Source organism: Nocardia alba NBRC 108234 (assembly GCF_001612665.1).
GTDB lineage: Bacteria > Actinomycetota > Actinomycetes > Mycobacteriales > Mycobacteriaceae > Nocardia > Nocardia alba.
This window is the reverse complement of record NZ_BDAX01000017.1, coordinates 57,031-98,285: the sequence shown is the minus strand read 5'-3', so window position 1 is coordinate 98,285 and position 41,255 is coordinate 57,031. Positions and strand designations below refer to the sequence as shown.

The following is a 41,255-nucleotide window of genomic DNA, read 5'->3' as shown; positions in this document are numbered from 1 at the left end:
GGCGCACGAGCCGCGCACCCGCGCCGGCGGACACGCCCGCACGGGCGACACGCCGACGAATTCTCGTCGTCGCGCCGCGCGTCCGGCCTCTCCGGCCGCGCACCGCAACCGCACGGCAAACTGAATTTCCGCGTGGCCGAACCGATTACGGTTCGGCCACGCGCCTGTTTCCAGCTCTCGCCAACCGGGCGACCTCCGCGCCGGGATCAGCGCGGACGAAAGCCGGATCCCGCACACTGAGCCCGTGACGAACCATGAGATCGCCACCGTCGTGTGCGCGCTGATCGCGGCCATGTTGATCGCACTGGGCGCCGTGGCCCAGCAGCGGGCGGCCGCGGCGGTTCCCGCGGGCACCTCGCTGCTCGGCGGCCTGCTGCGCAGCCCACGCTGGTGGTCCGGCATCGTCGGCGACGGCGGCGGTTACGCGATGCAGGTGCTCGCGCTGGCATTCGGCGCGGTGCTGGTTGTACAACCGATTCTGGTGACCGCCTTGGTCTTCGCGCTGCCGCTGTCGGCGCGGCTGAACGGGCAGCGGATCACCGCCCGCGCCGCCACGATCGCGCTGATCCTCGTCGCCGCGCTCGCGCTGTTCCTGATCGTGGGAAACCCGACGGCGGGCGAGGACACCGCGCCCTTCCGAGAGTGGTTGGCGCCCTTGGCGATTCTGCTCGGCGTCATCGTGGCCGCGACCGTCACCGGCCTGATCGTCAGCCATCGATCGGGGAAAGCGCTCGCGCTCGGTCTGGCCGGTGGCGCCCTGTTCGGTATCGCCGCCGCACTCACCGACCGCGTGGTCACCCTGTTCGGCGACGGAATCGGCGCGATTCTCGGCGGGTGGCAGACCTGGACGCTGGTGGCCGCGGGACTGCTCGGCGTGTACCTGCAACAGCGCGCGTTCCAGGCCGGACCGCTGTCGGCCTCACTGCCCGCCGCCACCATCGCCGAGCCGTTGGCCGCGGCGTTCCTCGGTCTCACCGCCCTCGATGAGCAGCTGCGCACCAGCGGTTTCGGGCTGGTCGTCGTCGGCGCCTGCGTCGCGGTGATGTGCGCGGCGACCGTGGCGCTGTGTCACACCCGAGCGGTCACCGCCGAGCCGACGCCCTGACGCGTCGCCGAGATTCGCCCGCCGCGGTACTCACAGGGCTACTATCGACCGAGTGCGATTTCTTCCGGGACCCCAGCCGCCGTACGACCTGACCTACGACGACCTCTTCCTGGTCCCGAACCGGACCGATGTCGCGTCCCGGTTCGATGTGGACCTGGCCACCGTCGACGGGACCGGAACCACCATCCCCCTCGTGGTCGCGAACATGACCGCGGTCGCGGGCAAGCGGATGGCCGAGACCGTCGCTCGCCGCGGCGGCCTCGTGGTGCTCCCCCAGGATCTGCCGATCCCGGCCGCCGCCGACACCATCGCGTTCGTCAAGAGCCGCTCGCTCACCGCCGACACCCCGGTCACCCTCGACCCCGATCGGTCGGTGTCGGACGCGGTCGCGCTGATGCACAAGCGCGCGCACGGCGCCGTCGTGGTCGTCGAGGGCGGTAAGCCGGTCGGGGTGGTCACCGAGGCCGCCTGCGCCGATGTCGACCGGTTCGCGCGGCTGCGTGAGGTCGCGTTCACCGATTTCGTCCAGGTGCCCGTCGAGGCGTCCCCGCGCGACATCTTCGACCGCCTCGCGCAAGCGCACGCCCAGCTCGCGGTTCTCACCCATTCCGACGGCACCCTCGCGGGCGTGATGACCCGCACCGGCACCGTCCGCGCCGGTATCTACACCCCCGCCGTCGACGCGAACGGCAAACTGCGCGTCGCCGCCGCCGTCGGTATCAACGGTGACGTGGCCGCCAAGGCGAAGGCACTGGCCGAGGCGGGCGCCGACGTGCTCGTCCTCGACACCGCGCACGGCCACCAGACCAAGATGCTCGAATCCCTGCGCACCGTGGCCGATCTCGGCCTCGGCCTGCCCCTGGTGGCGGGCAATGTGGTCTCCGCCGACGGCACCCGCGATCTGGCCGAGGCGGGCGCGACCATCATCAAGGTCGGCGTCGGCCCCGGCGCGATGTGCACCACCCGCATGATGACCGGCGTCGGTCGCCCGCAGTTCTCCGCGGTGGCCGAATGTGCCGCCGCGGCAAAGGAACTCGGGGTGCACGTCTGGGCCGACGGCGGCGTTCGGCACCCCCGCGACGTGGCGCTGGCGCTGGCCGCGGGCGCGTCGAACGTGATGATCGGCTCCTGGTTCGCCGGCACCTACGAGTCGCCCGGCGACCTGCGCGTCGACCGCGACGGCAACAAGTACAAGGAGAGCTTCGGCATGGCGTCCAAGCGTGCCGTCGCGGCCCGCACCGCCGCCGACAGCAGCTTCGACCGCGCCCGCAAAGCCCTGTTCGAGGAGGGCATCTCCAGCTCGCGGATGCGGTTGGACCCCGAGCGTCCCGGCGTCGAGGATCTCATCGACCACATCTGCTCGGGTGTGCGCAGCTCCTGCACCTACGCCGGGGCTCGCTCGCTGCCGGAATTCCACGACCGGGCCGTGCTCGGCGTGCAGTCCGCCGCGGGCTTCGCCGAAGGTCGGCCGCTACCCAGCGGCTGGTGAACCTCCACACGGCGGCCGATCGACACCCGTCGATCGGCCGCCGTCGCCGTACCGGGGCCGCGCCGCTGACACATCATGGGAGGGCACCGATTACTATGGGATTGCCGATCACGGCACCTGCTCGACTCCCATCTCGAAAGGATCCAGTTGTCACCCGCGTCCAAGGGCGCCACACAGGAGGGCTCCTCTACGGAGCCGGGTGACAAACCCGGCGTCCTCCTTTCCGCAGCGTCTGTTCGATCCCCTGGTTTCCCTGCGGCATCACCCGGGTGGTGCTGAGGATGTCCATCGTGCTGACCGTGCTCAGCCTGCTCGGCTTCGTCGCCCTCACCCTCGGAACGGCACTGTTCGTCGCCGCCGAGTTCTCCCTCACCGCACTCGAACGCAGCACCGTCGAATCGGCCGCGCGCGACGGCGACACGCAGGCACGGCTGGTGAAGCAGGCTCATCACACCCTGTCCTTCCAGCTGTCGGGCGCCCAGCTCGGCATCACCATCACGACGTTGATCACCGGCTTCATCGCCGAGCCCGTGCTGGCTCGACTGCTCGATCCCCTGCTCGACGGCATCGGGCTGAGCGAGCGCGCGGCGCACGGCGTCGCGTTGGCGCTGGCCTTGATCATCGCGACCTCGCTGTCGATGATCTACGGCGAACTGGTGCCGAAGAACATCGCGATCGCCGAGCCGATGCGCGTCGCCCGGATCACCGCGGGTCCCATGATCGGGTTCTCCGCCCTGTTCAAATGGCTCATCCGCTTCCTCAACAACGCCGCCAACTGGGTGGTTCGCCGGTTCGGCATCGAACCCGCCGAGGAGCTGCGCTCGGCCCGTTCCCCCCAGGAACTCGGTTCGCTGGTTCGCACCTCGGCCATGCGTGGCGCGATGGATCAGCGCACCGCGCAGGTGGTGGACCGCTCGCTGGAGTTCGGTGAGCGCAGCGCCGAGGAACTGATGACACCGCGCGTGAAGGTCGAATCGCTGGACCGCCACGACACCATCGCCGACCTCATCGCGGCCGCGGCGCGTACCGGCTACTCCCGGTTCCCGGTGGTCGACGGCGACCTCGACAACACCGTCGGCGTGGTGCACGTCAAGCAGGCGTTCACCCACCCGGGCGAGTTGCGCAAGCAGATCCCGCTCAGCGACCTGGCCGTGGCGGTGCCGATCGTGCCCGCCAGCCTGGACGGCGACGAAGTCCTCGAGCGCGTCCGCGCCGACGGCATGCAGGTGGCGCTGGTCGTCGACGAATACGGCGGCACCGCGGGCATGGTGACCATGGAGGACCTGATCGAGGAGATCCTCGGCGATGTGCGCGACGAGCACGACGAGGAGGAACGCGACGTGCGCCGGGTCTCCGACGGCTGGGACTGCTCCGGTCTGCTCCGCATCGACGAGGTGTCGCGCGCGACCGGCTACGACGCGCCCGAGGGCGAATACGAGACCCTCGGCGGGCTGGTGCTGGCTCAACTCGGCCGCATTCCGGTCACCGGAGACGAAGTGGTCCTGCCCGAATCCCGCGGCGCCGGGGGCGGCTGGATCGCCCGGGTGGAACGCATGGACGAACGGCGCATCGACCGGGTGCGGTTGATCCCCGTCGACGTGGCCAACCTCGCGGCACGGGAGAACGCGCATGGGTGACCTGTTCGGAATCGTGCTGACCGTCGTACTCCTGGCGAGCAACGCCTTCTTCGTCGCCGCCGAGTTCGCCCTCATCTCCGCTCGCCGCGATCGACTGGAAGCCCTTGTCGCCCAAGGCAAGAAGAAGGCCCAGACGGTGATCGAGGCGGGCGAGAATCTCTCGATCATGCTCGCCGCGGCCCAGCTCGGCATCACCATCTGCTCGATCCTGCTCGGCCGCGTCGGCGAGCCCGCGATCGCGCACCTGATCGAGCGCCCGTTCGAACTGCTCGGCCTGCCCGATCAGTTGCTGCACCCGGTGGGCTTCGCGCTCGCGCTCACCATCGTGGTGATCCTGCACATCCTGCTCGGCGAGATGGTGCCGAAGAACATCGCGCTCGCCGGTCCGGAACGCTCGGCGCTGCTGTTGGTGCCGATCCACCTGGTGTGGTTGCGGATCGCCCGGCCGTTGATCGCGCTGTACAACATGGCCGCGAACATGACGCTGCGGATGCTGCGGATCGAGCCGAAGGACGAACTCGACGCCACGGTCTCGACGGTGGAGCTGGCCGAGATGATCGGCGAATCCCGCTCCAAGGGACTGCTCGACGAGGAGGAACACCGCAGGCTCACCCAGGCTCTCGGCACATCCGACCAGATCGTCGGCGACGTGATGGTGCCGTTGGCTCGGGCCAGATCGGTGCCGCTGATCGGCAACGGCACCACGCTCGGCGAGGTCGAGGCTGCGGTCTCCGAAACCGGGTTCTCCCGGTATCCGGTCGCCGCCGCCGACGGCTCCCTGGTGGGCTATCTGCACATCAAGGACGTCCTCGACGAGGTCGCCAACGACAACGCGGGCCCCGACACCGTCATCCCCCGCACCGATATCCGTCCGCTGCCCACGGTGAGCACCGGGACTCCGCTGTACGAGGCGTTGGCCCGGCTGCGCCGCACCAGCAGCCACCTGGGACGGGTGGTCGACGGCCGCGGCAACACCGTCGGTGTGGTCGCCCTGGAGGACCTGATCGAGGAGTTCGTCGGCACCGTGCGCGACGGAACCCACCGCCTCGCCGAATAAGCCCGTGGCAACCCGTACTCGGTGCGGGCGCATCGCGAAACGGCCCGACCACCCGGTCGGGCCGTTTTCCGTGGACCGAGGTGCCCGGTCAACGCTCGACTATCGGTGACCGCTGTTCGTCAGGTCGTCGCGCGAGTGTCCCGAGGCCGTCGATCAGGATGCTGACGGCGACGTCGATCAGTTCGTCGAGCGGCAGTGGCGCCTGCGCCAGCGTCCAGTCCACCATCAGCTCGGTCATGCCACCGGCGAACAGCATCGCCGCGATCGACAGCCGCTCGGTGGCCGGAATTCGAAAATAGGATTCGGCGAAACCGACGATCAACTGGGCGAATTCGTGCATGACCGCGCGGCGGTGCACCTCGAGCGCCGAGCTGACTCCCACGACCTCGATGAAGATGACACGGGCGCGGCGAGGGTCCGCGGCCACCGTCCGGACGAAGGCGTCGACACCGGCGTGGGCCTGGGGCGCCAGCTCGGGTTCGGAAGCCGCGAGCGCGGCCAGCGTCGCGGTGCGAACCTGTTCGATCTGACTGTCGTAGACCGCGATCAACAGTGACTCACGATGGGTGAACGACTCGTAGAAATACCGTTCGGTCAGCCCGGCCTGATCACAGATCTTCTTCACCGAGGACGCGGGGTAACCGACGGTGCCGAAGAGTTCCAGGCCCGCGGCCAGCAGGGCGGCTCGGCGCTGAGCGCTTCGACTCGCCTTGTCCCGCCCGCCGTAGCGGCGCGACGGAGCTGGGTCCTCGGACGGAGCTGAGTCCTCGGACGGAGCTGAGTCCTCGGACGGAGCGTCGGTCTCGGTCACAATCCTCCCGCATCCGGCTACCCGTCCTGGAAAGGCTCCATCTTAGCCATGCGCTCGGGCGGGATCGTGATCGTCCCGTAGTCGAGTCCGCCGTGGGTGAAGGTCGGTACGACCGGCCACTGTCGTTTCCAGTTCGCGCATTCCGACGACGCGACGATCTGCAGCCAGCGCGGGTCGCGCGGTGACCGCGAAGCCATGGTCTTCTCCTTGACCATGGAATCGTACTGATCCAGTGAATCTTCGAGCGTGTTGGCGTTGAGGACGACTTCACGGCCGTAGAACCGCGCCTGCCGCCGAACCCCCGGAATCCTGGACAGTTCCGGCTGCCAGCTGTCGGCCGCCATGCCGTTCTCCGAGGACACCCACACACCGTCGGGGGTGTTCACGCACAGCGAGTGGTTACCGTCGGTATGTCCGGGTGTCCACAGCAGGCTGACGCCGACACCCAGCTCGACGTCGCCATCGAGGACTCGCAGCCGCTCGGCGGGCACGCCATCCATACCACCCTCGACGTACCAGGCCCACTGCATCGGATGCACGGATTCCAGTGTGCCGAGCTCCCTGCGCTGGACGAGCATCCGCGCGTTCGGGAACAGCGGCGCCCGCGCCTGCGACTCACCGTCGATCGGCCGGTCGCTGCCCATGATCATGCGAACGTCCTGCACGTGCAGATGGTCGAAACTGACGTAGTCGACGTCGTCGTTGCACAGCCCCAGCCGGGGCAGCACCGTTTCGGGATCGTTGTAGTACTCGACGAACAACGACTCCGCGCGCAGCGTGCGCGCGAGTCTCTGCAGTTTCGCGTAGAACGGGGCCTTGCCCGAACCTGCCGCGACAGTGGGCTCCCAGACCAGCGTTCGGAGCACGCCGTCGAACCCCTCGAATTGGACCACGAACATCCGGTTGACGATCGAGATCATCGGGTTGGGTCCGATCGAATAGCCCTGGAACGCGAATCGCTGCGGATACGGGGCGGCGGCGATGTCGAAGCTCTTGACCGCGCGCACCTGTCCCTGCCGCAGGAACCGCTCGCGGTAGCGGCGCGCGCCGTCGCGCACCGCCTCGAGCCGGTCGCCACGTGGCCACACGTCGTGGACACCGGCGAACTCCGGTATCGGCCGAATGCCGTCGACAGCGTCGAGTGTCGTCATGTCCGGGTTCCTTTCATCGGCGTGCGTGGAGGTTCGGTGGGCCACAGATCTGGTGTTCATAGTCGTCCCGGCTCGACGAATCATGTACGGCGGCAACCTGATCCGGCACCATGGCGAGCAGGACACGGTTGCGCAGGGTGGCCGGGAGCACGTTCACCGCGCGCAGCAGCGGTCCGACGTAGCCGGGCACTGTCACCTCGAATCGAGGACGCTCGATCGTCTCGACCACGGCGCGGGCGACGGCGGCGGGCTGCAGCAGCGCCACCGCTCCGGTGTCGGTGCCGGTCGCCAATTCGGTGTCGACGACGGTCGGCATGATCACCGAGAGTTCGACCCCGCTGCCGCGCAGTTCGGCACGCACCCCGCTCAGGTATCCGAGAACGGCGTGCTTGGTGGCGGCGTAGGACGACTCACCGGGCGGCGAGAGCTTCGACGCGGCCGAGGCCACGGTGACGATGTGCCCGGCGCCGCGGGCGCGCATGCCCGGCGCGGCGAGGGTTACCCCGTTGATGACGCCGTGGACGTTCACATCGAACTGCCGTCGTCGCGCCGCCTCGGGTTCCCGGTCGAACGGGCCGACCCACAGCACTCCGGCGTTGTTGACGAGCACATCGAGCGGACCCCACTCCCGCTCGACCGCCGCCAGGAACGTCGCGAACGACTCCCGTTCGGCGACATCGAGTCGCAGGCCCACCACGCGCGCGCCCAGTCGGGCGGCGGTGGCGCGGGCCGCCTCTCCGTCGATGTCGCCGATCGCGACCCGCGCACCGGCCTGTGCCAGCTGCGCGGCGATCTCCCCACCGATCCCCCGCGCGCCGCCGGTCACCGCGACGACCAGCCCTGTTATCGACCCTCGCATGTCCGCGATACCTCCGAATTCCCATTTTGACATGAAGTCATGTCAGCAATGTACCGGAGGGCGACAGTTTTTGACATGAACTCTTGTCAGTTGACCCCTTGTCGGCGCAGGATGTGCGGCATGGATCGAAATCTCGACGCGACGCCGTCCCGCGCCAGCCGGATCGTGGCCGCGGTCATGCTGGCGACAGTGCACCGGCTCGGATCGCTACTTCCCGCCACCCGAGCGGGCGCCCGCATCGGTCGCCTGGCCATGCACGGCTTGCGCCTGGCCATGCCGTCGTGGACGGTGGCGCGTTTTCCCGTCCACGACCGGACGGACCCCGACGCCCCCGTACGCGGCGAGTGGGTGAATGCAGTGCCCGAGCCGGGGGAGCCGATCGTCTACTACCTGCACGGGAGCGCGTACTTCTCCTGTTCGCCGGGCACCCACCGGGGTCTGGTCGGGCGGGTGGGTCGCGCGTGTGAGCGCCCCGCTTTCGCCCTGCGGTATCGGCTCGCCCCCGAACACCCGTTTCCCGCGGCTCACGAGGACGCGCTGCGCGGCTACCGCTGGCTCCTCGCCCGCGGACATCGACCCGAGGACATCGTCGTGGCGGGCGACTCGGCGGGCGGGCACCTGGCACTGGCACTGGCCGGCGAACTCACCCGGCGGGGACTACCGCAACCGGCGGGCCTGGTGCTGTTCTCCCCGCTCGCCGACCTGAGCATGCGGCTGGCCGCCACGATGGAACCGGCCCTGCGAGACCCCTACGCATCGGCCACCACGGCCCGCCGACTGATCGGGATGTACGTGGCCGGGGCCGACCTGACCGATCCCCGCCTGGATGTGGCGGCGGGAATCGTGCCCGACTTTCCGCCGATACTCATCCAGGTCGGCGGGCTCGAGGTCTTGCGCGCCGACGCCGACCATCTCGAAGCGGCCGCTCGCCGCGCCGGTGCGCACTGCGAACTGCAGGTCTGGCCCGGCCAGGTCCACGTCTTCCAGGCCGGCTACCTGGCCGTCCCGGAGGCAGCCGCCGCCCTGGCGCAGGTCGCCGCGTTCGTCGCCGCCCTCGATCGGACAGGCGGACCGCCGGATCGGATGCCCGCGTGATCCTCGCCGTCGAGCCCTGCGCGGATACCCAGCGCGCGGCGGATCCTCAGCCGCGTGGCAGCGGGCGGGCGCTGTGCGTGCCCGCCCGCCGTCCGGAGAAGATGCAGTCGGCCAGCGACAGTCCACTGATGTAGGAGTTCGAGCAGACGCCGACCGCCGCCCGGCCCGCCGCGAAGAGTCCCGGTAGCACTCCCCCGCTCTCGAGCCGCACAGCGCCGGTGTCCTCGTCCACCAGCAGACCACCGAGGGTGAGCATCGGCATCGGATAGGTGAGTCGCGCCTTGAACGAGATGTCCAGCAGGGCGAACGGTCCGCTCCGCAGCGGGCGACGGATGTCGTCGGGCTTACCCAGCGGGTCGGGGTCGCCGGTGTCGATGGCCCGGTTGTGCGCGTCGACGGTTTCCCGGAGCGCGGAACCGTCGATCCCCGCCCGGGCGGCCACGTCCTCGACGGTGTTACCGCGCACGCTCCCGAACCGCAGCAGACGTTCGGTCTGCATTCGCTGGAACCACACCGACTGCGCGCCGATCTGCCCTCGAGCTTCGGACGCCAGCTCGGAATCGACGAGCAGCCAGGCACGGTGTCCCGGACTCGCGGCGATGGCCGCACCGAGTGCCGCGCCGTAGCGGGACTCGTCGATCATGCGCTCGCCCAAGGCATTCACCGCGATCGCTCCGAAGAAGGCGCTGGGCGGCGCGATGAACCGCCAGGTCGACAGCGCGTCCATCTTGCCGCTCGCCGCCCCGACGTCGAGCGCCATCGTGATGCCGCTGCCGTCGTCACCGGCGCTACCCAGCGGCAGCCCCTGCGACCACGGGTACCCGGGCGCGTGCCGTGCGACCATCTCCCCGTTCGCGATGAACCCACCCGTGGTGAGCACCACGCCGGACCTCGCCCGGATCCGGACCGGGACGCCGTGCGTGCGCTCGATCCGGGCCAGCAGCTTCTCCACCGCCCGGCGCAGGCCCTGGTGGTACACACCGGGTTTCGCCGAGATACGAGCGAGCGCGGCGAATCGGCGCCGCACCATCGCGGGCGCGTGCGCGATGGTGATCGCCTCGATGCCGGTCACGCGGCCGTCCTCGACGACGAGCCGAGTCGACCTGGTGCCGGTCCGGACACGAACGCCGTGCCGGGCCGCCGACGCCGCCAGCGGTTCGAACAGCGCCTTGCCCGAGACACCGGGACCGTGGGTGCGGTGACCGCGCTGGCGTGGTTTCGCGAGATCCCGGTACCCGCCGGAGTTCTCGCTGCCCGAGTAGTACAGGTAGTAGTCATCGGTCGGGTAGGACGTCTTGTACGGGCACAGCGACGGCGCGAAGGGCACACCGTGCCCGGTCAGCCAGTCGATCATGGCCGGGGACTCTTCGCAGAAACGGCGCAGGGTCGCGGCGCTCACGGCGTCGCCGACCTCGGCCCGCAGATACGCGAGCATGGTGTCGACGTCGTCGTCGATGCCCGCGTCGCGTTGCACCCACGTGCCGCCACCCGCGTACACGATGCCGCCCGACAGGGTCGTGGCGCCGCCGCCCAGATACCGGTCGACGGCCAGCACATCGGCGCCCGATTCCCGCGCCGCCAGCGCGGCGGCCGCGCCCGCTCCGCCGTATCCGACGACCACGACATCGGCTGTGTCATCCCAGGCCCGCACTTTGTACACCCTTCCGAGCACCGGCCGACCGCATTGTCGACCGACCACACCGTTACCGGCAGAACTATAACGTGTTCTAGATTTTTGGCACGCTCCAGTCTCGGAAGGGCGACCCGTCAGGACACCAGTCCACGGCCCGTGGTGAGGGGCAGATCGGTCGCGGTCAGCAGACCCGGGCGGGCTTCGACCACGGCCGCGACGGCGCTGACCAGGCGGGCGGCGGTCCCGACCACGCCGGCGAGCGCGTGGTCGCCGTCGCTGGTGAGCTGGAGGTCGAGTCGGTAGTCGGGTTCGCCCTGGATTTCGACGCGGTAGCCGCCCTTTCCCGTCGGCTGCGGCCACTCGGGAGCCAGATCGGGATGCAGACGGGTGACATGCTCGAGCGTGAGCACCTCACGGTCGGCACGGATGCCGTTGACCTGGAAGCGCAGCGCCGCGGCGGTGCCCACGGCGATGGTACGGGTGCCGATGGTGAGGTCGTCGGTAGCCGGTAGCCGTTCGAAATGCTGTGTCACGGAGTCGAGTTCGATATCGAGTGCGGCGGCGAGCTGTCGGATGACGCTGCCCCAGGCGAGCGTGAGGATGCCGGGTTGCAGCAGCAACGGCAGGTCGTCGAGGTCGCTACCGAACCCCATGATGTCGAAGACGACCTTGGGGTTGTCGTAGGTGGAGTAGTCCATGATCTCCGAGCAGATGATGCGATCGATCCGTTCGGAGCCACTGGAGAGCAGCAGCGGCAGCCAGTCGTTGGCCCAGCCCGGGTCGATCCCGTTGACCCACAGGGACGCACCACCTTCTTCGGCGGCCGCGATGATCGGGGCGATCGCCTCGTCGGGCAGCGTGCCGTACGGGAACTGCAGGAAGACCGGACTGCTGGACACCACATTGATACCGGCGCGCAGAAAGCGTTTCAGGTCGTCGACCGCTTCCATCAACCGGTCGTCGGCCATGGCGGTGTGCACGATGCAGTCGGGCCGCAAAGCCAGCAGGGCATCGGCATCGGTGGTCGCGATGATGCCGGTGTCGACAGCGAGACCGGCGAGTTCGCCCGCGTCCTTCCCGGCCTTGGCGTCACTGGATACCCACACCCCGACGAGTTCGAGTTCGGGCCGGGCGATTATGGAACGCAGTGCTCGCGCACCGACGTTTCCGGTGCTCCATTGGATTACACGGTAGGTCATGTCAGATCCTTTGCGCGGGTGTGGATCACAGGTCGGGCAGGCCGAGTGCGAAGTTGGGGCTTTCGATACCACCGTCGACCTCGAGGATCTTGCCGGTGGTGTAGCCGCCCGCACGGGAGGCGAGGTAGACGATGGCCGCCGCGATCTCCCACGGCTCGCCGAGTCGACCCAGCGGAGTCGCGGCTTCCATCGCGGCCTTGATCTCCGGTTGTCCCGCAACGACATCCAGCGCGGAGGTGAGTACCGAACCGACGGCGATGGCATTGACGCGAATGCGCGGAGACAGGTCCGTGGCGGCCAGCCGGGTCCAGTGCGCGAGGGCGGCTTTGGCGGTGCCATAGGCGAGGAAACCACGGCCCGGGGCCCGGCCCATCATCGAGCAGATGCTGACCACCGACGCGTTGTCCGACTTCAGCAGATGGGGCACCGCAGCCTGCGTGAGCACGTGCGCGGTGGACACATTGAAGCGAAACGCCTCCTCCAGAAACTCCGGGGAGGTGGTCATGAAGGTATTGGGCATGGTGCCGCCGACATTGTTGACCACGATGTCGATGCGGCCGAGTTCGGCGGCGGCGGTGTCGGCGAAGGCCTTCACGGCGGCCAGGTCCGACAGATCCGCCGACACGGTGACGGCACGGCGACCGAGGGCGCGGATCTTCCCGGCGACCTCGTCGAGCTGTTCGGTGGTGCGGGCGGCGATGGCGACGTCGGCACCGGCTTCGGCGAGCGCGAGCGCGGTGGCCGCGCCGATGCCGCGGCCCGCGCCGGTGACGACGGCAACGCGACCGTCGAGCCGGAAGGTATCCAGGATCATGGGCAAGTTCCTCTCCGCTGCGTCCGCATGTGTCTGCGGTCACAGGCAGCTTTAAGAACTATTGCTTAATTGTCAAGGACAAGTACTCACTGTCGCTGGTGAACGACTACTGTCCGGGCTGTGGCAGGAACAGCGGCACGGGAACGCATCATCGTCGCGGCGGAGCGGCTGATCGCCGAGCACGGACGGTCGGTGCCACTGCGCGATATCGCGGCCGCCGCGGGTCAGCGCAATAATTCGGCGATCCAGTACCACTTCGGATCCCGCGACGGGCTCATCGAGGCGGTGGTCGAATTCCGGCTGGCGACGTTGGAGGTGCGGCGCCTGGAATTGCTCGCCGAACGAGCGGGATCGGGTCGGCCACCGGGCCTGCACGGACTTCTCGAGGCCCTGGTGGTGCCGATGTTCGAACTCGGCGAACGACACGGAATCCGGCACTACGCGCGATTTCTCGAACAGATACACCCGCATCCGGCGGTCTCGGACGCGGCCAACCTGGACAGCGCGGGCCGCACGTCGGTCCGCGTGATCATGCTGGGCCTCGACCGCGAGCTCACCACCTTGCCGCCCCGGCTGCGGGTGCGCCGGTTGCGAGCACTGACCACCATGATCTTCGCGCTCCTAGCCGACCATGAGCGCGCGGCGGAGGCGGGCGCGACGCGGGCCGCCGACGCGCACGCGTGGGCGGAGATCATCGACATGCTCGCGGGAGCACTGGCCGCCCCCGTCAGCGCACAGAGCACGGCGGCCCACCACGCGCGGGTGCCACAGTCCGAGGGCTGACCCCTTCGACCGGCTCAGCCGGTCCTGGTCGCCACCGCGAGCGCGAGTTCGGTACAGAGCGTGGCCAATTCGGCGCTCGACTGACGGGGATCGTGCAGCCAGGCCTCGACGAGCTGATTGATCCCGCCGACCACGAACAGCGCTTCCCGACGGCGATCCTCCGGAGCCGCCGGGGTGTCGAGGAACTCCGCGCTGTACTGCACCACGAGATCGGTGACGATGCCGACCGAGCGCGCGCGCAGTTCCTCGAGTCCGGCGGTGCCGTGGGCGTCACTGGTGAGGATGCGGTGGATGCGCGGGTCGTCGGCGATGGCGTCGAGGTAAGCCGTCAAGGCCCGCCGCAACTTGCGCTCGAGGCCACCCGATTCGGACCGGCTGGCCTCGACCAAGGTGGCGGCCAGTTCCTCGTGCACCTGCGCGGCAACGGCGAGCACCAGCGCGTCCCTGGTGGGGAACTGCTCGTAGAAATAGCGCGGAGTCAACCCGGACGCGGCACACACGCGCCGCACGGTGACTTCGGCCGGTCCGGCTTCGCCCCACACCTGCCGACCGGCGGCGAGGAGCTTGTCGCGGCGTTCGTCTCGCCGGTTCGCCGCGCTCATCCCCCGGTAGGGCCGGACCACCTCCGCACGCGCCATTGACAGGACTTTAGCAGGCGTCCTATTTTGGATATCAGTTGTTATCCATTTACCGTCGCTCAACGAGGAGTGCCGATGCGTACCGTTCCCACCCGCCACCCGGACCGACCCCACCGCACCCCCGCGATGGTCGCCGGCTTCGCGGCGACACTGGGTGTTCGCGGCCCCGATGCGGACCAGTGGCGCCGCCTCGGCGAGGGACTGCTCGTCGGCGACGACGCGATGGATCGACTGGTCGAGTGGATGCTCACCGCGGGCAGTAAGCAGATGCGCCCGCTGTTCGATCGCGCACTCACCCACGGCATCGCGGCCGTGCCGGACGCACCGGAGCCGCTGCGCGAGTTCTTCGAGCAGGTCGAGGCGGTACCGGCGTGGGTCGACCACGACAAGCTGGTTCGTGGGGCCAAGGTGCTGGTCAGCAGCGGGGCCGACGGCATGTACATCGCCCGCGACGTCGCCATGCTCGGCGGCTACCAGTTCTCCGGCTTCAACAAGACCCTGCTGCGGACAGGCGCCCTGGAGAAGGGCTCGAATCAACGCTGGGCCGAGACGATGCAGTGGGCGATGGATGTTCTCTCCGAGGACGGACTCGCGCCGCTGGGCCTGGGCTACCGGTCGACGATCCGGGTGCGGCTCATCCACGCGTTCGTGCGCCGCCACGTGGCCGCGATGCCGGACTGGCAGACCGAGGACTGGGGCCTGCCGATCAATCAGACCGATATGGCGGCCACGCTGGTCGGCGCCTTCATCGCACCGGCGGTGGGGGCGATGGGGATGGGCGTGATGCTCACGCCGTCCGAAGCCGATGCCGTCGCGCACGTCGTGCGCTACGTGGGCAGTCTGCTCGGCGTCGAGGAGCAGTGGCTGCCGCTGTCGTTCCGCGACGGCGTGCGGGTCCTGGTACACACGCTCTCGGCGCTGGCGGACCCGGACGAGTCGACGCGCCGGCTCGCGATCCCGATGTCGCGAGATCCGCTGTCGTGGAACTACGACCGGCTCCCCGGCGTGCGGCGCCGGCTCGCCTACGCCCAGCATCTGTCGGTGACCGGAACATTTCTCGGTCGCGCCACGATGCGCGCGCTCGGACTCCCGACCGTCGTGGTGCCCTGGTATCCCCTGCTGCGGATGCCGACGAACCTCGTTCGATCGGCGGCCCGCGTCGCACTGCCCGGCGGACTGGATCGCGCGGCGACGCGCGGTGCGCGCGAACAGGATCGTTTCATGCGCACCCTGGTCGGCGCCCGCCCGGCCATCGGCGCGTCCGCCGCACAACTGACCCGGGCCGCCTAGCCCCCGGTCGCGGCTTTCGCTCCGCCCGACAGGTCAGTGGGGTGAATCGACTCACGCGAGAGCGAGCGGCACGGTCATGAGCCGAGCAGTCGCGCGCCGACTTGTGAGCCTTTGCCCGGCGGCGCGTCGATGTACCGGCGCGCCGCGAATTCGGTGCGCCGCGACGAATGCAGCGTCGCCGAAACGTATCTTGTTGCGCGGAATCCGGTCCGGTAAACTCTGGGCAAACCACGAATACGGATGCTGGACCCCCACAGTCAATTTCACTGAGCACGCGGTTCTCGATGATGCACCACGAACACCGGGCGAACATTCGCGCACGATTCAGGGCGCATAACCCCACTTCACAACTACAACAACCACGGGTGAATCAACTCGAACAGGTAGAAGTTCCCGATAGGACCGGCGCCCTTTCGACAGCGGATTGCCTGGCGTCGAGTGGACCGGTCCTGCGCATCACCGAGGAGTCGACCATGACCAGCAACCCGTCCACCTCGCGCACTGTCACGCCCGAGGCAGAGCCCATCCAGAAACAAGCCATCGTCGAGGGAATATCCCTCTCGGCGGCGTTCATGCTCATCATTCTGGCGGCGGTCTCCATCCTGGAAGGCATCTCCGCGATCGCCGACGACCAGTTGTACGTCGCCGGAATCGAATACATCTACGAGTTCGACACCACGACGTGGGGCTGGATTCATGTCGTGCTCGGCGCCCTCGCGCTGATCTTCGGCGTCGGCCTCGCGATCGGGGCGACATGGGGTCGCTACGGCGCACTGGGAATCGCCGCGCTGGTGATCGTCGCGAACTTCATGTCCCTGCCGTACTACCCGGCGTGGTCGATCGTGATCATCGCGCTGAGTGTCGTGGTCATCTGGGCTGTCACCACCTGGCGGCCCGAACGCTGAGTCGCCGATAGCGGGGGGCGAAGCCGACAACTGGCCAGCGTACGACCCGGCGCGACCGGTCGGTCCCGAACGAACAGGCAGCAGATGATGCGCGACGACAACGAATCCGTGCAGATCGATCAGACGATCGAACGTCTGATCGCCCAATTCCCCACGGAATCACCGGCGGAGATCGAACTCCTGGTTCGGCGGATCCACGCGCGATTCGCCGATGCCCGCGTCCGCGATTTCGTGCCGCTGCTCGTCGAGAAAGCCGCTCGGCAAGTCGTCGGCCTCTACCCGATCGAGGTCACCGGCGAGGACCCACACAGCACCCCGACGATGGCCACGATCTAGTGAATACGCCTGACCTGTCGCATGTGGTCCCGGCGCACGCGCGAGTGCGCTGAGGCCTGGGCGACCATGTCGTGGAAGGACCGCGTCACCGCGCTACCCGGCATCGCGACAGCCCGCGAATATCGCCGTGCGTGGCTGCGATCCGACATCACCGCGGGCCTCGTCCTGACCGCGTTGTTGATCCCCGCCGGTATGGGCTACGCCGAAGCAGCGGGGCTTCCCGCGTACGCCGGGCTCTACGCGACCATCGTGCCGCTGCTGGCCTACGCGGTGGTCGGACCGTCCAGAATCCTTGTGCTGGGACCGGATTCGTCACTCGCCCCGTTGATCGCGGCCGCGGTGCTACCGCTGGCCGCCGTCGACGATCCCGACCGCGCGCTGGCCCTGGCGGGAGTCCTCGCCGTCCTCGTCGGGCTCATTCTGCTCGTGGGCGGGTTCCTTCGCCTCGGGTTCGTCACCGAACTGCTGTCCAAACCCATCCGACTCGGCTACCTGAACGCGATCGCGCTCATCGTCATCGTCGGGCAACTTCCCAAGTTGCTCGGCTTCGACGTGGACGCCACCGGCATGCTCGCCGAGATCGCCGCGATCGGGCAGGCCGTATTCCACCGCGAGATCGATCCCGTCGCGGCCGCTATCGGGCTCGGCGCGCTCGCTGTCATCGTGGGCTTGCGCTGGTGGCTGCCCGCGGTACCGGGGGTGCTGGTCGCGGTCGCGGGCGCCATCGCGATCTCGGCCGCCGCCGGCCTCACCGACGACATCGGGATGGTCGGCGCCCTGCCGACCGGCCTGCCACTGCCTTCCATCGGCGGTATCGGCTGGGACGACATCGGGCATCTGATCGGACCCGCGGCGGGCATCGCGCTCATCGCCTTCGCCGACAGCGGCGTACTGTCGCGAACCTTCGCTTCCCGACACGGCGAAGACGTCAACGGCAGCACCGAGATGAAGGCGATCGGGGTCGCCAACGTGGCGGGCGGACTGTTCGGTGGATTTCCCGTCTCCGCGAGCGGGTCACGAACTCCGGTCGCCGAACAGAGCGGCGCCCGTACGCAATTGGCGGGTGTCGTCGGCGCGCTCGCCGTTGCGCTCTTCGTGCTGCTCGCCCCCGGACTCACCGCGTATCTGCCCGACGCCGCGCTCGGCGCGGTCGTGATCGTCGCGGCCACCGCGTTGATCGATATCCGCGGCATGGTCCGGATGTGGCAGATGAGCTCGGTGGAATTCGCCCTCGCCACGGCAGCGTTCGTCGGGGTCGCTTTGGTCGGCGTGCTGCAGGGCATTCTCGTCGCGATCGGTCTGTCCTTCGTCGCGGTGGTCGCGCGGGCCTGGCAGCCCTACCGCACCGAACTCGTCCGGACGCCGGAACGTCCCGGCTACCACGACATCGAGCGTCACCCGGACGGGCAGCGCATCGCGGGCCTGGTCCTGGTGCGATTCGACGCACCCCTGTTCTTCGCCAACGGACAGATCTTCGACGAGTACGTTCGCTCGGTCGTCGCCGATGCGCCGTCCCCGATCGAATGGGTCATCATCGCCGCCGAACCCATCACCGATCTCGACACCACGGCCGTCGACGAACTCGTCGATCTCGACAATTACCTCGCGGGTAAATCGATTCAACTGATCTTCGCCGAGATGAAAGGGCCGATCAAAGACAAGCTGATCCGCTTCGGTCTCGGTGATCGATTCGACCGGACACATTTTTATCCCACCGTCGAAGCGGCGGTGGACGCCTTCCGCCATCGAACCGACCCCGCGGCCGACCGATGAACGGCAGACGATCGAACCCGAGAGAAGCGCTTAGGGCAACGAACCATCGGTGACATTCGTATCGGCTGCGAGGAAGATGGACAGAGCACCAACTGGTCGCGATCAAGCCGCCGCCGCAGGTGAAATCACCACCGCCGACTCTCGCGGAATCGACAGTTTCCCCAGGAGGTTGCGGTGACAGATGCTGCCGCGTCAGCCGAGACACCTGTTCGGGTAGAGAGCTGCGAGCTCTGCATTGTCGGAGCCGGCCTGGCCGGCGTCAACGCACTCTTCGTCGCCAGTCGATATCTGTCTCGCTCGCAGCGAATTATCCTGATCGATCGCCGCGATCGGTGCGGCGGTATGTGGGTCGACACCTACGACTACGTGCGACTGCACCAACCGCATGGCCTGTTCACCGCCGGCAATATCAAGTGGACACTTGGCCAGGATCGCTCCTATCTCGCGACCAAGGACGAGGTACTCGCCCACTTCGAACACTGCCTCGAGGTTGTCGAGCAACGAGTACGGGTGGACGAGTACTTCGGCTGGACGCTGGAGTCGCAGGACGAGTCCGACGCGATCGTGCGCCTCACCTGCACGTCCTCGGACGGCGAACTGATGGTTGTGCAGGCACAGCGAGTGATCAAAGCCGGCGGATTCGGGGTGATGCCCAACGACCCGCTCGAGATCTCCAGTGCACGGATCACGTCGGTGTCACCCGATTTCTGCGATATGCGGGGGGACGCGATGCGGGCCAGCGACGCCCCCGTGTGGATCGTGGGCGGGGGCAAGACCGCGATGGATACCGCTCACACCCTCATCACCGAATACCCCGGTCGAGAGGTGAACCTCGTGGCAGGTTCTGGCACGTTCTTCTCCGACCGCGACCGCCTGTTCCCTGTCGGGAGCCGACGATGGTGGGGCGGCCGGCTGGCGACCGATGTATTCACGGAACTGGGTCGGCGTTTCGACGGGACCAACGAGACCGATGTGGCGACTTGGTTACGCACGACCTACGGCACGTGGTTGACCCCCACCACAGCCAACTACCTGCTGGGTCTGCTGTCGGAATCGGAGAACAAGACGATTGCCGACGGCCTGAACCAGGTGATCATGGATCACGTTGTCGATGCCGTGGACCGCGACGGCGATATCGACTTGGTGATGCGCAGCGGATCAACCGAGAAGGTTCAACCGGGCAGCTGGATAGTGAACTGCACCGGATACCTCCTGCGCGGCGACCCGCCACCGCCCTACGAGCCCTACGTTTCCGACAGCGGTGCGATCGTCTCGCTCCAGCCGCGATCTGCCACGTTCCATCTGACGTCCTACATGGGTTACTTCTTGACCCACCTACTGTTCTTGAACAAGCTCAGGGAAGTCCCGCTGTACGAACTCGACGCACTGGACCTGCGAAACAAGTCGAATGCGGCACTTCCGTACGTGCTCGGCTCGCTGGCGATCCACAACCTCAGCCTCGTCGTCGACAGCACCCCGAACAGAGTGTTCCTCGATTGCGGGATCGATCTCGATCGCTGGTACCCGCTACCACGCCGGATGATCGCGACGACCCGGTTCATGCTCACCCGCCGCCGCAGACGCGAGCACCTCCGACGAACCCTGGACACAGTGCGCGAACGATTCGATGTCCGCTGCGGCCCACTCGGCTCGTAGCGACCACGGTGAATCGCCGATGAGGGTTGAAACCTGAGCCCACAATCCGTAGCGTCGCACTCGGGTTCGATGTGACCCGCCGCCCGCGCCGAGACATCGGTGAGGTGAACACATCGAGATCGTTCACCATCACACTCGTCTACGAGCAACGGTGCCTGGACAGCTCAGCAACGCGGGCACTGGATTGCACACCGGCACCGGAGTGTAGGTGAAGTGATGGACCTGACCCTTGACGACGCCAAACGCGCCGCCCGCGTTCTTCGCGATCAATCAGCCGCCGATCTCACACACGCCAAGGCGCTCGAGATCGTGGCGCGGCAACTGGGCTTTCGTGACTGGAACACCGCGTCCGCGCGACTTCCAGCCCACCGGGGCATCAGCGCACCCGTACCCGTATTCCGGAGCCTGGACGAGGCCCGAGCACGCGAGTTCTACATCGACTACCTCCGCTTCGAGATCGAGTGGGAACATCGCTTCGACTACGCGCAATCAGTCCTCTACATGCGTCTGCGCCGCGACCGATTCGTTCTCGACCTGTCCGAACATCACGGCGACGGCACCCCTGGTTCGACCGTGTGGGTACCGGTCGGTGACGTCACCGCACTACACAAAGAACTCCATGCCACCGGATACGACCGGATGAATCCCGGCATCGAAGCCGACTCACCGGGCGGACCCACCATGGAAGTCATCGATCCCTTCTCGAATACGATTCGCTTCTGCCAAGTCGCGACGTAGCCCTGGGCAGCACTACGCCGGTTCGCATATCGCGATGCCATGGCGCCCGGGTCGGCCGACCTCCCTGCGATGGATCTGTACAAACCCAGCATCCATGACCTAAGATTAGGCTAGCCTCACCGAACATCGGGACGGCCCTATGTTCGATCCCGAGCCCTATCCGGAGAGGCCGCCCGTGTACGTCTGCAACTGTTTCGCGGTGACCGAGGAGGACGTCCGCCGACACATGGCCGACGGCGCGTGCACACCCCGAAGGATCGCCTCCGCGTGCAAAGCGGGCACTGATTGCGGGTCGTGTGTGCGCCGCATCCAAGCGCTACTCGCCCGCACCGCTTTGCACCGCGAGTACGAATCCGGTGCCGAGAACCTCGACGAGGTCGCCTAGGAGTCGGGCTGCTCGATCAGCTGCGCGATATAGAGCGGTTCGCCGAGCTTCTCGACCAGCTCCAATTGCGTATCCAGGTAGTCGATGTGGTGCTCCTCATCGGCGAGGATCGACTCGAAGATGTTGGCGGAGGTGATATCTCCCTTGGTGCGCATCACCTCTACCCCACGCCGCAGCCGGTCGATGGCCTCCGCTTCGACCTCTCGGTCGGCCTGGAGCATCTCCGTCAGGGTCTGCCCCACACGAACATGGAACAGCCGCTGATAGTTGGGCAGACCGTCCAGGAACAGGATCCGGTCGGTCAGGAGCTCCGCGTGCTTCATCTCGTCGATGGACTCGGAGCGGGTGTACTTGGCGAGCTTGGTCCAGCCGAAATTCTCTTGCATCTTCGCGTGCAGGAAGTACTGGTTGATCGCGGTCAGCTCCGCGGTCAACTGTTCGTTCAGAAACTCGATCACTTCAGGATCGCCTTGCATGGGTCGAACTCCTTCCGGAAACGAATCGGGGCGATGCGCATCATTGCAGCGCGGCCCGGGCGGAGTCCAGTAAGTCAACACTTGGTAAGTCAACACTTGGTCAGGGCCGCAAGGGGTCTCCTCGACACACGCTGCAATCACGCGATTCGCCGGTCCTTTCCCCGCGCGTCGACCGACCAGGATCTTCACACATGTCCGATGAGCAATTCATTCTTGCCGAATTCCATTGCTCTACAGCATGGTTCACGAACGGCAACCACAAAGGCGTTGTCCCGCTGGTCGAAGCCCAGGCACCCGGCGTATGCCGCTCCCCCGCTCAGGGTGCCGCGAGCCGCTGTTCCTGCACCATGCGCTGTAGGTCATCGATCGTTTCGTTCAGTCCGGGCCCCAGCCGCGGCCCTGGACTGAAGGTCGCGGGGAGTTGCCGCATCCCCTGGATGAGACCGATCGTTTCGTAGTGGACTGCCCCGTCGGGATCGCAGTGGAAGTCCGGCATGCGATCGAGAACCGCGACCAGCATCCGCTTGAAGACCGTACGCGCCACATTGGACCCGATACACCGGTGGATGCCGAGCCCGAAACTCAAGTGCCGGTTACCTTTCCGATCGAGCACGACTTCGTCAGGGGACGGGAAGACGGTAGCGTCGCGGTTGGCCATCGCCCACGACAGCCACAGGCGCTCCCCCTCCTTGAACTGCTGCCCGGCGACCTCGCAGTCCGCGGCGATCGTCCGGCCGTCCCCCGGCGCGGGGGTGAAGTACCGCAGGAACTCCTCGGTCGCCGGGTTCAGCAGCGTGTCGCGTTCCCTGCTCAGGGTTTCCCGTTCGGCAGGGTGCTGCGACAGCCACTCCAGCGAGTGGGCGGTGAGCGCTGTCGTGGTATCGAATCCTCCGCCGATGAGCAGGCCGAGAATACCGAGAAGGTCGATCTCTTCGGGCTTCTCGCCATCGATCTCCATGCGGGCCAGCGCATCGATCAGGCCGGGGCGTGGCTCTTCGCGGATCTCGTGCAGGTTCGCGAGTAGGTCCATGCCCATCGCCATGTTGAGGTTCTGGACCCGTTCACGATCGGGCGAATCCGGTGGGGTGTAGACCCCGGCATGGGCCGGCTCGTTGTAGACCGCCCATTTCCGCAGGGGAACGCCGAGCATGGCAAGGGTGAGGACAGCCGGAACGACGTTCGCGAGATCGTCGACGAGGTCGATCTGCCCGGACTCGATCTTCTCGTCGAGGCAGGCTCGCACGATCTCGTCGATGAAGGGCTCCCACCGCCGGATCGCACTGGGAGAAAGGTAGGGATTGAGAACGGCGCGGAACAATCGATGCTCCGGATCGTCCATCTCGAGAATTCCGTTCCGCAACGGGATGACCGGCTCGCTGTTGGGAATGGTGATCCCCTGATAACCCCGGCGCTCGTTCTTGTAATCCCGATCGTTGGAGACATGGGGGCAGCGGGCGAGTTCGAAGACTTCATGCAGGCCCGCCGCGACCCAGTGACCGTCGTAGGTGTCGGTCCATGCTATCGGGCACGCCCGGTGCATCTCGTGGGTGATCGCTTCGAATCTTCCCCGATATTCGGGATGGTGGCGGTCGAAATGATAGCGCCGGCGCTTCCGGTCGGATTCTGTCGATGGGTTTCTTGCGTCCACTGATGTTTCCTCTCGAGCGTAGTCCGTTGAGTGCGCCCCGGTCATTTCGCGCGATTGATCGGCACCATCTCAGGAAATTCGACACCGTCGGGAAGAACGAGTTTTCCGTCGGTATCGATGTAGCCGGAGCCCTTGCGCGGCATCGGCAGCGCGGGATCGGGGCAGGGCTTGTCGGTCCCTTCCCCGCAGATGCCGCCGGTGAAGTACGAACGCTCCTGAATATCGGCGGGCCACGGATCGGCGTGCTGGCCGAACCATTGCGCGGGAACGTTGTAGAGGAGAAAGAAGGTCGTGCTCACCGCGGCGAAGATCGCCAGGAAACGGATGAGTTGCTGCCGGACGAGACCACCGCGGACCTGATCGAGTCCACGCTCGGCGATCGTGCGCCCGCGATCATCGGTGAAGTAGCGCAGGCAGGCCAAGCCCGCTTGCACCCCACCCCACATCACGCCCTCGTAGATCGGCCATTGATAGTAGTGACCGGCGTTGAACGACACCGACTGGATCGCGCCCGGGTAGGTGTAGAGCCCGAGCGGCAGCAGCAGGCAGGCTTCCATGACGAAATCGAGGACGAAGGTGAAGGCGAAGGTCACGCCGATCAACCCGACGGTGCTGATCCCGGGCCAGCGCGCCTTGACTTTCCGCATGAACCAGCAGACGACGATCGTGATGAGTAGCACGCCCCACGCATAACCCGGGATGTTCATCAGTAATGGTTCGGAGACTTGGGCGCCCGGTTCTTCCGGCGATACCCAACCCGGAACATAGGGAGTCCACGAACCCCGGTTGAACATCCAGGTGTTATAGGTGCACCACGTGTTCAAGTAGTTCAGGAACGGGTCCTGGAAGAACATCAGGCCCATGGACACCAGCAGTATGCCGTCCAGGGTGATCCGGCGCTCGCGCCGCCACGGCCTGATGATCCACCAGTACACGGCGATGGGCAGACCGATGATGAGCGCGACCGTCCAGATGGTGAGGATCGTCTTCATGAGCATCGGCGGATCACTCGCCCCGGTGGGCACCCGCTCGAAGTAGGGACCCGTGATCCACCTGATCCACACGTACACCTGCAGCGCCAGCAGTAGCGCGCCGATGACGGCCCAGATGTAGACGGCCTTGCTCGGCTGCCGGGTTCCGCCCCCGAGAGTCGCTGTGGTGTCGATTGATTCGGTGACCTCGAGGGTCTTCTTGTTCGACAGTTCGCTCATCCAACTGCCCCTTCTGGATTGCGTCTTTGCAGCGCCCACCGATCCGATCACCGACAGCGTCGACTCAGCGATGCGCTCGATAGCACCGGCGCCGCGGCGAAGCCTTCCGCCCCGGCGAGTCCGTCTCCTCTCGGCCGGCCCTCCAAGCAAAATACCATCGAGTATCTAAGATTATTATCGGTTTCTGTAATCCCGATAGGGATCTGAACACGGACCTCGGTCCAGCCGAACTCACCACCCAGGCCATGATTCGGGGCGAATCCGCCACAGCGAATCGGTGCGGGAGAATGGTCGGGTGAGCATCCACGGCGACCTCGACCACCCTGCTGACCTGCGGGTATTGTCGACGGTCGAGTGGAAGGCCGCGGCGGAGGCGCATCGGGAGCGACTCGATCGCCTGGTCGGGCCCTATCTCGAACGCCGTGCCTCAGGGATCGCCCATCCGGTCGTGGATTTCCTTTTCACCTACTACGGCAATAAGCCGTCGCAGCTGCGGCGGTGGCATCCGGGGTTCGGGATCGCGCTGCGCGATGCGGGGGACTATCGGGGTGCGCGGGGGTACCACGAGGCGGCGGGCGAGCCGGCTACCTTCACCGCCGACCCGGCCTATCTCACCAAACGGCGCGACACGATCGGGTTCGTGTCGACACTTCTCACCGCGACAGCGAGACGTCCGGCGCAGTTGTCGTGCTTCGGGCTGCACGAGTGGGCGATGGTCTATCGCAGCGATGACGTGCGCCATCAGCAGGTGCCGCTGCGCCTTGGACACGCGGGGACGGATGCGGTGGTGGAGTCGATGTCGTTGCGGTGCACGCACTTCGACGCGTTCCGGTTCTTCACCCCGGAGGCGGTGGGACGCAATGCCGAACCGCTCACCCGCGCGGACCAGGTGGAGCGCGAACAGCCCGGCTGCCTGCACGCGAATATGGATCTCTACAAGTGGGGTTTCAAACTCGCCCCGCTGATCTCCTCGGACCTGCTGCTCGATTGCTTCGAACTCGCCTGCACCGCACGCGAACTCGATATGCGCGCCAGCCCGTACGACCTGGCCGAATTCGGGTATGAGCCGATTCGCATCGAAACCCCCACCGGCCGAGCCGAGTACGTGCGCGCTCAGGCGGCCGTTGCCGAATCCGCCGATACGCTGCGGGCTCGCATGCGACAGGCGTGCACCGAGTTGTCCTCGGCGCAGGCCGGATTCGACGCCAAGGACTAGCCTCGGTCGGCGGGCCGGGGCGCGTCCTCGTCGAGGGCGGAACCGTCCAGCTCTTGGTCCGACGGTTCGGTGACCAGGGCGAAATCGCCGTCGTGCACTTCGGTTCCGTGGTCGACCGCACCTTCGACCAGTTCGATGCCACGATCCATCCGCACGATCAGCGGGTCGTCGCGCAGATCCTTGTACAGCGACACACACATCGCCACCATCACCACCAGGAACGGCAGCGACACCACCGTGGTCAATGCCTGCAGACCGGTCAACGCGCCGCCGAGATCGTCGGAATCGGCGATCACCAGCATGATCGCGGCGACCGCGCCGGTGGCCGCGCCCCAGAAGATCACGACCCATTTCGACGGTTCGATGCTGCCGCGTTCGGACAGGGTGCCCATCACGATCGAGGCCGCGTCGGCACCGGAGACGAAGAAGATCGCGACCAGGATCATCACGACCACCGCGGTCACCGAGGCGATCGGGTACTGGTCGAGCAGGTGGAACAGCGCGAAGTTGGAGTCGACCGAACCGTCGGGTTCGGTGAGGTCACCGTTGCGCTCCTGCTCGTAGATACCAGCGCCGCCGAAGATCGCGAACCACAGCAGGCTCACCACGCTCGGCACCAGCAGCACACCGGTGACGAACTGGCGGATGGTGCGGCCGCGACTGATCCGCGCGATGAACATGCCGACGAACGGCGTCCACGAGATCCACCAGGCCCAGTAGAAGATCGTCCAGCTCGACAGCCATGTCTGCATCGCCTCGTCGCCGGCGCCGGTGCGCGAGGCCATGGTCGGCAGGTACTCGATGTAGTCACCGATCGAGGTGGGCAGGATATTGAGGACGAACAGGGTCGGGCCCGCGATGAACACGAACGCCGCGATGGCAAGGGCCAGCACCATATTGATGTTGGACAGCCACTGGATGCCGCGTTCGACACCCGAGACCGCCGACAGCACGAAGGCGACCGACAGGCCCGCGATGATCGCGACCAGACCGATTTTCCCGATGCCGTCGATCCAGCCGTTGAACTCCATGCCCGCGCCGATCTGCAGGGCGCCCAGACCGAGGGAGGCCGCCGAGCCGAACAGGGTGGCGAAGATCGCCATCATGTCGATCGCCCGGCCGCCGATCCCGTCGGCGTGGCGGCCGAGCAGTGGGCGGAACACCGAGGAGATCAACTGCGAGCGGCCTTTTCGGAACGTGCCGTAGGCGATGGCCAGGCCCGCGACGGCGTAGATCGCCCACGGGTGCAGTGTCCAGTGGAACAGCGTGGTGGCCATGGCGACTTCCGCGGCGGCCGGCGAGCCGGGCTCGGCGGTGTGCGGCGGAGGGTTCACGAAGTGCGACAGCGGTTCGGCCACACCCCAGAACATCAGGCCGATGCCCATGCCCGCGCTGAACATCATCGCGATCCACGACACGGTGCGGAATTCGGGTTTCTCGTCGTCGGCGCCCAGCGGAATCCGGCCGTAGCGGCTGACCGCCAGCCAGATCACGAACACCACGAACGAGGTGGCGGTGAGCACGAACAGCCAGCCCGTGTTGGTGATGACCCACTTCTGCGCGCTGCTCGCGGCGGCGGCGAGACCCTCGTCGTCGAGAACACCCCAGGCGACGAAGGCGAGGGTACCGATCGCGGTGGCGTAGAAGATGAGCAGATCCAGCCTGGGCCTTCCGGGCGATCCACCAGTTATCGGTCCACCCGGCGGCGGTGCGGTACCGGAGCTTCCTACGACATCGTTCGACATGGATCCGAGTCCTCTCCGATCGCGGAACTCCCCGCCTTTTCAGACGCGCTGGTCGTGCAGAGCAACCGTACAGCGTATGGGTGGTGACCCAGGGTAAGCGCGAGCCCGCCCTACACCCGGTTCCCCGAAACACCCTTCGACGACCATTCGACCGCCTTAGTATTCGTGATACGGCACAACTGTCTGAGCCAGTTGTGTTGTCCGCATCATTGATTCGGGAGGGCAACGATGCCATCGCGTACGAACACCCACGGCCGACCCCACGCCGGGCCCACGAACCAGCCGGGGAATCCCGCCGCGGCTCCGCCGAATCGCCGACGACATTCGCTGGTGCGGTATGTGGCGACGGCCGCGATCACGGCGCTCGTGGCCGTCGGCCTGCCATCGGGCGCGACAGCCGATATCGGCGCCGACCTGTCCGGCGCGGTGCGGGAATTCCTCGAAGTGGGCCGAACGGCGGTGCCGCGGGCCGACTGCGGACCCGGTTCCCTCCCCGAAACCGGGCTGCAGGGCGACGTCCCCGCCGGTGACCGGGACAGCGGGCGCAGCACACAGGGCTATCGCTGCAACATGTCGATGGTCGGGGGTTACGCGGGACGCGGAGCGGGCATCACCTCCACCAGTTTCGAGCACTGTGCCTACATGGGCACTGTCTTCCCCGGCACCCTGCTCAGCGAGCACCAGGGTGTCGAGGTCCTCGATGTCACCGATCCCGCGAATCCGCACCGCACCGCGACGCTCGCCGAACCCGCCATGCTGGCGGGCACCTGGGAGACGTTGAAGGTCAACACCACTCGCAAACTGCTCGTCGGCACAGGTGTGCCGGTGGGCATCGGAGCCGGATACCTGTCGGTGTACGACATCTCCGATTGCGCGCATCCCCGACTGCTCAACCCGGGGACCGGCTCGAATCTGTTGATGCCGCTGCCGATCACGACGCACGAGGGTGGCTTCTCCCCCGACGGTCGCACCTACTGGGCGTCGGGCCTGGCGCCCGGTTTCCTCAGCGCGGTCGACCTCACCGATCCGGCGAACCCCCGGGTGATCTGGCAGGGACTGACCGGCATCGAGTCGCACGGGCTCGGGGTGAGCCCCGACGGAAACCGGCTCTACATCTCCGCGCTCGGCGGCTTCACCGTGCTCGACGTGAGCGCGGTGCAACGACGCGATCCGAATCCGCAGGTGCCGCACCTGGGCCGCACGTTCTGGACCGACGGCTGGGCCACCCAGCACAGCGTGCCCGTGACCTACGACGGCGTGCCCCACCTGTTCACCGTCGACGAGGGCGGTTCCGGCGGCGTGAAACTCATCGATGTCTCCGACGACAGCGCGCCCCGGATCACGGCGAAGATCAAACTCGAGATCAACCTGCCCGACAACATCGACGCGGGCATCGGTTCCTCGATGGGCGGTTCGGCCTTCTCCTACGAATCGCACTACTGCACCGCCGACCGGCCCGCCGACCCGACCGCGCTGGCCTGCGGCTGGATCTCCTCGGGTATCCGGGTGTTCGATGTCCGCGATCCCGGCGAAATCCGCGAGATCGCCTACTTCAACCCGCCCGCCCGCACCGAACACAATCTCGAGCTCTGGAATTCGCCCCACGCCCTGGCCTCGATCATCGGCATTCCGGTGATGAGCGCCCCGGCGGCGTTGCGGTCGATGGCCGAGGGGCTGTTCGATCCGGCGCAGGTGCTCACCTCCCGGGCCGGCGATGTCGCGTTCGGTGATCTGTCCACGGACTGGTGCCTCTCGCCACCGGAGTGGCGCGGCGATCAGCTGTACGTCACGTGTTCCGACAACGGGTTCATGGTGCTGCAGCTCGACAACGCGGTGTACACACCGCCCGCGAATCAGCAGTCCACGGTCGGGTCGTGACCGTGCATCGGATGATCCGACTGGCGTTCGCGGGGGCCGCCGCGGTGTTCCTGCTGGCACTCGGCGCGGCGCTGCGACCGCTGTTCGTCACCGAGGCGGCCGCCCCTGCGCCGGTTCTCACCACGACAGAGCTCGGCTTCGTCCAGGACATGACCGCGCACCACCAGCAGGCGCTGATCCTCACCGAGCGCCTCGACCCGGCGGCCGATCCCACCGTGCGCAGGCTGGCCGACCAGATCGCCGATACCCAGCGGGTGGAGATCGGCACTCTGCTCGGCTGGACCCAACTCGCCGGCGCCGCGCCCACCGCCGCCGTCCCGATGACCTGGATGGCGGGTACCCACCACCACTCGGCCGGCGCGCCGACCGCGATGCCGGGCATGGCCACCACCGCCGATCTCGACACCCTCGCCGCGGCCCGCGCGGCCGACGCCGAAACACTGTTCCTGCAGCTGATGTATCGCCACCACGCGGGCGGCATCACGATGGCCCGCGCCGCCGATGCCCTGCTCACCTCGGGGCCGGTGAAACAGGCCGCCCGCGCCATGGCGCAGTCGCAAAGCCAGGAACTGGGCTATCTGGGCATGCTCCTGGACCTGCGCGGTGCCCGACCCACCTCCTGATCGAGGCCACCGTGTGCTGTGGTCAGGAGCGGTCGGTGAAGTGGGCGTTGAGCGTGGTCTGGGTGAGTTGGGTGTCGCCGTAGCCGAAAGTGCCGTGCTCGGAGAGCTCGGTGGCGGCGTCGAGCAGGTGGCGGTAGAGCAGCCGGGCGATGCTGCCGCCCACCGTGACCCGGCGCACGCCCAGGTCGGCGAGTTCGGCCATCGACAGCGCGCCGCCGGTGAGACCCATGACGACGTTGAGTGGTCCGTCGAGCCGGTCGACGAGGGTGGCGATGGTGGCGGCGTCGGCCGCGCCGGGGACGAACGCGCAGTCCGCGCCCGCGGCGAGATAGGAGTTGGCGCGCCGGATCGCTTCGTCCAGACCGGCGTCCACGAGCAGCGCGTCGGTGCGGCCGACGAGCACGAACGGCTCACCGCCGGCAACCACCGCCGCGCGCGCCGCCCGCACCCGGTCCACCGCGTGCGCCTCGTCGAACAGCGGAGTGGCGCGGTCGCCGGTGAAGTCCTCGATATTGCCGCCCGCCGCACCCGCGTCGATGGCGAGGGAGATGGTGGTCGCCACTTCCTGGGCGTCGGGTCCGTATCCCTCCTCCAGATCGGCGCTGACCGGCACCCGCACGGCGTCGGTGATCTCGTGGATCCGCCGCATCATCGTCGAACGATCGACGCGACCGTGCGCACCGTGCTCGGTGAAGAAGTCGTGATCGGGGCGACCGAACGAGAAGGCGACCCCCGCGCTGGTGGTCGCGATCGCGGGGAATCCCACCGACTCCAGAATCCGCGCACTGCCCGCGTCCCAGGCATTGGGCAGCAGAAAGCAGCCTTCGCGGTGTAGCTCGACGAAAGCCTGTGCGCGTGTCCGCTGTTCGCTGTCCACGAGTGCTCCTGCCGAAGAGGGTGTCGTTGCCGAGTCCATTCTGCCCGCCGCCTTCTCCGACCGATCGGTTCGACCGACCCGACGCGGCGCCGCACCCGACCTCGACGCGAAAAGCCGTGGAAGACGGTGCCATTGACGTGATCGACGCCGAATCACCGACCACCGGCTAGCGGTCGCGCAGCCGCCGGACCGCGTCGTCCATGTGTTCCACGAGCAAGGCGCGGGCACGCTCGGGTGAGCCCGAGCCGATCGCCTCGTGGAGGTCGACGTGTTCGCGGGCTTGTTCGCGCAGGTCGGGGTAGGTGGTTTGCAGGGCGCCCAGACACATGCGGGTTTCGATGAGCAGGGTGCGGGCGGCGCGGACGAGGCGGGGGCTGTCGGCGGCGGTGACCAGGGCCTCGTGGAAGGCCTGGTCCGCGTCGGAGACACCGGCGGCGTCGCCCGCTTCGGCGGTGCGTGCCATGGCGGTGACGCTCGGTCGCAGCGCGGCGTAGGCGATGTCGCGGCGGCCGTCGAGGACGAGGTCGAGTGCGCCGCCTTCCAGGGCGGTGCGGGCGCGGTAGATGTCGATGACGTCGTCGGTGGTGAGTTCGATGACGAAGATGCCGCGGTTGCGGATGCTGAACAGCAGGCCCTCCTGGACGAGGCGTTGCATGGCCTCGCGCACAGGTCCTCGGGAGACGCCGAAACTGGTTGCCAGATCGGCTTCGCCGAGTTGGGCGCCGGGCGCGAGCGCACCGCGCATGATCGCCTCGCGCAGGCGCCCGGCGATCATCTCCGCGGTGGACTGCTGGTTGACCGGCTCGAAATCAATGATCGACATGCCGTCTCCTGTCCGCGAACAACGCTCCGAGCTCCGTGGCGACCGCGCTGACCCCGGCCAGCCGCAGGCCTTCCCAGATGGTGACCTGGTTCGCCGTGAGCACCGGCTTGCCGAGCGCGGCTTCCAAGGTCGGGAGCACCTCGAGAGTATGCATCGCCGTATCCGGGATGAGCAGTGCCTGGGCGTCGGCATGGTCGTTGGTGACGGCCAGGGTGAGGACCTGGTCGGGAGTCAGGGTCCCGACCTCGGCGGCGGTGTCGATGCCCGCACTCGACATGGACACCACCTCGATGCCCGCATCGGCCAGGAAGTCGACGAACAACCGCGCCACCTCCTCGGGGTAACTCGCGACGACGGCCACCCGCCGCATGCCGAGCGCCCGCGCCGCTTCGACGAACGCGAAACTCGTACTCGACGCGGGAACCCCGGCCGCGTCCGCGAGTGTGTCGACCTGACCGCGCGCACCCTCGGGCCCGTAGACGAAACTGCCCGACGTACAGGCCCAGACGACGGCGGCGGGGTCGGCGACGGCGAGCAACGAGGCACCGTGGCTCAACTTCTCCGGGCTGCCGAGATCGAGCAGTTCGGGGATGGCGTGCAGGTCGGTGCCGTAGATGTGGGCTACCGGCAAAGCGAGGCCGAGCAGGGCCGCGGCGCGCGGGTAGTCGTCCTCGGCGGCGTGGTCGGGGTAGATGAATCCGACTGTCGGCGTTGACATCTCACTCCGTTCAGTCCTCATTGGCTCAGAAGACATTGACGAGCCATTTACCTGGGCCCATCATGGGCAGTTTCATTCGGCCGAGGCAGGCCCACATGGTCAGCTGGTTGGCGGTGAGGACGGGTTTGCCGAGTGCCTGTTCCAGTGGCTCGATCACGTCGTAGGTCGGCAGGTTGGTGCAGCTGACGAAGATCGCCTCCGAGTGGGGGTCGTCGGCGCCGAGTATCCGTTCGGCGATGGTGCGGTAGTTGACCTTCCAGATGCCACCGCCGAGCCCGAGGTGATCGGATTTGATCGTGGCGCAGCCCGCTTCGTCGAGGAACTCGTGCAGTTTGCCGGTGAGGATCTCGTCATAGGGGGTGATCACCGACATGCGGGTGATATTGAGGTGCTTGATGGCTTCCACCAGGGCACCGGAGGTGGTCACCGCGTCGGGCGCACCGGCCAGACAGATCGTTTCCCGCAGGGATCGCTCGTAGGCCAGGCCGTTGATGAAACTGCCCGAAGTACACAGGTAGGCGACGACTTCCGGCTCCACGTGCAGCACATCGTGGGTGGCCGCGGTGAGGTGCAGTGGATTGGACACGAGTTCGGCCATCGCCAGGGAGACCGGTACCGGTTCATAGGGAGTGCGGGCCAGGTGCAGACTCACCTCCAGGGGCGCCCACCGCCACAGTTCCCGTTCGAGCGCGAGGTCGAACGGCGCGATCACGCCGATACCTCGTTGGGCTACCGGTCCCTCGATGTCCGGGAAGCTGAACTCCACTGCGGCCCCTCTCGCGCTCAGCCGGGCAGACCTCCGAACACGATCGGATTGTTGACAATCATACGATCCGATCGTACGGTGTCAATGTGGAAAACGGGCCGATTGTCACCGTCCTACATCGTGACAGCCTGCCCGAATCGGACCTCATGGCCCCCGTTGCCGAGCGGGCGCACGTGCGCTACACCGAGGCCGACGGGCTCGCCGATGCGCTCCGCGGCGCCGATGTGCTGTTCGTCTACGACTTCCAGACCCGTGCGGTACCCGGGGCGTGGCACAGCGCCGACCGCCTGCGCTGGCTGCACATGGGCGGGGTCGGCGTCGACCCGGTGATGTTCCCGCGACTGCGCGCCTCCGAGGTGGTGGTCACCAACACCCGCAATGTCTTCGATACCGCCATCGCCGAATACGTCCTCGGACAGATCATCTCGTTCGCCAAGGACCTGCCCGGCTCGATCCGGTTGCAGCAGCGCCACGAGTGGCGCCACCGCGAATCCGAACGCGTGGCCGGGGCCACCGCGCTGATCGTCGGGACCGGATCGATCGGCCGGACCATCGCGCGATTGCTGCGGGCCGCGGGCATGACGGTGCGCGGGGTCGGCCGCCGCGCCCGCACCGATGACCCGGATTTCGGCACCGTCGGCGACGACCTGCACGCCGAACTGCCCGGCGCCGACTACGTGATCGCGATCGCGCCGCTCACCGCGCAGACCCGCCACATGTTCGATGCCGCCGCGTTCGCGGCGATGAAACCGCATGCCAGGTTTGTCAATGTCGGGCGCGGGGAACTAGTGGTTACCGATGATCTCGTCGCCGCGCTCGGCAACGGTTCGATCGCCGCGGCCGCACTGGACGTGGTCGATCCCGAGCCGCTGCCCGCCGGTCATCCGCTCTGGGATCTGCCGAATGTGGTGCTCACACCGCATAATTCGGGCGATTTTCACGGCTGGCGCACCGAGATCGTCCGCGCGTTCACCGACAATTTCGGCAGGTGGGCGGCCGGACTGCCGCTGGACAACGTTGTCGACAAGACGCTCGGGTACGTGCCCGGCTGAAGGAGCCCCGCCATGACGCAGCCCGATCTGCCCACCGATCCCACCGCGCTGACGGCGGTGCAACTGGTCTCGGCCTACGCGGCCCGGCAGCTCTCCCCCGTCGAAGCCACGCAGGCCTGCCTGGACGCCATCGCCGCCCGCGACGGCGCGCTCAATGCCTTCTGCCTGGTCGATCCGGATCGGGCGCTCGTGCAGGCCAAGGACTCCGAGGCGCGCTGGCAGTCGGGCAATCCGCGCGGGTTGCTCGACGGGGTGCCGATTTCCATCAAGGACATCTTCCTGACCGAAGGCTGGCCCACCCTGCGCGGTTCCACGTGCGTCGACGCGAGCGGGCCGTGGCTGGTGGACAGTCCGGTGGCCGCTCGACTGCGCGAGGACGGGATGGTGTTCGTCGGCAAGACGACCACCCCGGAGATCGCCTGGAAGGGCGTCACCGACAGCCCGCTCACCGGCATCACCCGCAATCCCGCCGATCCCGCGACGACCGCGGGCGGGTCGTCCGGGGGCAGCGCGGCGGCGGTGGCCGGTGGGATGACGCCGGTGTCGGTGGGCACCGACGGTGGCGGCAGCATCCGGATCCCGGCGTCCTTCTGCGGGATCGTCGGCTTCAAGCCGACCCACGGGCGGGTGCCGCTGTACCCGGCCAGCCCGTTCGGCCCACTCGCACATGCCGGGCCGATGACGCGCACCGTCGAGGACGCGGCGCTGCTGATGGACATCCTCTCGCTGCCGGATCCGCGCGACCCGACCGCACTGGCGCCCACGCTCACCACCTTCCGCAGCCAGATCCAGCGTGGGGTGCGCGGGATCTCGGTCGGTTACTCGGCCACACTCGGGTACGCGCGCGTGGACCCCGAGGTCGCCGAGATCGTCGAGCGCGCGGTCGCCCGCCTGGCCGAGGCCGAGCTCACCATCGACGCGGTGGACCCCGGATTCGCCGATCCGCGTGCGGCTTTCGAGACGCTCTGGGCCGCGGGCGCGGCGACCATGCTGTCGAAGTTCCCGGCCGGGTCGCGCGAGCGGGTGGATGCCGGGTTGGGCGCGGCGTGGGCGCGCGGTGAATCCGTCAGCGCCATCGACTATCTCGAGGCCCGCCACGTCGCCGCCGAAGTCGGCATCACGATGGGCACCTTCCACCTGGCCTACGACGTCCTGATCACCCCGACCATGCCGATCACCGCCTTCGCGGCCGGACACGACGTACCGCCGGGCAGCGGGCTCGACGGCTGGCCCGACTGGACCCCGTTCACCTACCCGTTCAACATGACGCAGCAGCCCGCCATCAGCATCCCCGTCGGCACCACTCGCGCCGGGCTGCCGGTGGGGATGCAGATCGTGGGACCGCGACACTCCGACGACTTGATCCTCGCGGTCGCCAGGCACGCCGAGTTCGTGCTGAACTCCTGAAACAGCCAGGGCGCTGACCCATTTCGCCGCCGCCGCATCGGTGCGGCGGCGCCGAGATCACCGCTCTTCCGGTCGGTCCGAAGAGGGTGCGGCCGGATCAGGCGCGGGCGAAGGCCAATGTCTCGCCCTCGACACCGCGCAACCACAGCCCGTTGCAGGCCTCGGCCAAGTCCGCGAGGCCGTCGTCGATCGTGGCGAAGACACTGCCGGGAACCCAGCCGAGGTCGCCGTTGATCAGCAGGTTGTTGCGGCCGTAGAACAGGGCCAGGTCGGTGGCGCCCTGGGCGTGATGGGCGGCGGAACCGGGTTCGTAGCCATAGGCGGGGTTGCCGATTTCCCACGGTTCGAAGTCGAAGAGGCAGACATCGCCGGGAATCGGTGTGACAGTGGGGTTTTCGCGGTGTGGGGCCGCCGTGATGCGGGGCACCAGGGCGTAGACCTCGTTGCGGGCGTATTTGGCGTGGAAGGCGTCGCCCTCCTGCGGGAGCGCGTCCCAGACGGCGGCACATGTCAGCGGCGCCTCGTCGTCGAGGAGGCGGGCGCGGCAGGTGACGCCGGCCTTGGTGAGGGTGATGCTCATGTAGCGGGCCATCGGGTCTGCTTCCTGTGCGGTGCGCGATATCGGGCTCGTCCCGGAGGCGGTGCGCGTCCCCGCCCGGAACCCGAGCGGGGACAGCACCCGGACTACAGCTGCGCGAGGACTTCCGACCAGATCGCCAGCGCGTCCTCGACCTGGGTTTCGGTGACGATCAGCGGCGGAATCATGCGCACCACGTTCATGTGCGCGCCGCAGGTGAGCAGCAGCAGGCCCTTGTCGACGGCCGCCTGCTGGGCGGCGGTCGCCGTCGCGGTATCGGGTTCACCGGTCGGGGTAGTGAACTCGGCGCCGACGAGCAGACCCAGACCACGCACGTCTCCGATCGCCTTCGTGGCGAGACTCTCGACGCCACCGCGCAATTGCGCGCCACGAACGGCGGCGTTGTCGACGAGACCCTCGGCCTCGATCACCTGCAGCGTCGCGACAGCGGCGGCACAGGCCACCGCGTTGCCGCCGTAGGTCCCGCCCTGCGACCCCGGCCAGGCCTTGGCCATCAGCTCGCGTGACGCCGCGATGCCCGACAAGGGGAACCCGCTGGCCAACCCCTTGGCGATGGTGATCACATCGGGACGGACGTCGAAGTGCTGGTGGCCGAAGAACTTTCCGGTGCGGCCGAAGCCGGTCTGGATCTCGTCGAAGACCAGCAGGATGCCGTGCCGGTCGGCGCGCTCGCGCAGGCCCTGGAAGAACCGGGTGTTGCCGGGGATGTAGCCGCCCTCGCCGAGCACCGGTTCGACGAGGAACGCGGCGGTTTCCGCGGGCGAGGTGAGGGTGGCGAGCAGATAGTCGAGTTCACGCAGGGCGAAGTCGGTGGCCTCCTCCTCGCTCCAGCCGTATCGGAAGGCGGTCGGGAACGGGGCCACGTGCACACCCGACATCAGCGGGCTGAATCCCGCCGAGAACCGGGTCCCCGAGGTGGTCATGGTCGCGGCGGCGACCGTGCGGCCGTGAAAACCACCGTGGAAGACGACCACGTTCGGCCGCCCGGTGGCTTGGCGAACCAGACGCAGCGCGGCCTCGACCGCCTCGCTGCCGGAATTGGCGAAGAACAGCGCGTCCAGGCCCTCGGGCAGCACGGTGCCGAGTCGCTCGGTGAGTTCCAGCAGCGGCCGGTGCAGCACCGTCGTGTACTGCCCGTGGATCAGGCTGGCGACCTGGGCTTGCGCGGCCGCGACCACGGTGGGATGGCAGTGGCCGGTACTGGTGACGCCGATCCCGGCGGTGAAGTCCAGGTAGCGGCGACCGTCGGTGTCGTAGAGGTAGCAGCCCGCGCCGTGGTCGACGTGGACGGGCGTGGCCTGCTTCAGGACGGGAGACAGCTCGGTCATCAAGGACTCCCCAGATTGTCTATTGTCGGATTGTTGACAATATGCATAACATGGCCGCAGGGGTCACAGCAATGGTTGATCCCACCGCGTCGGGAGGCAGGGCACCGCATGAGCGAGGAACGAGGGCTGCTCACACACGAGCCCGCAGGCAGCGCACCGCTGCTCGACACCCGCAGCGCCGCCGAACGCGCCGCGATCGACAGCGTCCCGAAGGGCCTGTTCCTCGGCGGCCGATGGCGCGACACCCCCGCCACGCTGCCCGTCCTGGATCCCTCGACCGGCGCGCGACTGTGCGCGGTGGCCGATGCGACCCCCGCCGACGGACTCGACGCACTCACCGCCGCGGCCGACGCGCAGGCGGACTGGGCGAACACCCCGGCGCGCACCCGCGGCGACATCCTGATGCGCGCGCACCGCGCACTTCTCGCCGACACCGAACGCCTCGCCCTGATCATGACTCTCGAGATGGGCAAGCCGGTGCCGGAGGCGCGCGGCGAAGTCGCCTACGCCGCGGAGTTCTTCCGCTGGTTCGCCGAGGAAGCCGTCCGCCTCGACGGCGGGTACCTGCCCGCGCCGACGGGGGGCTCGCGGTTTCTGGTGACGAAACAGCCGGTGGGGCCGAGTCTGCTCATCACGCCGTGGAATTTCCCGATGGCCATGGGTGCCCGCAAGATCGCGCCCGCCTTGGCCGCCGGATGCACCTGCGTCGTGAAACCCGCCGAACAGACGCCTCTTTCGATGCTGGCACTCGCGGCGATCCTGGCCGACGCGGGCGTACCCGCCGGTGTGGTCAATGTGGTGACCACCGCCGACCCCGGCGCGGTGATGACACCGATCATCGCCGATCCGCGCTCGCGCAAACTCTCCTTCACCGGGTCGACCGCCATCGGGAAAATCCTGCTGGAACAGTGCGCCCGCACCGTTATGCGCACCTCCATGGAACTCGGCGGCAACGCGCCGCTGCTGGTGTTCGACGATGCCGATCTCGACGAAGCGGTCGAGGGCGCGCTGGCGGCCAAGATGCGCAATATCGGCCAGGCTTGTACGGCCGCGAACCGAATTCTGGTGCAGCGCGGCATCGCTGACGAGTTCGCGCAACGACTGGCCGCCCGGATGGCGGTGCTGCCGATGGGCCGCGGTACCGAGCCGGGCGTTGTCGTCGGGCCGCTCATCGACGCCGACGCCGTCGCCAAGGTCGAACATCTCGTGGCCGACGCACGCCGACGCGGCGCGACAGTGCGGCTGGGCGGCACGGCGATCGACGGACCGGGCACGTTCTACCCGGCGACCCTGCTCACCGACGTGCCCGACGACGCCGAGTTGTGCCACACCGAGATCTTCGGTCCGGTCGCCGCGATCGGCATCTTCGACACCGAGGACGAAGCGATCACCCGCGCCAACGACACCCCCTACGGGCTGGTCGCGTACGTGTTCACCGAGAACCTGCGGCGCGGGCTGCGCGTCTGTGAAGCGCTCGACACGGGCATGGTCGGCCTGAACCAGGGCGTGGTCTCCAATCCGGCCGCGCCGTTCGGCGGGGTGAAGGAATCGGGACTCGGACGTGAGGGCGGGTTCACCGGGATCGACGAATTCCTCGAGACCAAATACATCGGCGTCAAGGTTTAGGGAGACAGCGTGAGCGCATACCGGATCGCGACCATTCCGGGCGACGGAATCGGCGTCGATGTGACCGTCGAGGCGGTGAAGGTGCTCGACCGGGTCCTGCCGGGGATCAGCTGGACCGAGTTCGACTGGTCCTGCGAGAACTATCTGCGGACCGGGGCGATGATGCCGCCCAACGGGCCCGAGCAGCTCGCCGGGTTCGACGCCATCCTGTTGGGCGCCGTCGGGTTTCCCGGAGTGCCCGACCATATCTCGCTGTGGGGCTTGCTGATTCCGCTGCGGCGCGCTTTCGGTCAGTACGTCAACCTGCGGCCGGTACGGCTGCTGCCCGGCACCGAATCGGCACTGCGCGACCGTACCGCCGAGGATCTCGACCTGCTCATCGTGCGGGAGAACTCCGAGGGCGAGTACTCCGCGATCGGCGGCGTCCACAACCCGGGCAGGCCCGACGAATTCGTGCTCCAGGAATCGGTGTTCACCCGCACCGGCTGCGAACGGATCATCCGCTACGCCTTCGACCGTGCCGCCGAACGCTCGGGCAGGCTCTGTTCGGCGACGAAATCCAACGGGCTCATCCACTCGATGCCGTACTGGGACAGCGTCTTCGAGCGTGTCGCGGCCGAGTACCCCTCGGTGCGGACCCGGCAGATGCACGTCGACGCCCTCGCCGCCGAAATCGTGCTCCACCCCGACCGCCTCGATGTGATCGTGGGCTCGAACCTGTTCGGCGACATCCTCTCCGACCTCGCCGCGGCCGTCACCGGCGGCCTCGGACTCGCGCCATCGGGCAATATCAACCCCGCGGCGGACGCACCGTCGATGTTCGAGGCCGTGCACGGTAGCGCGCCCGATATCGCGGGCCTCGGCATCGCCGACCCCGTCGCCCAGATCCTCGCCGGGGCCATGCTGCTGTCGCACCTGGGCGAGCACGCCGCGGCCGCCGCCGTCGACCGGGCGGTCTGCGATGTCCTCGCCGCGGGCACGGTCCGCACCCCGGACCTGGGCGGCACCGCGACCACCGCCGAACTGGGTACCGCCATCGCCGACCGGGCCGCCGAACTCGCGAGCGCGCTCACCGAGGCGTGACCCGAACACCATCTGCCGCGAGGTCGCGGTCCGGCGGCCGAACTCGGGTCGCTCAGTCGCCCCCGTGTCCGCTCGCCCGGAACCTGTCCCGGCGGCGACACGAGACGGTGGCGGCGTCGGGGGCGACCGAGGTGATCGCCGTGTCGACAGTGCGGTCGGGCAGGTACGTGACGCCGAACTACGCACCGAGCGGCATCCGCTCGCGTGAGCACAACGTCATCGCGAGGCAACTGCCCAGAAAATCGCAGGCAATCGGTGATGCGCACGATGAGTCGCAGTATCGGTGACAGGTCCTCGGAAGGCGGAACGTGGTGACGAGCGCACGGGTGGGCGTAGTTCCGGCGGTGCAGTGTGGGCTGGGTCTGGTGCGCGCGCGGATAGCCGCGGACCTCGAGCCGCTCGCGGTGCGTGAGCTACCCGTGACCGAGGCCGTGGGGGCGACTCTCGCCCTCGCCCTCGCCGCGGGCACTCCCCTGCCGCGGGTGGACAGCGCCGCCATGGACGGTTACGCGGTCGCGGGCCCCGGACCGTGGTGGCGGCTGCACCCGCAGGTCAGCTACGCCGGACGCGGCTGCTCGGTGGTGCTGGCGCCCGGTGAGGCGGTGCGGATCGCGACCGGCGCCGCGACGCCGCCGGGCACCACGGCGACCCTGCGCGACGAACACATCGTGACCACCAGCGTGTCCGGGAAACCGGTGGTGATGCGCGCGCCCGGCGCACCGGTGCGCGACGACACCCGCCGCCAAGGTGAACACTGGAGCAGCGGAACGGAATTGGCTCGCGCCGGTGCCCGTGTCTCGGCCGCGCTGGCGTCGGCGGCGCTCAG

The 41,255-nt window shown here is 67.8% G+C and carries 38 protein-coding genes (1 of these 38 running past the window's edge); 21 read left to right on the top strand and 17 right to left on the bottom strand.

What is annotated here, in order from left to right; translation table 11 throughout:
• Positions 1 to 244 precede the first annotated feature (244 nt).
• From NA12_RS19060 to NA12_RS19045, 4 genes are all read left to right on the top strand, one after another.
• Positions 245 to 1,105, top strand: a complete 861-nt coding sequence (locus NA12_RS19060) for a DMT family transporter (RefSeq protein WP_165914831.1) — start codon at positions 245 to 247, stop codon at positions 1,103 to 1,105.
• Positions 1,106 to 1,157: 52 nt separating this feature from the next.
• A complete protein-coding gene (locus NA12_RS19055) occupies positions 1,158 to 2,594 on the top strand; it encodes a GuaB1 family IMP dehydrogenase-related protein (RefSeq protein WP_067452764.1) in 1,437 nt (478 codons plus the stop codon).
• A 281-nt stretch (positions 2,595 to 2,875) separates the two neighbouring features.
• The gene (locus NA12_RS19050; protein WP_067452802.1) at positions 2,876 to 4,231 is read left to right on the top strand and encodes a hemolysin family protein; all 1,356 of its coding nucleotides are present in this window, start codon (positions 2,876 to 2,878) and stop codon (positions 4,229 to 4,231) included.
• Positions 4,224 to 5,288, top strand: a complete 1,065-nt coding sequence (locus NA12_RS19045) for a hemolysin family protein (protein WP_067452761.1) — start codon at positions 4,224 to 4,226, stop codon at positions 5,286 to 5,288. The genes NA12_RS19050 and NA12_RS19045 overlap by 8 nt, the downstream gene beginning before the upstream one ends.
• 88 nt (positions 5,289 to 5,376) lie before the next feature.
• Here the strand turns inward: NA12_RS19045 and NA12_RS19040 are convergent, their stop codons facing one another.
• Genes NA12_RS19040 through NA12_RS19030 form a run of 3 tightly spaced genes read right to left on the bottom strand, consistent with a single transcriptional unit; the run spans position 5,377 to position 8,109 of the window.
• On the bottom strand, positions 5,377 to 6,099 hold the full coding sequence (locus NA12_RS19040) for a TetR/AcrR family transcriptional regulator (protein ID WP_084472902.1): 723 nt from the start codon (positions 6,097 to 6,099) through the stop codon (positions 5,377 to 5,379).
• 17 nt (positions 6,100 to 6,116) lie between these two features.
• Positions 6,117 to 7,250, bottom strand: coding sequence for an MBL fold metallo-hydrolase (locus tag NA12_RS19035; protein WP_067452759.1), 1,134 nt, complete (start codon positions 7,248 to 7,250; stop codon positions 6,117 to 6,119).
• Between the two features lie 13 nt (positions 7,251 to 7,263).
• Positions 7,264 to 8,109, bottom strand: a complete 846-nt coding sequence (locus tag NA12_RS19030; RefSeq protein WP_084472901.1) for an SDR family oxidoreductase — start codon at positions 8,107 to 8,109, stop codon at positions 7,264 to 7,266.
• 120 nt (positions 8,110 to 8,229) lie between these two features.
• Here NA12_RS19030 and NA12_RS19025 point away from each other — a divergent pair, with 120 nt between their 5' ends.
• A complete protein-coding gene (locus NA12_RS19025; protein ID WP_067452756.1) occupies positions 8,230 to 9,204 on the top strand; it encodes an alpha/beta hydrolase in 975 nt (324 codons plus the stop codon).
• Positions 9,205 to 9,250: 46 nt separating this feature from the next.
• On the opposite strand, the gene NA12_RS19020 is transcribed toward NA12_RS19025, so the two are convergent.
• From NA12_RS19020 to NA12_RS19010, 3 genes are all read right to left on the bottom strand, one after another.
• Positions 9,251 to 10,855, bottom strand: a complete 1,605-nt coding sequence (locus NA12_RS19020) for an FAD-binding protein (protein WP_067452796.1) — start codon at positions 10,853 to 10,855, stop codon at positions 9,251 to 9,253.
• A 116-nt stretch (positions 10,856 to 10,971) separates the two neighbouring features.
• Positions 10,972 to 12,036: an NAD(P)H-dependent amine dehydrogenase family protein gene (locus NA12_RS19015; protein WP_067452753.1), complete on the bottom strand. Its 1,065-nt coding sequence runs from the start codon at positions 12,034 to 12,036 to the stop codon at positions 10,972 to 10,974.
• Positions 12,037 to 12,061: 25 nt separating this feature from the next.
• On the bottom strand, positions 12,062 to 12,850 hold the full coding sequence (locus tag NA12_RS19010; protein WP_067452749.1) for an SDR family oxidoreductase: 789 nt from the start codon (positions 12,848 to 12,850) through the stop codon (positions 12,062 to 12,064).
• Between the two features lie 120 nt (positions 12,851 to 12,970).
• Between NA12_RS19010 and NA12_RS19005 the strand changes: the two genes are divergently transcribed.
• Positions 12,971 to 13,633, top strand: coding sequence for a TetR/AcrR family transcriptional regulator (locus tag NA12_RS19005; protein WP_067452746.1), 663 nt, complete (start codon positions 12,971 to 12,973; stop codon positions 13,631 to 13,633).
• 14 nt (positions 13,634 to 13,647) lie between these two features.
• On the opposite strand, the gene NA12_RS19000 is transcribed toward NA12_RS19005, so the two are convergent.
• Positions 13,648 to 14,271 (bottom strand): TetR/AcrR family transcriptional regulator, encoded by a 624-nt coding sequence (locus NA12_RS19000; protein WP_067452743.1) that lies wholly within the window; start codon positions 14,269 to 14,271, stop codon positions 13,648 to 13,650.
• Between the two features lie 75 nt (positions 14,272 to 14,346).
• On the opposite strand from NA12_RS19000, the gene NA12_RS18995 reads away from it, so the two are divergent.
• The 7 genes from NA12_RS18995 (at position 14,347) to NA12_RS18965 (ending at position 21,354) form a co-directional block, all read left to right on the top strand.
• Complete coding sequence (locus NA12_RS18995; protein ID WP_067452739.1) at positions 14,347 to 15,561, top strand: oxygenase MpaB family protein; 1,215 nt, start codon at positions 14,347 to 14,349, stop codon at positions 15,559 to 15,561.
• A 473-nt stretch (positions 15,562 to 16,034) separates the two neighbouring features.
• The gene (locus NA12_RS18990) at positions 16,035 to 16,466 is read left to right on the top strand and encodes a DUF7144 family membrane protein (protein ID WP_067452736.1); all 432 of its coding nucleotides are present in this window, start codon (positions 16,035 to 16,037) and stop codon (positions 16,464 to 16,466) included.
• 84 nt (positions 16,467 to 16,550) lie between these two features.
• Complete coding sequence (locus tag NA12_RS18985; protein WP_067452733.1) at positions 16,551 to 16,802, top strand: three-helix bundle dimerization domain-containing protein; 252 nt, start codon at positions 16,551 to 16,553, stop codon at positions 16,800 to 16,802.
• 66 nt (positions 16,803 to 16,868) lie between these two features.
• Complete coding sequence (locus NA12_RS18980; RefSeq protein ID WP_067452730.1) at positions 16,869 to 18,575, top strand: SulP family inorganic anion transporter; 1,707 nt, start codon at positions 16,869 to 16,871, stop codon at positions 18,573 to 18,575.
• A 174-nt stretch (positions 18,576 to 18,749) separates the two neighbouring features.
• Positions 18,750 to 20,231 (top strand): FAD-dependent oxidoreductase, encoded by a 1,482-nt coding sequence (locus NA12_RS18975; protein WP_067452727.1) that lies wholly within the window; start codon positions 18,750 to 18,752, stop codon positions 20,229 to 20,231.
• A 216-nt stretch (positions 20,232 to 20,447) separates the two neighbouring features.
• Positions 20,448 to 20,969 carry a glyoxalase superfamily protein gene (locus tag NA12_RS18970; RefSeq protein ID WP_067452724.1) on the top strand — a complete coding sequence of 174 codons (522 nt, stop codon included), beginning with the start codon at positions 20,448 to 20,450 and terminating at the stop codon, positions 20,967 to 20,969.
• 139 nt (positions 20,970 to 21,108) lie between these two features.
• The gene (locus tag NA12_RS18965; protein WP_207905632.1) at positions 21,109 to 21,354 is read left to right on the top strand and encodes a (2Fe-2S)-binding protein; all 246 of its coding nucleotides are present in this window, start codon (positions 21,109 to 21,111) and stop codon (positions 21,352 to 21,354) included.
• On the opposite strand, the gene bfr is transcribed toward NA12_RS18965, so the two are convergent.
• The 3 genes from bfr to NA12_RS18950 all read right to left on the bottom strand — a co-directional run bounded on the left by bfr (position 21,351) and on the right by NA12_RS18950 (position 24,689).
• Positions 21,351 to 21,830 (bottom strand): bacterioferritin, encoded by a 480-nt coding sequence (bfr, locus tag NA12_RS18960; protein WP_067452721.1) that lies wholly within the window; start codon positions 21,828 to 21,830, stop codon positions 21,351 to 21,353. The two genes, NA12_RS18965 and bfr, sit on opposite strands and share 4 nt — an antisense overlap.
• Before the next feature lie 316 nt (positions 21,831 to 22,146).
• Positions 22,147 to 23,478, bottom strand: coding sequence for a cytochrome P450 (locus tag NA12_RS18955; RefSeq protein WP_067452718.1), 1,332 nt, complete (start codon positions 23,476 to 23,478; stop codon positions 22,147 to 22,149).
• A gap of 41 nt (positions 23,479 to 23,519) precedes the next feature.
• Positions 23,520 to 24,689 carry a spirocyclase AveC family protein gene (locus NA12_RS18950; protein WP_067452715.1) on the bottom strand — a complete coding sequence of 390 codons (1,170 nt, stop codon included), beginning with the start codon at positions 24,687 to 24,689 and terminating at the stop codon, positions 23,520 to 23,522.
• A gap of 295 nt (positions 24,690 to 24,984) precedes the next feature.
• On the opposite strand from NA12_RS18950, the gene NA12_RS18945 reads away from it, so the two are divergent.
• Positions 24,985 to 25,905 carry a 3-methyladenine DNA glycosylase gene (locus NA12_RS18945; protein WP_371856006.1) on the top strand — a complete coding sequence of 307 codons (921 nt, stop codon included), beginning with the start codon at positions 24,985 to 24,987 and terminating at the stop codon, positions 25,903 to 25,905.
• On the opposite strand, the gene NA12_RS18940 is transcribed toward NA12_RS18945, so the two are convergent.
• On the bottom strand, positions 25,902 to 27,650 hold the full coding sequence (locus NA12_RS18940) for a BCCT family transporter (RefSeq protein ID WP_084472898.1): 1,749 nt from the start codon (positions 27,648 to 27,650) through the stop codon (positions 25,902 to 25,904). The two genes, NA12_RS18945 and NA12_RS18940, sit on opposite strands and share 4 nt — an antisense overlap.
• A 228-nt stretch (positions 27,651 to 27,878) precedes the next feature.
• Between NA12_RS18940 and NA12_RS18935 the strand changes: the two genes are divergently transcribed.
• Entirely contained in the window at positions 27,879 to 29,528 is a 1,650-nt protein-coding gene (locus NA12_RS18935) for an LVIVD repeat-containing protein (protein ID WP_243654981.1), read from the top strand.
• Positions 29,525 to 30,151, top strand: a complete 627-nt coding sequence (locus NA12_RS18930; RefSeq protein ID WP_371856005.1) for a DUF305 domain-containing protein — start codon at positions 29,525 to 29,527, stop codon at positions 30,149 to 30,151. Before NA12_RS18935 ends, NA12_RS18930 begins: the two co-directional genes overlap by 4 nt.
• 22 nt (positions 30,152 to 30,173) lie before the next feature.
• Here NA12_RS18930 and NA12_RS18925 read toward each other — a convergent pair whose 3' ends face one another.
• The 4 genes from NA12_RS18925 to NA12_RS18910 all read right to left on the bottom strand — a co-directional run bounded on the left by NA12_RS18925 (position 30,174) and on the right by NA12_RS18910 (position 33,335).
• On the bottom strand, positions 30,174 to 31,028 hold the full coding sequence (locus NA12_RS18925; protein WP_174551107.1) for an isocitrate lyase/PEP mutase family protein: 855 nt from the start codon (positions 31,026 to 31,028) through the stop codon (positions 30,174 to 30,176).
• A 166-nt stretch (positions 31,029 to 31,194) separates the two neighbouring features.
• Entirely contained in the window at positions 31,195 to 31,851 is a 657-nt protein-coding gene (locus NA12_RS18920) for a GntR family transcriptional regulator (protein WP_067452710.1), read from the bottom strand.
• Positions 31,838 to 32,569 carry a maleate cis-trans isomerase family protein gene (locus tag NA12_RS18915; protein WP_067452707.1) on the bottom strand — a complete coding sequence of 244 codons (732 nt, stop codon included), beginning with the start codon at positions 32,567 to 32,569 and terminating at the stop codon, positions 31,838 to 31,840. The genes NA12_RS18920 and NA12_RS18915 overlap by 14 nt, the downstream gene beginning before the upstream one ends.
• Positions 32,570 to 32,594: 25 nt before the next feature.
• Positions 32,595 to 33,335, bottom strand: a complete 741-nt coding sequence (locus tag NA12_RS18910) for a maleate cis-trans isomerase family protein (protein WP_067452704.1) — start codon at positions 33,333 to 33,335, stop codon at positions 32,595 to 32,597.
• 86 nt (positions 33,336 to 33,421) lie between these two features.
• Here NA12_RS18910 and NA12_RS18905 point away from each other — a divergent pair, with 86 nt between their 5' ends.
• Complete coding sequence (locus tag NA12_RS18905; protein WP_067452701.1) at positions 33,422 to 34,387, top strand: D-2-hydroxyacid dehydrogenase; 966 nt, start codon at positions 33,422 to 33,424, stop codon at positions 34,385 to 34,387.
• Between the two features lie 12 nt (positions 34,388 to 34,399).
• The gene (locus NA12_RS18900) at positions 34,400 to 35,794 is read left to right on the top strand and encodes an amidase (protein WP_067452698.1); all 1,395 of its coding nucleotides are present in this window, start codon (positions 34,400 to 34,402) and stop codon (positions 35,792 to 35,794) included.
• A 97-nt stretch (positions 35,795 to 35,891) separates the two neighbouring features.
• On the opposite strand, the gene NA12_RS18895 is transcribed toward NA12_RS18900, so the two are convergent.
• Positions 35,892 to 36,386, bottom strand: coding sequence for a DUF3830 family protein (locus NA12_RS18895; RefSeq protein ID WP_067452696.1), 495 nt, complete (start codon positions 36,384 to 36,386; stop codon positions 35,892 to 35,894).
• Positions 36,387 to 36,478: 92 nt separating this feature from the next.
• Entirely contained in the window at positions 36,479 to 37,720 is a 1,242-nt protein-coding gene (locus NA12_RS18890; RefSeq protein ID WP_067452693.1) for an aspartate aminotransferase family protein, read from the bottom strand.
• Between the two features lie 108 nt (positions 37,721 to 37,828).
• Here NA12_RS18890 and NA12_RS18885 point away from each other — a divergent pair, with 108 nt between their 5' ends.
• The 3 genes from NA12_RS18885 to NA12_RS18870 all read left to right on the top strand — a co-directional run.
• A complete protein-coding gene (locus tag NA12_RS18885; RefSeq protein WP_084472897.1) occupies positions 37,829 to 39,346 on the top strand; it encodes an NAD-dependent succinate-semialdehyde dehydrogenase in 1,518 nt (505 codons plus the stop codon).
• A gap of 9 nt (positions 39,347 to 39,355) precedes the next feature.
• A complete protein-coding gene (locus NA12_RS18880) occupies positions 39,356 to 40,429 on the top strand; it encodes a tartrate dehydrogenase (protein ID WP_067452690.1) in 1,074 nt (357 codons plus the stop codon).
• Positions 40,430 to 40,740: 311 nt separating this feature from the next.
• Positions 40,741 to 41,255 carry the start of a molybdopterin-binding protein gene (locus NA12_RS18870; RefSeq protein WP_243654980.1) on the top strand. 694 nt of this gene lie beyond the right edge of the window, so the window shows 515 of its 1,209 coding nt (coding positions 1–515); the start codon lies at positions 40,741 to 40,743; its stop codon lies off the right edge, out of view.

Excerpts from the sequence above, each read along its gene's own strand:
- NA12_RS18885 (WP_084472897.1), top strand. The coding sequence starts at position 37,829 with ATGAGCGAGGAACGAGGGCTGCTCACACACGAGCCCGCAGGCAGCGCA.
- NA12_RS18995 (WP_067452739.1), top strand. The coding sequence starts at position 14,347 with ATGCGTACCGTTCCCACCCGCCACCCGGACCGACCCCACCGCACCCCC.
- NA12_RS18940 (WP_084472898.1), bottom strand. The coding sequence starts at position 27,650 with ATGTCGAACGATGTCGTAGGAAGCTCCGGTACCGCACCGCCGCCGGGT.
- NA12_RS19025 (WP_067452756.1), top strand. The coding sequence starts at position 8,230 with ATGGATCGAAATCTCGACGCGACGCCGTCCCGCGCCAGCCGGATCGTG.
- NA12_RS18935 (WP_243654981.1), top strand. The coding sequence starts at position 27,879 with ATGCCATCGCGTACGAACACCCACGGCCGACCCCACGCCGGGCCCACG.
- NA12_RS19010 (WP_067452749.1), bottom strand. The coding sequence starts at position 12,850 with ATGATCCTGGATACCTTCCGGCTCGACGGTCGCGTTGCCGTCGTCACC.
- NA12_RS18920 (WP_067452710.1), bottom strand. The coding sequence starts at position 31,851 with ATGTCGATCATTGATTTCGAGCCGGTCAACCAGCAGTCCACCGCGGAG.
- NA12_RS18900 (WP_067452698.1), top strand. The coding sequence starts at position 34,400 with ATGACGCAGCCCGATCTGCCCACCGATCCCACCGCGCTGACGGCGGTG.
- NA12_RS18915 (WP_067452707.1), bottom strand. The coding sequence starts at position 32,569 with ATGTCAACGCCGACAGTCGGATTCATCTACCCCGACCACGCCGCCGAG.
- NA12_RS19000 (WP_067452743.1), bottom strand. The coding sequence starts at position 14,271 with ATGGCGCGTGCGGAGGTGGTCCGGCCCTACCGGGGGATGAGCGCGGCG.
- NA12_RS19045 (WP_067452761.1), top strand. The coding sequence starts at position 4,224 with ATGGGTGACCTGTTCGGAATCGTGCTGACCGTCGTACTCCTGGCGAGC.
- NA12_RS18890 (WP_067452693.1), bottom strand. The coding sequence starts at position 37,720 with ATGACCGAGCTGTCTCCCGTCCTGAAGCAGGCCACGCCCGTCCACGTC.
- NA12_RS19015 (WP_067452753.1), bottom strand. The coding sequence starts at position 12,036 with ATGACCTACCGTGTAATCCAATGGAGCACCGGAAACGTCGGTGCGCGA.
- bfr (WP_067452721.1), bottom strand. The coding sequence starts at position 21,830 with ATGCAAGGCGATCCTGAAGTGATCGAGTTTCTGAACGAACAGTTGACC.
- NA12_RS19030 (WP_084472901.1), bottom strand. The coding sequence starts at position 8,109 with ATGCGAGGGTCGATAACAGGGCTGGTCGTCGCGGTGACCGGCGGCGCG.
- NA12_RS18950 (WP_067452715.1), bottom strand. The coding sequence starts at position 24,689 with ATGAGCGAACTGTCGAACAAGAAGACCCTCGAGGTCACCGAATCAATC.
- NA12_RS19050 (WP_067452802.1), top strand. The coding sequence starts at position 2,876 with ATGTCCATCGTGCTGACCGTGCTCAGCCTGCTCGGCTTCGTCGCCCTC.
- NA12_RS19035 (WP_067452759.1), bottom strand. The coding sequence starts at position 7,250 with ATGACGACACTCGACGCTGTCGACGGCATTCGGCCGATACCGGAGTTC.
- NA12_RS18895 (WP_067452696.1), bottom strand. The coding sequence starts at position 36,386 with ATGGCCCGCTACATGAGCATCACCCTCACCAAGGCCGGCGTCACCTGC.
- NA12_RS18965 (WP_207905632.1), top strand. The coding sequence starts at position 21,109 with ATGTTCGATCCCGAGCCCTATCCGGAGAGGCCGCCCGTGTACGTCTGC.
- NA12_RS18980 (WP_067452730.1), top strand. The coding sequence starts at position 16,869 with ATGTCGTGGAAGGACCGCGTCACCGCGCTACCCGGCATCGCGACAGCC.
- NA12_RS18985 (WP_067452733.1), top strand. The coding sequence starts at position 16,551 with ATGATGCGCGACGACAACGAATCCGTGCAGATCGATCAGACGATCGAA.
- NA12_RS18990 (WP_067452736.1), top strand. The coding sequence starts at position 16,035 with ATGACCAGCAACCCGTCCACCTCGCGCACTGTCACGCCCGAGGCAGAG.
- NA12_RS18970 (WP_067452724.1), top strand. The coding sequence starts at position 20,448 with ATGGACCTGACCCTTGACGACGCCAAACGCGCCGCCCGCGTTCTTCGC.